The following is a 57671-nucleotide window of genomic DNA, read 5'->3' as shown; positions in this document are numbered from 1 at the left end:
CACCGGCAACATGGAGGTGCTGGAGCGATACGGCTCGGAAGCGCACAAGCGCGACTGGCTGGAGCCGCTGCTCGAGGGGAAAATACGCTCGGCCTATCTGATGACCGAGCCGGACGTGGCGTCCTCGGACGCCACCAACATTTCGATGCGCTGCGAGCGCCGCGGCGAGCACTATGTGCTCAATGGCGAGAAATGGTGGGCTTCCGGGGCGGGCGATCCGCGCTGCGCCATCTATATCGTCATGGTCAGGACCGGATCGGACGAGGAGCCGCAGCATCGCCGGCATTCGATGATCCTGGTGCCCTCGGACAGCAACGGCATCGCCAAGCTGCGGCCCATGCAGGTCTATGGCGATGACGACGCGCCGCATGGGCATATGCATCTGAGATTCGAGAATGTGCAGGTGCCGGCGGAGAATTTGATCCTCGGCGAGGGCAGGGGTTTCGAGATCGCGCAGGGGCGGCTCGGGCCTGGCCGCATCCATCATTGCATGCGCGCCATCGGCCAGGCCGAGATGGCGCTGGAGATGCTGTGCCAACGCTCGGTGCGGCGCGAGGCCTTCGGCCAGCCGCTGGCAAAGCTCGGCGCCAATTTCGACATCATCGCCGAATGCCGGATGGAGATCGAGATGGCGAGGCTCTTATGCCTCAAGGCTGCCTGGATGATCGATCAGGGGGACGCTCTCGCGGCCGCGCCCTGGATCAGCCAGATCAAGGTGGTGGCGCCGCGCGTCGCGCTGAAGGTCACCGACGAGGCAGTCCAGATGTTCGGTGCGCAAGGCATCAGCCAGGACACGCCGCTCGCCCGCTCGTGGACGCATTTGAGGACATTGCGGCTGGCCGACGGGCCGGACGCGGTGCACCGGCGGCAGGTGGCGCGCACGGAACTGAAGAAATACACGCAGGAGAAGGTCTGACGGCCATGACGCTTCCTTCGCAGATGCAGGGTCTGTTGCTTGTCGGCGACGGTTACACCAGGACGCCCTCGGCGGCCGCGCTGGAGGCGATGGAGCCTTACCTCCAGCCCGGCAGCATCGAGGTGCCGGCGCCCGGTCCCTCGCAGGCGCTGATCAAGGTCAGCCTCGCCTCGATCAACCCGTCCGACATCGCCTTCATCAAGGGCCAGTACGGCCAGCCGCGGGTAAAGGGCCGGCCGGCGGGCTTCGAAGGCGTCGGCATCGTCGTCGCCACGGGCGACGATCCCCATGCAAGGAGCCTTGGAGGGAAACGCGTCGCCTTCGCCACCGGCGTGTCGAACTGGGGCGCATGGGCGGATTATGCGGTTGCCGAGGCCGCGTCCTGCATTCCGCTTCTCGACACCGTGCGCGACGAGGTCGGCGCAGCGATGATCGTCAATCCGCTGACGGCCTTGGCCATGTTCGACATCGTCAGAGAGGAGGGCGAAAAATCCTTCATCATGACCGCGGGCGCCAGCCAGCTCAGCAAGCTGATCATCGGGTTGGCGAAGGAGGAAGGTTTCCGCCCGATCGTCACCGTGCGTCGCGACGAGCAGATTCCACAGCTGAAGGAGCTCGGCGCCGCCCATGTGCTCAACGAGAAAGCGGCGGATTTCGAGGTGACATTGCGCGAGGCGATAAAGGCCGAGCAGCCGCGCATCTTCCTCGACGCGGTCACCGGCCCGCTGGCTTCGACCATCTTCAATGCCATGCCGAAACGCGCGCGCTGGATCGTCTATGGAAGGCTCGACGCCGAGCCGACCGTGATCCGCGAGCCCGGCCAACTGATCTTCCAGCACAAGCGCGTCGAAGGGTTCTGGCTGGCCGAATGGATGCGCCAGTTCCGCGACAGGCTAGGCCCGGCGGTGCTGGAAGCGCAGAAGCGCTTTTCCGACGGACGCTGGTCGACCGACGTCACCGCGGTCGTGCCCCTCGACGAAGCGATGGCGAGGCTGCCGGCCGAGCTCGCCAAGCCAAACGGAAAGGTGTTCATCAGGCCGTGAGGCAATCGAGCGCCGATCGCAGTTGTTCAGACCAGACCAAAGCCTTGAACACAAAGCTGTGATCAACCCGACAGCGGCGGAAAAAAGCCGCTGTTGCGCCGTCATTGCCTCGCGCCGGTAACAGCCACGTTCGGATGTTTTATTCCATTCGATGTGATATCTCGCCGGCGGTAAAAAACCAGGCGGCGATGGGAAAGTCCTGGTCGGAATTCGGGGTGCGCTATGATGGTAACCAAGCCGGTTTTCGACCGTTTGGGGCTTTGGCTTTGGATCGGGTCGTTTCTGCTTGTGCTTGGTCTGGCGCTATGGTCGCCCGATGCGCGTTCGGTGGTCCATATCTACAGGCATGGCAGTGAAGCTTTTCTGGATCGCCAACCGCTGTATCAGGTCGAAGTTGCCATGGGGTATCTATACGCTCCCGCCTTCGCCGTCCTCTATGTTCCCCTGCTGAAGCTCGGGCCGTATCTGGGCAATATCTTGTGGCACATGCTGGGCTTCAGCGTCCTGACCTTTGCCGCAATGCGTCAGGTGCGCAAGCTTGGCGGCCAGGAACAGACATGGCTGCTGTCCTTCGGTCTTTTTGTTGCCTTGCCGGTGGCGCTGGCAGCGCTTCGCAATGGCCAGGCGACGATCCTGCTCACAGGGGCGTGCTGGTTCCTTACACTGTCGACACTCGAGGGGCGCCGGGCCGAAAGCTTCTTCTGGGCCATGCTTGCGATCATCGCCAAGCCGACCGCGATCATCATACTGTTTCTGACGGGGGCGCTGCGTCCCCGGCTGATACCGGTGCTGGTGCTGGCGGTGCTGGTCGCGCTCGCGATACCCTATGGCTTTGCGTCGAGCGACTACGTCAACGCGCAATATCATGATTTCTTCCGGCTTCTGACTTCGATGACGGTGGACCCGACCGGCCCCTTCGTTCCGGCCGACTTCACGGCGCCTTTCATGCGATTTGGCATCCCGATTTCCGAGTTTGATGCGACGATCGTGCGCGTCGTCGCGGGTTTGCTCACGCTTTGGCTGGTGCTCCAGCTCGATCGCAGGCTGGACGCCAACATCAGCGGACTCGCCATCTTCCTCGCCGCGGCATTCTACATGTGCGTCTTCAATCCGCGGGTCGAGCAGAATACTTACGCCATGGTGGCGGTGCCTGCCGGTCTCTCCATCGCCCTACTTTGGCGGGAGAAGGGAGCCGGGGCCATGTGCTGGTTCTTGGCGGCGTTCCTCTTCGTCACCGGACTGACCAGTGCCAACCTGCAACTGCACGATCTTTTCCACCCGTGGTTCCGGCCGATCAGCGTCAGCGTAATCGCCTGCGTGCTCGTCGGCTGGTTCTGGACGCAAGACAGACAGAAGGCGCCTGCCGCCGGGGCCGTCGCGCATGGCTGAGATGCTCGACATCATCGCGCCGTTCTTCGACGAGGCCGAATCCGCCATCGCGTTTGTCGGGCTGCTCGACAAGCTGGAAGTGGCCGTGGCGGAGCGCTTCGGCATGACAGTCCGCAAGATACTCGTCGACGACGGCAGCCGCGACGGCAGCGCCGAGACGTTCGCGGCCACGCTCTCCGGCTCCTGGGAGATCGTGCGGCTCAGCCGTAATTTCGGCAAGGAAGCGGCGGTGCTCGCCGGGCTCGATCATTCCCGTGGCGACATGGTCCTGATCATGGACTCGGACCTCCAGCATTCCATGGATATCAGCCTGAGGATGATCGGCGAGCTGGTCGAGCATCCGCAGATCGATGTCGTCTACGCGCAGAACGACCGGCGCGAGGGGAGCTGGCGGCGCAGCCAGCTGGCGCGGCTCTTCTACAGGCTGATCAACAGCAGCCAGCGCTTCGATATTCCCGAAAATGCCGGAGATTTCCGTGTCATGCGCGGCGCGGTGGCGCGTGCCTTGACAAGCGTGCGCGACAAGCGCCGCTTCAACAAGGGTCTGTTCGCCTGGGCCGGCTTCCGCCAGAAGGCTGTGCTTTACTCGCCGGAAAACCGCGGCGGCGGCACGTCGAAATGGACAAGGTTCAACCTGATCGCGTTCTCGCTTGAAGGGTTCACCTCGTTTTCCGTGATCCCGCTGCGCGTCATCAGCCTCATCGGATTGCTCGCGGCATTCGCAGGCCTGGCCTATGGCGTGAAGGTGCTCTTCGAGGTGCTGTTCTATGGGATCGCCGTGCCTGGCTACCCCAGCATCATGGTCGCCGTCGTGCTTTTTGGAGGCCTCAACCTGGCGCTGCTCGGCCTGATTGGCGAGTATGTCTGGGTCACGCTCAGCGAAAGCAAGGACCGGCCCGTCTATATCGTGCGCGACGTGCTGCATGGCAATGCCGCCGAGCAGGTTGCCCCCGGCAAATGACCCGGCCGATCCGCCTGATCGCCGACGATTACGGGCTTGCGCCGGGGGTATCGAGCGCGATCCTCGACCTCATCGAGCGCGGCCGCCTGACCGGGACCAGTTGCATAACCGGGTTTGCCGAATGGGAAGAGGCGGCGGCGCGCATCAGGCCGTTGCGTCAACAGGCCGCCATCGGGCTACACCTGACCCTCACCGATCAGATAGCCGCAACCGGTTCGTCCAGCCTGGCGCCAGACGGCAAATTGCCTGGGCTTGCCTCTCTTGCGCTGCCGGTCCGTCGAGGGCGCATCGACGAGCAGGACATTCATGCCGAGCTCGACGCCCAGTACGACCGCTTCACCGAAGCGCTGGCCGGCCCGCCCGATCACATCGACGGGCACCAGCATGTGCATTTTCTTCCCGTGGTACGGAATTGGTTGCTCGCCCGGTTTGGGGAGAGCGCACACAAGCCCGCGCTGCGCGGCGCGCCCGGGCTTACCGGCCTGGACGCGGCGGCCAAGATCGCGGCGATCGCCACGCTGGCCGCGGGCTTCAACAGGTCGATGCAGCGGGCCGGCTTTAACGTGATGACGCCGCTCTACGGCATCTATGACTGGCGGCAGCCGCAAAAATTCGCTCCGACGCTGCGCGCCGCGGTCGACACCTTGCCCGAACAAGGGGTGTTCATGTGTCATCCGGGTCAAGTCGATGACATTTTACGGGCGCGAGACCCGATGCAGGGCGCGCGTGAGGTCGAGTTCACGGTTCTCAGTTCTGAGGATTTCGGCGCCAGCCTCGAACGGGCCGGAGTGCGCGTCATGGACGGCAAAGCATGAGCGCCGGTCAGCCGCGGCGTTCGACCGGCAACAAGATCGTCCGCTTCGCCTTGGTCGGGCTGGTCAACACCGGCATCGATCTCACCGCATTTTTCCTGCTGCTCAAGCTCGTGGTGCCGGCTCTGGCCGCCAATGTCGGTGCCTGGTTCGTCGCGGTGCTCTTCTCCTTCGTAGCGAACCGCTTCTGGTCGTTCGAGCGGGACCCGGACATCCGGCTGCATCGGTCCTTCCTGCGTTTCGTCTCGCTCGGGGCGCTGATTTCGCTCGGTGTTTCGAGCCTGTCGATCGCTGTACTGGCGGGGGTTGTCGGCGTCTGGCCGGCCAAGATCCTCGGCGTCGTGGTGGCCGCCGTGCTGAACTTTTTGGCGGCGCGCTGGTCGATCGAGGGCAGGATCGTAAAGTAGCTGCTCGGCCGGCTCCGCGTCGATATAGGCGGCTTGGGGACGGATTCAGATTTCAGGTCTGTCCGACCTGAAATCATCCGGCTCTATCGCAAGCTCTCCAGGTCGCGCATGCGCTTGGCGCCGGCGGCTTCCAATTGCCTCGTCACGGCGGCGATCAGCGTTTCTGCGACGACGAAGAGTGCGGCGGACGAATCCCAGGCCGAGGGCACGGCGGTGCGTCCGGCGATCACGTGTCGGGCGAAGCGGGCGATCGGCGAAAGCCACTGGTCGGTGAAGAGAATGATCTGCACGCCGCGATGGTGAGCCTTCTCGGCGAAGCGCACGAGACTTTCCTGATAGCGGCGGATATCGAAGATCACCAGGACGTCGCGCTTGCCCATGTCGATCAGCCGGTCGCGCCAGATGCTCTCCTGGCCGGCGAGGTGATAGACATCCGGCTGGATGATGGCCAGGTGAGCGGCCATGTAGCGCGCCAGCGGATCGGTGAAACGGCCGCCGATGAGGAAGGTCTTGCCGCGCCGCTCGGCAAGTCTCGTGGCAATGTCTGCCAGCTGTCTGTCGGTGAGGTGCCGGAAGGTCTCGCGCATGTTGTCGAGCGTTGCCTCGAGCATCGGCGAGATGGCGCCGCCGGCCGAGCTTGGATTGAGCGTGCGCGAAGCGGGCGACTGCAATTGCGCCGCCAACTCATCCTGCAGCGCCGACTGGAATTCAGGGTAGTTCTGGAAGCCGAGCCTGGCCACGAAGCGCAGGATCGTCGGCGAGGACACGCCGGCTGCGGCCGAGAATTCGGCGACCGTCTTCAGCCCGGTCAAGGGATAGTTGGCAATCAGCGTCTGGGCGGCGCGGCGCTCGCCGGCCGGCATCGTCCCGATGCGGTCCGAGATCAGTTCGGCAATGCTGGAAATCATGGTTTTCCCCCGCCCGTTGGCCGCCCGCCGCCGTTTTCCCGAATTCGCGTTTGACAAAGCCGGTCAAACTGTATGAAATCATTCATAGGGACGCAATGAGACAAAATACGTAACATTCGATACAGCGCCCCCAGGGGACGGCAGTATGGAGAGAGCACGGCCCGCCAGCCTTGCACCGTCTGAAACCGTGAGGGTGACGAACCCCGGCGGCTCAAGCCCCTTTGTCTTCACCTGCGACCATGCCTCCAACGTCCTCCCCGCCGAGTTCGGGACGCTCGGCCTGCCGGCCGAGGACCTTTCGCGCCACATCGCCTGGGACCCGGGCGCGCTTCCTGTCGCGCGCCGCATGGCCGAAGCGCTTAATGCCACCTTGATCGAGACCCGCGTGTCGCGGCTCGTCATCGATTGCAACCGGCCGCTCGACGCGCCGGACCTCGTGCCGCCGATTAGCGAGACGACGGCCATCCCGGGCAACACAGATCTTTCCGAGAGGCAGCGCGCCGCGCGCGTCGACCTTGCCTGGCGCCCGTTCCACGACACAATCGCCCAGATCATCGACGAGCGGCTGGCGCGCGGCCAGGAGACGCGGCTGGTGTCGGTGCACTCCTTCACGCCGGTCTACAAGGGCAAGAGCCGGCCATGGCATATCGGCATCATCCATGACGAGGATCGCCGGTTGGCGGCGCCGCTGATATCGGCGCTGCAGCGGCTCTCCGGCGTCACCGTCGGCGTCAACGAACCCTATTCGCCGGCCGACCGCGTCTATTTCACGCTGGAGCGGCACGCGCGTTCGCGCGGCCTTGCCTGCGCGATGATCGAAATCCGCAACGACGAAATCTCCGGCGAGACCGGGCAGCGGAAATGGGCGGACCTGCTCACCGGCATATTCTCGAATCTGGAGCCTGACGAGGCCAGGGGCTCCCGACAACGCGCAATGGGAAAGTCAGTGCAATCGGCCAGCTAAGAACCAGATAGGGGACTTCCAAAATGAGACCTGAAGAAATCGACAAGTCTGAGGACGTAAAAGTCCTTCACAGCATGGGATATGCCCAGGAATTGGCTCGCCGCATGAGCGGCTTCTCCAACTTTGCCATTTCCTTCTCGATCATTTGCATCCTGGCGGGTGGCATCACCTCGTTCCCGCTGGCCATGGCCACCGGCAGCGGTTTCGAAGCGACCATCGGCTGGGTTATAGGCGGTCTGTTCGCCCTTGTGGTCGCGGCTTCGCTCGGCCAGATCGGTTCGGCCTATCCGACCGCCGGCGGGCTTTACCATTGGTCGTCGATCTTGGGCGGGCGCGGCTGGGGCTGGGCGACGGCCTGGATCAACCTGCTTGGGCTGATCTTCGTCGTCGCTTCGGTCAATGTCGGCGTCTATGCGCTCTTCAAGGACCTCGTCTGGGCCGGCGTGTTCGGCCACGATGTGTCGGCTTGGGGTTATCAGGAGCAGGTGATCGGGGTCGTGATCATCACGGTGACGCAGGCGCTATTCAACCATTTCGGCATCAAGTTGACCACCGCGCTGACCGACTTTTCGGGCTATCTCATCCTGGTCGTTGCGGTGGTGTTGACCGCGATGTTCCTGATCTGGGGCGCGAGCTGGGATTTCTCGCGACTGACCACTTTCGTCAACAACACGGGTGATGCGGGTGGCGGCTATGTGCCGACGGCACGGACGGCGCTGGTCGCCTTCCTGATCGGTCTTCTCTATCCACTATACACCATCACCGGTTTTGACGCCTCCGCCCATACCTCGGAGGAGACCCACAACGCCCGGGTGGCAGTGCCGCGCGGCATGATCCATTCGGTCCTCTGGTCATTGGTCTTCGGCTTCGTCATGGCCGTCTCTTTCGTGCTGGCAAGCCCGGATCTGGCGGCGACTGCCAAGGACGGCGCGAACGCCTGGTTCAATCTCTTCAATAATCTGCCGGCGCCGTTTTGGTTGAAGAGCATCATCGCCATCGCGATCGTGGTAGCAAACTACATCTGCGCGTTGGCTGGACTGACCTCCACCTCGCGCATGATATTCGCCTTCGCGCGTGATGGCGGGCTGCCCGGCTCCTCCATGTGGAAAACCGTCAGCCCGACATGGCGCACGCCGGTGGCGGCGATCTGGCTCGGAGCCGTCCTCTCGGTCGCAGCGACGCTTTACTCGCCGGCCTTCGCGGCTTTGGCGGCCGGCTGTGCCCTGTTCCTCTATGTGTCCTATGCGATGCCGGTGGCGGCTGGCCTTCTTGCTGAAGGCAAAAGCTGGACCGAATTCGGCCCGTTCCGCCTGGGTGTGTGGTCCAAGCCGTTCGCCATCATCACCATCCTCGGCGTTCTGGTGTTGATGTACGCGGGTATCCAGCCGCCCTTCGATATCTTGATCAACTATGCCATCGGTTTGATCATCCTTCTCGCGGTGCTGTGGTTCGGCATAGAATCCAAGCGGTTCAAGGGCCCGCCGATCGGGGCCGATATTGCTCGCCGTCAGGCGGAAATTGCGGCAGCCGAAGTGGCGGTTGGCGAGACCGGCCACTGATACTTCGCTTCATGGCCATGGCCGGCGCAACGCCGGCCATGGTTTGTTTCTCCCTTTTCAATCGACAAGCGCTGGAGTGCCAAAGGAATGGCCGGGAATTTCTCGTTCGATCAGTTGAAGAAAGCGGTCTCTAACGGCGAGATCGACACGGTGCTGGCCTGCATCGTCGATATGCAGGGCCGGCTCTCGGGAAAACGCTTCCTGGCTCAGTATTTCGTCGATTCCGCGCATGGCGAGACGCATGGCTGCAACTATCTCTTGGCCTGCGACATCGATATGGAGCCGGTGCCGGGCTACAAGGCGGCGAGCTGGTCGAAGGGCTATGGCGACTTCGTCATGAAGCCGGACCTGTCGACGCTGCGGCGCATTCCCTGGCTGGAGAAGACGGCGCTGGTCATCTGCGACGTGCTCGACCATCACGACCATGAGGATTTGGCGCACTCACCCCGCGCGATCCTGAAGAAGCAGGTCAAGCGCCTGCAGGAGCGCGGCTATATCGGCTATTTCGCCTCCGAGCTCGAATTCTATTTGTTCAGCGAGACCTACGATTCCGCGCGCAAGAAGCACTGGCAGGGGCTCGACAGCGCCTCGCCCTATATCGGCGACTACCAGATCGGCATCACCAGCAAGGAAGAGGGCGTCATGCGCCGGCTTCGCAACGAGATGGAAGCCGCCGGCATTCCGATCGAGAATTCCAAGGGCGAGTGGGGTCCCGGCCAGGAAGAGATCAACGTGCGCTATGCCGAAGCGCTCGAGATGGCCGACCGCCACGTCATCCTGAAGAACGGCGCCAAGGAGATCGCCGATTCCGAGGGCAAGGCGATCTCCTTCATGGCCAAGTACAATTACGGGCTGGCCGGCAATTCCAGCCATATCCACAATTCGCTGTGGAGCGCGGACGGCAAGACGCCGCTGTTCTTCGACAAGACGGCCGACTGGACGCTGTCGAGCCTCGGCCAACAATGGGCGGCCGGGCAGCTCAAATACGCCAAGGAGTTCACCTGGTTCCTGGCGCCCTACGTCAATTCCTACAAGCGCTTCCAGGCCGGCACCTTCGCGCCGACCAAGATCATGTGGAGCGAGGACAACCGCACCGCCGGCTTCCGGCTGTGCGGCGAGGGCACCAAGGGCATCCGCATGGAATGCCGCATCGGCGGCGCCGATCTCAATCCGTATCTCGCCTTCGCCGCCCTGATCGCGTCCGGCCTTGCCGGCATCGACGAGAAGCTCGAGCTGCAGAAGCCGTTCGTCGGCGACGCCTATCAGGCCTCGCGTCTGCCCGAGATCCCGAAGACGCTGCGCGACGCCACCGAGACACTTTCGAAGTCGAAGATGCTGAAGCAGGCCTTCGGCGACGACGTGATCGAGCACTATGTGCACACCGCCCGCTGGGAGCAGTTCGAATATGACCGCCGCATCACGGATTGGGAGCTGCACAGGGGCTTTGAGAGATACTAGGGGGCTGGGTTAGCGTCGGCGCCGCCCTCACCCTTACCCTTCCCCCGTGAAGAACGGGGAGAGGGGGTCGCCCGCGCAGGAGCTTCTCCCTTCTCCCCGTCACTATACGGGGAGAAGGTGCCGGCAGGCGAATGAGGGGCGGCGCCAAGCCAAGTGATTTTCGATTGTTGTAAAACTGCGAGGAAGAAATGACCGAAACGGTCAAACTCAAATCCCCCATCGACGGATCGATCTATGCCGAGCGGCCGGTCGCGAGCGACCAGGCGATCAACGCGGCGGTCGAGCGCGCCAGGGCGGCGCAAGAAAAATGGGCCGAGACGCCGCTCGTCGAGCGCGGCAAATACATGTTGGCAATGCTGGAAGCCCTGGTTGCGATGACCGACGAGATCGTGCCCGAGATCGCCTGGCAGATGGGCCGGCCGGTACGCTATAGCGGCGAGTTCGGCGGCGTCAAGGAACGCACCAACTACATGGTCGAGATCGCCGAAGCCGCGCTGAAGCCGGTGCTGGCCTCCAACCCGAAGGACGGCTTCCGCCGCTATGTGAAGAAGGTGCCGCTCGGGGTCGTGCTGGTGATCGCGCCTTGGAACTATCCGTATCTCACCGCGGTCAATACGATCGTGCCGGCGTTGATGGCGGGCAGTGCCGTTATCCTAAAGCATGCCGCGCAGACGTTGCTGGTCGGCGAGCGCTTCCAGCAGGCTTTCGACAAGGCCGGCCTGCCAAAGGGGCTGTTCCAGAACCTGGTCATGAACCACGCCCAGACCGAGAAGCTGCTCGGCTCCGGCAAGATCGACCATGCCAATTTCACCGGCTCGGTCGGCGGCGGCCGCGCCATCGAGAAGGCCGCGGCCGGCACCTTCATGACGCTCGGCCTCGAGCTCGGCGGCAAGGACCCCGCCTATGTGTTGCCCGACGCCAAGATGGATCATGCGGTCGCCAATCTGGTCGACGGCGCTTTCTTCAATTCCGGCCAGTGCTGCTGCGGCATCGAGCGCGTCTATGTGCACGAAAAGGTCTATGACGAGTTCGTCGAGGGTTTTGTCGCAGAGACCAGGAATTATGTCGTCGGCAATCCGCTGGAGCAGGCGACGACCATGGGACCGATGGCGCAGGCGCGTTTCGCCGATCTGATCCGCGAGCAAAAGGCCGAGGCGCTGCGCAAGGGCGCCAAGGCGCACATCGGCACGAAGGTCGAGAACGACAGGCCAGGCTCGCCCTATCTGGCGCCGGAAGTGCTGACCGGGGTGGACCACCAGATGAGCGTCATGCGCGAGGAAAGTTTTGGGCCGATCGTCGGCATCATGAAGGTGCGCAATGACGAGGAGGCGATCGCGCTGATGAACGACAGCCCCTACGGACTGACGGCGTCGATCTGGACGCGCGACACGGAGCGCGCGGTGGCCATCGGCGACCGCGTCGAGACCGGCACGGTGTTCATGAACCGCTGCGACTATCTCGACCCGGCGCTGGTCTGGACCGGCGTCAAGGACACCGGCAAGGGCGCCGCGCTCTCGGCCATCGGCTATGACAATCTGACCCGGCCGAAATCCTATCACCTGCGCGAAGCAATCTGACTTTTTGAAAGACAAGACATGTCCAAGCTGATCTCCAAATGGAACTACCCCACCACCGTCCGTTTCGGCGCCGGACGTATCAAGGAACTGCCGGACGTGCTGGCTGCCGCGGGCATCAAGCGCCCGCTCTTCGTCACCGACCCGGGCCTGGCAAAACTCCCGGTCGTCGCATCGACGCTGAAGATCCTTGACGACGCCAAGGTCCCTTACGGCGTTTTTTCGGAGGTGAAGCCGAACCCGGTCGAGTCCAACCTCACCGCCGGCATCGCCGTGTTCAAGAAGGGCAAGCATGACGGCGTCATCGCCTTCGGCGGCGGCTCGGCGCTCGACCTCGGCAAGCTGATCGCCTTCCAGGCCGGGCAAACGCGCCCAGTATGGGATTTCGAGGATGTCGGCGACTGGTGGACCAGGGCCAATTCGGACGCGATCGCGCCGATCATCGCGGTGCCGACCACGGCGGGAACCGGCTCCGAGGTCGGCCGCGCCGGCGTCATCACCAATGAGGAGACCCACACCAAGAAGGTCATCTTCCATCCGAAGCTTCTGCCGGCGATCGTCATTGCCGATCCGGAGCTGTCGGTCGGCATGCCGGCCTTCATCACTGCCGGCACCGGCATGGACGCGCTTGCGCATTGCCTGGAGGCCTATTGCGCGCCGGGCTACCACCCGATGGCCGACGGCATCGCGGTGGAAGGCATCCGTCTGGTGTTCGAGAACCTGCCCAAGGCCTTTGCCAACGGCAAGGATCTGGTCGCCCGCGCCCATATGATGAGCGCCGCCGCCATGGGCGCCGCCGCCTTCCAGAAGGGGCTGGGCGCAATCCATTCGCTGTCGCACCCGATCGGCGCGCTCTACGACACCCATCATGGCATGACCAATGCCGTGTTCATGCCTTATGTGCTGGCCTTCAACCGCGAGGCGATCGACGAGCGTATCGCCAGGCTCGCCGCCTATTGCGGCATCAAGGGCGGCTTCGACGGCTTCGCCAAGGCGATCGTCAAGCTGCGCAAGGAGCTCAAGGTGCCGCATGCGTTGCCCGGCCTGATCAAGGGCCTCGACATGGACAAGAAGCGCAAGACGCTGATCGCCGACATGGCGGTAGTCGACCCGACCGCCGGCGGCAACCCGGTCAAGCTCACCAAGAAGGCGGCGCTGACGCTGCTCGAAAATGCGATCGCCGGCTCCGTCTGAGAGCCGGCTTTCAATGCCGAAGAGTTGACTGAAGAGGCGTTCCAAAGGGGAAGGGAGAGGGCAAAGGGCAAGGTGAATAACCATTAGCCGGAAAATTAAGCGCGGGCTAATTGCTACAGTCCGTTAAAAAGAGTTAACTTTTTTTGCCGCGGGGATCGGGTTTCAAAAAGCCTTCATCCGGCTGTCACACGAAAACGATACCCGCATCGCAGGCGCTTAAACGCGCCAGTTCAACGGAGAGAACACATGTTCAAGTTCACGGGGAAAGTGCTTTCCCTCTCGGCCGCGGCGCTCTTTGCGTCGACGGTGATTTCGTCCGCGGATTCGCTGGACGATCTCGTCAAGGCCGCGAAGGCTGAAGGCCAGCTCACCACCATCGCGCTTCCGCATGACTGGTGTGGCTACGGGGCAGTGATCGACGGTTTCAAGGCTAAGTATCCGGGGATCACCATCAACGAGCTCAATCCCGACGCCGGCTCGGGCGACGAGGTCGAGGCGATCAAGGCCAACAAGGACAACAAGGGCCCGCAGGCGCCCGACGTCATCGACGTCGGCCTGTCCTTCGGCCCGACCGCCAAGGCCGACGGCCTGCTGATGCCTTACAAGGTGTCGACCTGGGACTCGATCCCGGACAGCGCCAAGGATGCCGATGGTGCCTGGTATGGCGATTATTACGGCGTGCTGTCGTTCATGGTGAACAAGGACCTGGTCAAGGAATCGCCGACCGACTGGGCCGACCTGCAGAAGCCGGAATTCGCCAATTCGGTCGCGCTCGCCGGTGACCCGCGCGCGTCGAACCAGGCCATCCAGGCGGTCTATGCCTCCGGCCTGTCGTCGGGTGCCGCCGCTGGCGAAGCTGCCGGGAAAGCCGGCCTCGAGTTCTTCAAGAAGCTCAACGCCGCCGGCAACTTCGTTCCGGTCGTCGGCAAGCCGGCGACGCTGGCCCAGGGCCAGACGCCGATCCTGATCAACTGGGACTACAACGCGCTCGCCGGCCGCGACACGCTGAAGGGCAACCCGCCCGTCGACGTGATCGTGCCGAAGACCGGCGTCGTCGCCGGCGTCTATGTGCAGGCGATCAGCGCCTTCGCGCCGCATCCGAATGCCGCGAAGCTGTGGATGGAATACCTCTATTCCGACGAAGGCCAGATCGGCTGGCTGAAGGGCTATTGCCACCCGATCCGTTTCAACGATCTCGCCAAGAACGGCAAGATCCCGGCGGACGTGCTGGCCAAGCTGCCGCCGGCTGAGTCCTATGCCTCGGCGGCTTTCCCGACGCTCGACGAGCAGGGCAAGGCCAAGGAAGCCATCAGCAAGAACTGGGACGCCACTGTCGGCGCCAACGTCAAGTAAGACTTGAAATGCACCGGGCGGCCGTCTGGCCGCCCGGCTTTCCCTCGAAGACGGTGCCGGGCACATGACCGATCTATCGCTTTCAAATCAGTCTATTGCCACCAAGCCCGCGCCGCCGACCGAAGCGACTGCTTTCCGCCTGCCGACGCAATGGATCGGCGTGGCGCCGTTCTTCGTCTTCGCCCTTATGTTCCTGATCATGCCGACGCTTTATCTCGTCATCGGCGCGTTTCAGACCGGGGAAGGCGGGTTTACGCTCGACAACGTCCTGCAGTTGGTCAGCGATCCTTCGATCGCCAATTCCTATTGGGTTTCGATCAAGATCAGCTTCTGGTCGGCCATCGTCGGCGCTTTTGCCGGACTGGCGATTGCCGTGGCCATCGTGCGCGGCGGCCTGCCCAGCTGGGTTCGCTCCGCGACGCTGACCTTCTCGGGCGTCGCCTCGAATTTTGCCGGCTTGCCGCTTGCCTTTGCGTTCATCGCAACGCTCGGCCGCGTCGGCATCGTGACGGTGCTGCTGCGCGACATATTCAACCTCAACATCTATGCCCTGGGGTTCAATTTCCTGACCACGTGGGGGCTGATCGTCGTCTATCTCTTCTTTCAGATCCCGCTGATGGTGGTGATCATCGTGCCGGCGATCGACGGCTTGAAGAAGGAATGGAACGAGGCGGCCGCCACGCTTGGCGCCACCCAGTGGCAGTACTGGCGCATGGTGGTGATACCGGTGCTGTTTCCGAGTTTCCTCGGCACCGTTATCCTTCTGTTCGCCAACGCCTTCGGCGCCATCGCAACGGCCTATGCGTTCGCCGGCCCGCAGCTCAACATCGTTCCCATCAAGCTCTATTCGCAGATCAACGGCGACGTGCTGCACAACCCGCAACTCGGTTACGCGATCGCCTTCGGCATGATCGTCATCACCGGACTGGCGAATGTCTTCTACATCTGGTTCCGGACCCGTTCCGAGAGGTGGCTGAAATGAAGTCGGGCAAATTCTGGGCCTGGGTCGTCTTCGGTATTGGCACGGCCTATTTCTTCATTCCGCTGCTGGCAACGTTCGAGTTTTCGTTGCGCATGCGGCGCGGCGTCCATTCCTTCGACGCCTATCAAGTCGTGCTCGGCGATCCGCGCTTCCAAGCGACGTTCCTGTATTCGGTGGTCGCCGCGATCTTCACCATCATTCTCGGCGTGCTGATCGTGGTGCCGGCCGCCTACTGGATCCGTCTCCGATTGCCTCAAATCAGGCCGATCGTCGAATTCATCACGCTGCTGCCGCTGGTCATTCCGGCGATCGTCATCGTCTTCGGCTATATCCGTATGTATGGCTCGAATTCGCCGCTGCCGTTCCTGGCCAGCGATCTCGGCGCCAGCGCCTTGCTGGTGATCGGCTATGCGACGCTGGCGCTACCCTACATGTACCGCGCCGTCGACACCGGCCTTCGTACCATCGATGTCAGAACGCTGACGGAAGCAGCCCAAATCCTCGGCGCCGGCTGGGGCACGATCATCACCCGCGTCATCCTGCCCAATGTGCTGATCGCGGTGCTGTCGGGTGCCTTCCTGACCTTCGCCATCGTCATCGGCGAATTCACCATGGCAAGCCTGCTCAATCGGCCGGCATTCGGCCCTTACCTGCAGAATATCGGCGCCAATCGTGCCTATGAGCCGGCTGCACTTGCGATCATCGCCTTCGTCATCACCTGGGGCTGCATGTCGCTGATCCAGATCCTGTCCCGCTTCGCGCCGAAATCGGCGAACCGCCCAAATTGATCGAGAGAACCACGCCATGGCCGACCCATTCCTCTCCATCCAGCACGTTCGAAAATCCTTCGGTGCCACCACCGTGGTGGAGGACTTCAATCTCGACGTCGAGCCGGGCGAATTCGTCTCCTTCCTGGGGCCGTCCGGCTGCGGCAAAACCACGGTGTTGCGTATGGTCGCCGGCTTCGAGGAGCCCTCGGCCGGCAAGATCGTCGTCGGCGGCAAGGACATAACCAGGCTGAAGCCCAATCAGCGCAATGTCGGCATGGTGTTCCAGGCCTACGCGCTGTTCCCGAACCTGACGGTGGCGCAGAACATCGCCTTCGGGTTGAAGGTCGGTGGCATGCCGAAGGCCGATGCCGACAGGCGGGTCGCCGAGATGCTCGATATCATCAAGCTGCCGCAGATGGCCGACCGCTATCCCTACCAGCTTTCCGGCGGCCAGCAGCAGCGCATCGCGCTCGCGCGGGCGATTGCGCCGAAGCCGAAGCTGCTTCTGCTCGACGAGCCGCTGTCGGCGCTCGACGCCAAGGTGCGCGTGTCGCTGCGCGAGGAAATCCGCTCGATCCAGAAGAAGCTCGGCATCACCACCATCTTCGTCACGCATGACCAGGAAGAGGCGCTGTCGATCTCCGACCGCATCGCGGTGATGTATGGCGGCAGGGCCGAGCAGGTGGGCACGCCGTTCGAGATCTACAATCGGCCGGCGACCAAATTCGTCGCCAATTTCGTCGGCACGCTCAACGTGCTGGAGGGCAAGGTCACCGACGCCGCTTCCGGCAAGGTGCAAGTCAACTCGCAGGAAGTCTCGCTGAAAGGCAAGCTCAACGGTTCGAAGTCAGGCGACACGCTGTCGCTGGCGCTGCGGCCTGAAGCCATCTCGCTGGGGCGCCAGCCCGGCCACGACACCAGCCTGTCGGGCGAAATCGCCGAAGTGCATTTCCTTGGCTCAGTCATCCGCGTGCGCGTCGGCATCGGCGGCAACACGGTATCGCTCGATACCTTCAACAACTCGGCGACACCGCCCCCTGCCGTAGGCGACAAGGCGGACATCTCCTTCTCATCGGGCGACATGCTGGTTCTGCATTGACGGCTCTGGCCCGTCCTGATGCCGATAAGACATGCCAGACGGTTCTCGGTGATATACGGCCGTCATCGGCATGTCCTGCGAGCACCCCTATGAGGCGGCGCGGGTTTGCCGGATAAATCAACAGTATCCTGTCTCCGGGTACTGACAAGCTTCGCGCTTCGCCGCTACGATGAGCCATGGCGCTGTTCGAACTCACCCTTGTCCTGCTGCTCATCGCCGTCGCGCTGACGGCGGTATCGCGATGGCTGGAGGTACCTTACCCGTCGCTGCTGGCGCTTGCCGGCGTTGGGCTTGCCTTCGTGCCGGGCGCGCCGATGATCGAGATCGATCCGGAACTGGCGCTGGCGCTGTTCATCGCGCCGGTGCTGCTCGATGCCGCCTATGACACTTCACTGCGCGACCTGAAGCGCTACCGGCTGTCGCTTGCCCTGCTGGCGCTTGGCGCGGTCGTCTTCACCGCGGTGGTCGTTGCCTTTGTCGGCTGGAAGATGGCCGGGCTGCCGATCGCGGCGGCGATCGCGCTCGGCGCCATCGTCGCGCCGCCGGACGCAGTCGCCGCAAGCGCGGTGCTCAATCAGTTCAAGGTGCCGCACCGTCTGACTGCGATCCTGCAGGGCGAGAGCCTGCTCAACGATGCTACGGCGCTGCTGATCTACCGGATATCGGTTTCAGCCGCCATCGGCACACTCATGCTCAAAGACGCAGTGCCCGTCATCCTGCTTGCAACGGTCGGCAGCGTTATCGCCGGCTATCTGTTCGGCCGAGTGTCGCGGCTCACGCTGACACGCATCGAGGACGCGGCAAGCAGCACCGTGGTGCAGTTCGCCGGAACTTTCGCCGTCTGGATCATTGCCGACAAGCTCGGCCTCTCCGCCATCATCACCATCGTCGTCTATGCCATCACCATCGCGCGCACCACGCCGCGCCGCATGTCGGCCAGACGCCGCGTCAGCGCCTATTCGGTCTGGGAATCGGCGGTGTTCGTGCTCAACGTGCTGGCGTTCGTGCTGATGGGCCTGCAGGCACGGTCGATCATCGGCCGGCTGGCCGACGATGGGCAGGGCAAGGCATTCGTCTTCGCCGCGACGGTTCTTACCGTCGTCATCGTGGCGCGCCTCGTCTGGGTGGCGGGGTATGTCGCGATCATCCGATGGTTTGCCCGCAACGACAGCGAGGAAGAAAAGCAGGATGCGCCGACATTTGCCGGTGCCGCGCTTGTCGGCTGGTGCGGCATGCGCGGGCTGGTGACGCTGGTCGCCGCCATTGCCTTGCCGGCCGGCTTTCCCGGGCGTGACCCGATTGTGCTTGCCGCTTTCGCGGTCGTGCTCGGCACGCTGGTGCTGCAAGGCATGAGCCTGAAGGTTCTGCTGCGCTGGCTCAATTTCCCGCGCGATACGACGATCGATCGCGAGGTGGCCGAAGCGCGCGTCGCCATCATGCAGGCCGCGCTCGATGTGCTGAGCCGCAAGACCTCGTCGGCTGCCGCCGTCGTGCGCGAGCAGTACGAGGCGCAGCGGCGGATCGCCGAAAATCCCGACGACGCGCAGGCCGCGACGGAATACGACCGGTTGCGCCTCTACGCCATCAAGCGGCAGCGCGACACGCTGGAGGAACTGCGCAGCAACGGCACGATTGGCGACGAAGCCTATCACCGGCTGGAGGAGGAGATCGACTGGTCGGAACTTGCCGCGTCGCCCGCCGGAAGCTTCCAGCCGCTGACGACTTATTAGAGCGCCGGTTCGCCGATTTGCACTGGACTATTCCGCTTGCCCCGCCGGTCCATTGCAACGCAAGGGGCGGGGCGTTACTGCGATCACCAGAAGTGAGCCGGTTAATCAATGAAGCTGATCAGCTACAATATCCAGTATGGCTACGGCAGCGACGGGCGCTACGATCTCAGCCGCTGCGCCAGGCTGGTGGACGGCGCCGACATCGTCGCGCTGCAGGAGGTGGAGCGGCATTGGCAACGCAGCAACGAGGACGACCAGCCCGAGATCCTGTCCAGCTTGCTGCCCGGCTATTACTGGGCTTACGGCCCGGCCTTCGACATGGATGCCAGCGAGAAGCGTGATGGCCGCGTCGTCAACCGCCGGCGGCAATTCGGCACGATGGTGCTGTCGAAGCTGCCGATCGTCTGGTCGCGGCTGCACACTTTGCCGCAGCGGCGGACGCTGAGGCCGCTCAACACCCGCAATGCGGCGCTCGAATGCATGATCCGCACGCCGGCGGGACCGTTGCGGGTGCTTTCGTTGCATCTGGCGCATATCGCGGCTGAAGAGCGGCTGGAGCAGATCGACTACCTGCTTGCCGAACATCGCCGCGCGCCGTCCGACGGCGGCCCCTGGAGCGGCGTCGACGACGAGCCGCAGCGCAACTGGTCGAACGGCCAGCCGGAACCGGAAAACCCGTTGGCGGCGATCTGGCTGGGCGACTTCAACATGGAGCCGGGCAGCGCCGAATACCGGCGCATCGTCGGCAATACGCCCTACCATCGCGGCGCTGCCTATATCGACGGATTCGTCGATGCCGCGGCCTTCGCCAGCGGGTCGGGGCCGGACTTCCATACGCACGAAAAGATCATCGACGGCAGGCTGGCGAAACGACGGCTCGATCATTGCTTCGTCGGCGGCATGCTGGCCGACCGGGTGCGTTCTGTGAGCGCCGATATCGGCGAGGTGAGTTCCGACCATTTCCCGCTCAGGATCGATATCGATCTGGAAATGCCGGGCATCGCGTCAGGCCTGGCGGGCAGGTGAGGCAGGCATGACGCTGTTCGTCGTCCTGGCGGTGCTTTCGGCGGCGGCCATGCATGCGATCTGGAACGCGCTGGTCAAGGTGCATCTCGACCGCTTCCTGTCGATCACACTGATGACGCTCGGCATGGGCTTTGCGGCGCTGGTCGCGCTTCCCTTCGTCGAGGTGCCAAAGGCCGAAGTTTGGCCTTACATCTTCGCCTCGATGATCTTCCACATGGGCTACCGCACTTTCTTGATCGGCGCCTACAAGGCCGGCGATTTCGCTCAGACCTATCCGCTGGCGCGCGGCACCGCACCATTGCTCTCGGCGCTCGGCGGCATCGTCCTGATCGGCGAGGTCCCGGCGCCATTCGCCATCCTCGGCATCGTGCTTCTGTCGGCGGGCACGCTGGTCATGTCGTTCCGGGGCGGGGCGCATCTGGAGAAGCTCAATCTGCGCGCGGTCGGCTTCGCGCTCGGCACATCGATCTTCATCGCCAGCTACACACTCTCCGACGGCAGCGGCGCGCGGCTGGCGGCAACCGCGCAAAGCTATGCGGCCTGGCTGTTCGTCTGCGATGCGACGTGGGCGCTTTTGCTGTGCATCTTCTTTCGCGGGCCGCGGTCGCTGCCTGTGCTGGCGCGCGACTGGAAGGCCGGGCTGTTCACCGGCGTGCTCAGCGGCGCGGCCTATTGGATCGTGATGTGGGCAATGACCAAGGCGCCGATCGCCTCGGTCGCGTCGCTGCGCGAGACCTCGATCCTGTTTGCCATGCTGATCTCGGTGCTGGCGCTGGGCGAGAAGATGACCGTCTGGCGCGCGGCCGCGGCGCTCGGCATCGTTGCCGGTGTCGCGGCGCTCAGAATGGGTTGAAGACAGACCCTCAGCCGAGCACGGTCATCACCTGGCCACGCCTTTCCGGACTGAAGCGGATGACGACGATGATGCAGACGGCGACCACGCCGGCAAACAGGGCCAGCGCATAGCCGTAGCTGCCTCCCGGCGCTTCGGCAATGCCGGCCTGATAGGGACCGCCATAGGAAGCGGCGAGATTGCCGGCCTGGTAGATGAAGCCGGGCAAGGTCGCCCGCACCGAGCCTGGCGACAATTCGTTGAGATGCACCGGGATGACGCCCCAGGCTCCCTGCACCGCGACCTGCATGATGAATGCGCCGATTGCCAGCATGAAGGGCGTGGTCGTGTAAGCCCAGAGCGGGATTGCCGGCATGGCGATCACGCAAGCGAGCGTGATGGCGTTGATGCGGCCAATCTTCTCGGACAGCGCGCCGAAGGCCAGGCCGCCGACGATCGCGCCGATATTGGCGACGATGGTGATCCAGCTCACCGTGTGCGTGTCGAAGCCGTGCTGCTTCTTCAGGAAGGTCGGATAGAGGTCCTGCGTGCCATGGCTGAAGAAGTTGAAGAACATCATCAGCACCACGGCGTAGAGCGCGATCCGCCAGTGCTTCCGCAACGTTTCTAAAAGGCCGGGCCGCGTCTGGGCGCGGCCTTCGACGAAGGCCGGCGATTCCGGCACATGCGAGCGGATGAAGAGCACGATCAGCGCCGGCAGGAAGCTCAGGAGGAACATGGCGCGCCAACCGAAGGTGAAGTCGCCGATCTTCTGCCCGTAGAGCAGCCCGTAGACGACCGCGGCCAGCAGATAGCCGGCCGGATAGCCGCATTGCAGAATGCCCGAGACCGTGCCGCGCGCGCTTGGCGGAATGGATTCCATGGCGAGCGAGCTGCCCAGACCCCATTCGCCTCCCATGGCTATGCCGAACAGGGCACGCAGCGCCAGGAATATGCCGAGATTGGGCGAGAAGGCGGCCAAGGCGCCGATCACCGAATAGCTGACGATATTGAGCATCAGAATGGGCTTGCGGCCGTATCTGTCGGCAAGCACGCCGAAGAAGAACGCGCCGATGAAACGCGTCGCCAGTGTCAGGAACAGTGCTTTGGAGACCGCCGGCACGTCGGTCTGGAATTCAGCGGCAATATCGGTGAGCAGGAATGTCAGAAGGAAGAAATCAAAAGCGTCGAGCGTCCAGCCGAGGAACGATGCGGTTACGGTTTTCTTCTGCTCGGGGGTGAGGTTCAAGGCAGTGCTCCTTTTGCATCCCCCGAAAGCACGATATGTTCCAGGGCGGGCAAAAGAGAACGGGACGGCCGCCGGATTTGAGCCGGCGAGCGGTCACATTTGCGTCACCTCCAGATCAATGACCATCAGCCCGTCGGTGCCGCCTTCGAGCGCGGCGACCAGGCGCGCGCCGGCGCGCTGATGCGCCTCGTGAACGAGGTAGGCGTCGCGGGCGTTGGCATCGCGGAAGTCGATGGTGAAACCGTGACCGAAGCCGCGCCCGAACGGCTCCGGGCTGACATTGGCGCTGAATTGGACCCTGTCCATGCCGGCGATAACGGCGCGCAAGGCTTCGAGATCAGCGTGAATCGCCGCGCGCTCGATTTCAGGGACGTCGTCGCGAAAGCGGACAAAGACGCAATGCCGGATCATCGTTGATGCCTCATGCCGCCTGGTTGCCCTTGAACACGGCCGGCGGCAGCGGCTCGCGGCCGAGGATGAGATCGGCGCCTTTTTCCCCGACCATGATCGTCGGCGCATTCGTGTTGGAGGAGGGAACGCGCGGCATCACCGACGCATCGCAGACGCGCAGACCTTCGATGCCGCGCAGCCTCAAATCCGGCGTCACCACGGCCATCGCATCATGCCCCATGCGGCAGGTGCCGACGGGGTGGTGGTCGGTCTTCGACGTGCGGCAGGCGTAGTCGAAAAGGTCCGCGTCGCTTTGCAGGGCAGGGCCGGGCAGCACCTCGCGCAGCACATAGGGCTGCAGCGCCTTCTGCCGCATGATCTCGCGAGCCAGCCGCAGGCCCTTGATCGACATGTCGCGGTCGTAAGGATCGGACCAGTAGTTCGGATCGATCAGCGGGTGGTCGGCGGGGTCGGCGCTCTTCAATCGCACCGTGCCGCGCGAGCGCGGGCGCAGGAAGGCGGAGTTCAGCGTCACGCCCGGATTCTTCAGCTTCTCGACGCCTGCCTCGATGCCGGAGCCGAGGCCGAGATGGAACTGGATGTCGGGCGAGGCGGCGGTCGGGTCGGCGTACCAGAAGCCGCCGGTCTCGAACAGGCTTGAGGCGACGGGGCCCTTCTTGAGCAGCAGATATTGCAAGCCGGCCCACATCGTGCGGTGCAGCTTGGCGTAATTGTCATAGGTATGGTCGCCGGTGCATTCGGCGATGACGAAAAGGTCGAGATGATCCTGCATGTTGGAGCCGACGCCGGGCAGGTCATGCACGGGCGTGACGCCAACCGACTTCAGATGATCGGCCGGGCCGATGCCTGATTGCAGCAGAAGTTTCGGCGAGCCGATGGCGCCCGACGAGACGATCACCTCGCGTTCGACGCGCAATATGGTCTTCTCGCCGCCCGGCTTGTCGACGATCTCGACGCCGACGGCGCGGCCCTTCTCGACGACGACGCGGGTGACGAGCACATCGGTCCTGACCGTCAGGTTCTTGCGGCTGCGGATCGGCTTCAGATAGGCCACGGAGGCTGATGAACGCCGCGCATCCTTCTGGGTCAGCTGATAGTAGCCGACGCCTTCCTGGCTGGCGCCGTTGAAGTCGGGGTTGAACGGAATGCCCATTTCCTGCCCGGCGCGAAAATAGGCCTCGCAGATCGGCAGCGGCGAGATCGGGTTGGAGACGCCGAGCGGTCCCTGGTCGCCATGGAAATCGTTCGCGAAGCGCTGGTTGTTCTCGGCGCGCTTGAAATAGGGCAGCACATCGCGATAGCCCCAGCCGGCCAGTCCCTCTTCCTTCTCCCAGGCGTCATAGTCGCGGGCATTGCCGCGCGTGTAGATCTGGGCGTTGATCGATGAGCCGCCGCCGACGACCTTGGCCTGCGTGTACCAGAAGACGTGGTCCTTCATGTGCCTCTGCGGCACTGTCGACCAGCCCCAGGAGGCGATACCCTTGGTCATCTTGGCAAAGCCCGCCGGCATGTGGATCAGCGGATGCCAGTCCTTGCCGCCGGCCTCCAGAAGCAGGACGGAATTCGACGGATCCTCGGTCAGCCGGTTGGCGAGAACGCAGCCGGCCGGACCGGCGCCGACGATGATGTAGTCAGCCATGGTTCCTCACAAGCGTGGCACGGAGAGCGCGCCGTCGACATCGATGACCGATCCGGTCGAAAAGGCGAACTTTCCGGAGGCAAGCGCGGCCACGACAGTGCCGATATCGCCTGCCTCGCCCCAGCGTTTTGCCGGCACCAGCCCACCCTCGATCAGCGCGTCATATTTGGCGGAAACGCCAGCCGTCATATCGGTTCGGATGATGCCCGGCCGGACCTCGAACACGCCGATATTTTCTGGTGCAAGCCGCAGCGCCAGGTTTTTCACCCACATCGAAAGCCCGGCCTTGGAGATGCAGTAGTCGGCGCGTTCCGGCGAAGCCATGGCGGCGCTGACCGAGGTGATGGTGATGATCGATCGGACGGCGTTTGCGGATGCCGCAAGCATGACCTTGGCGACGGCCTGGCTGAGGAACACTGTACCGCGCAGGTTGATATCCAGAGCGCGGTCGAAATTCTCCGGCTTCAGCTCCAACAGATCGCCGCGCACCACGGCGCCGACGCCGGCGTTGTTGACCAGGCAATCGATGCGGCCGAAGGCGTTGGTTGCAGCATCAACGAGCGCAGGGTGGCGTGCGAGATCAGCGATGTCGCATTGGGCGTAAGCGAACTTCGCGCCACGCCCGGCGATGTTTTCGGCGAGACCGCCGACGGGTTTGTTGGCAAGGTCGGCGACGAGGAGGTCGAAGCCGGCGTCCGCCAGCGCCTCGGCGCAGGCGAGGCCAATACCCCGAGCGCCGCCGGTGACGATGGCTGCCGGGCGGGTCATTGGAGACTAGCCTTTTGAACGTTCGCGCTGCCCCTCATCGCCCTGCCGGGCACTTCTCCCCGTATAGTGACGGGGAGAAGGAAGCCTTTGTCGCCGGCTTCGCCAGTCGCAAGCGTTGCAGAATGGGTGCCGGCGTTGCGGCCAGCCTTCTTCTCCCCGTTTACGGGGAGAAGGTGCCGGCAGGCGGATGAGGGGCGGCGCCGGCCTATCATGAAGAAAGCTCCGTCTTGCGGATATGGTCGGCAACGCGCAGCGCCTGCGCGGCGATCGACAGCGCCGGGTTGACGGCGGCCGATGTCGGCAGGAAGCCGCCGTCGACGACGAACAGGTTTTGATGATCCCAGGCGCGGCAGAAGGGGTCGAGCGGCGATGTTGCCGGGTCGTTGCCGATCTTCACGGTGCCGCATTGGTGCGACGGCGTGCGCTTGTCGAAGGGCCGCGACAGCACGATCGGATAGCCGCAGGCGCGAAGGTTCTCGCGCATGACCTTGGTCAGGCCATCCAGCGACTGCATGTTGGAGCGCCGCCATTGCATGATGATCTCCTTGCCGTCGACCATGATGCGGCTTTCGGGATCGGGCAGGTCCTCGCACATCAGGTACCAATCGACGGCGTGGCCGGCCATGAAGTCGAGCACGAATTTCGGCATCCTCTTCACATTGGCCTTCAGCATGTTGCCGTCGATCTTGCCGAGCAGCTGCACATTGCCGAGCGGCTTGCCGTCCTTGCCGTCGGACAGGTAGTAATCGTTGAGCATCAGCGTCTTCTGGTAGACGCTATCGTTGCGGCGGCGCGGGTCGATCGCCAGCATCGCACTCGAATTGTGGTTCATGAAATTGCGCCCGACCTGGTCGGAGCTGTTGGCGAGGCCGTTGCCGGTAGCGGAGGGCGAGCGCAGCAGGATGGCGGCCGAATTGATCGCGCCGGCGGACAGGATGACGAGCTTCGGCGACAGCGTCTTGTGCTCGCCGTTCTGGGTGTAGTGGATGGCGGCGATCGACTTGCCGTCCGGCGCGGTTTCGAGCCAGTCGACATGCGCGCCGGTCTCGAGCCGGATGTTCTTGTCGGTGAGCGCCGCCGTCAGCGGTCCAGTCTGGGCGTCGATCTTGCCCTGGCCGGTGTTGGGGAAGGCGTCCCAGCCCGTCCTGCCGTCCTTCAGCCAGGCCTCGATGTCGACGCCGAGCGGTAGCGAGGCAGGATGGAGTCCAAGGCTCTTCAGCTCGGCGCGGGCGCGCGCGATCGGCGGCTCGTCCGGCACCGGCTTGAAGGCGTAGGGGATCGAATGGAACGGCTCGGTCGGGTCTTCACCCAGCGTGCCGCGCACGCGAAAAAGCTGCTCGGCCTTCGAATACCACGGCTCGAATTCGTCATAGGAAAACGGCCAGGCCGGCGAGACGCCGCCGAAATGCTCGAGCTCGGAAAAATCCTCCTTGCGGTAGCGGATCAGGACGGCGCCGAAGAACTTCGAATTGCCGCCGACATAGTAATAGTTGCCTGGGTTGAAGGCGGCACCGCCGGCCTCGCGCCACATCTCCTTCGGCCGGTAGTGCTCGTCGATGAAGATGGAGCGCGTCGAGCGCGCATGCGGCGTCGCGGGCAGCGGCTCGCCACGCTCCAGGATCAGGATCGAGGCGCCGCTGCCGGCCAAGCCGGAGGCGATCGTGGCGCCGCCGATGCCGGAGCCGATGATGACGATATCCGGGTTTGCCATAGCTTTTTAAAGGATGCGCTTCTCGGTCGCCGGGTCGAAGAACACCGCCTTGCTGAGGTTGAAGGCCAAGGGCGTGCTGGTGCCGGGCTGGATATTCGCATCAGCTCTCAGCCGCGCCACCACGCCCTTGCCGCCCAGATTGGTGACGGCAAAAGTATCCGATCCCGCCGGCTCCACCACTTCGATATGGCAGTCTGCGGTGGCGATGTTCGAACCGTTGCGTTCCGCACCTTCCGGGTCGGTCAGCGCTTCGGGGCGCACGCCGAAGATCACCGGCTTGTCCTTGAAGGCCGCAAGGCCGGTGGGCGCGCCGGGCATCGGCAGCACGATCGGCTGGCGCGCTTCGCGGTCCAGAACCACCGACAGCCCGCTGCCGTTAGCATCGATCTTGGCCGGGATCAGGTTCATCGCCGGCGAGCCCATGAAGTCGGCGACAAAGATGTTGGTCGGGTTGTTGTAGATTTCGGCCGGCGTGCCGAATTGCTGCACCTCGCCGTCGCGCATGACGGCGATCTTGGTCGCCAGCGTCATCGCCTCGATCTGGTCATGCGTGACATAGACGATGGTCGTGCCGGTCGTGGCGTGCAGGCGCTTGATCTCGATGCGCATGTCGACGCGCAGCTTGGCGTCGAGATTGGAGAGCGGCTCGTCGAATAGGAAGAGTTTCGGGTCGCGCACCAGCGCCCGGCCCATGGCGACGCGCTGCCGCTGGCCGCCGGAAAGCTGGCTGGGCTTGCGGTTGAGGAGATGGCCGATCTGCAGGATCTTCGCCACCTTGTCGATCGCCGCCTGGCGTTCCGCCGCCGGCACGCCGCGCATCTCCATGCCGAAGGCGATGTTGCCGGCAACCGTCATATTCGGGTAGAGCGCATAGCTCTGGAACACCATGGCGATGTCGCGCTTCGAAGGATGCAGGTCGTTGATCGCGCGGCCGTCGACGCGGATCTCGCCCTCGGTGATCTGCTCCAGCCCGGCGATCGTGTTGAGCAGCGTAGACTTGCCGCAGCCGGAAGGGCCGACGAGCACCAGAAAGCCGCCCTTTTCGAGCTCGACATTGATGCCCTTCAGGATCTCGACATTCCCGAAGCGCTTCTTCAGCCCATCAATTTCCAGAAAAGCCATGGTCGTTCCTTCCGAATGTGGTCAGCCCTTGACCGCGCCGGCCATCAGCCCGCGCACGAAATAGCGGCCGGCGACGACATAGACGATCAGGGTGGGGAGCGCGGCAATCATCGCCGCCGCCATGTTGACGTTGTATTCGACGACGCCGGTCGAGGTGTTGACAACGTTGTTCAGCGCCACCGTCATCGGCATCACGTCGCCGGAGCCGGCATAGGCGGAGGCGAACAGGAAGTCGTTCCAGATGTTGGTGAACTGGTAGATCACCGTCACGACGATGATCGGCAGCGAATTGGGCAGCATGATGCGCCGAAATATCTGGAAGAAGGACGCGCCGTCGACCTGTGCCGCCTTCACCAACTCGGTCGGAAAGGCCTCGTAATAATTGCGGAAGAACAGCGTTGTGAAGCCGAGGCCGTAGACCACATGGACGAAGACCAGGTTCACGGTCGAATTGCCGAGACCGAAGTTGAACCCGGTCGCGTTCTGCAGGGTGACGCCGAAGCGGCCGAGGCTGCCGAGGATCGTCGCCATCGGCAACAGCACCGACTGGAACGGGATGAAGCAGGCGAACAACATCATGGCGAAGACTAGCGTGTGGCCGCGGAAGCGCCATTTGGTCAGCACATAGCCGTTGAGCGCACCGAGCAGCGTCGAGATCAGCACTGCCGGCACGACCATCTTGATGGAGTTCCAGAAATAGCCCTTCATGCCGACGCAGGTCAGGCCCGAGCAGACTTCGCTCCACGCCTTTATCCATGGCGCGAAAGTCGGCGCATGCGGCAGCGACAGCATGTTGCCGTTCTGGATCTCGTCCATGGTCTTGAACGAGGTGACCAGCATGACGAAGAGCGGCATCAGATAGAAGATCGCGAACAGCCCAAGCAGCCCGTAGATGACGATGCGGTTGAAGGTCCTCGCACGGGCGCCGCTTGCGGCCTGGCTGGCGGGTGAAGCGACGGCGCTCATCGCGACTTCTCCCTGAGCTCGGAATAGAGATACGGAACGATGATGGCGGTGATGGTCATCAGCATGATCACCGCGCTTGCCGAGCCGACCGCCATTTCGTTGCGCTTGAAGGTGAACTCATACATGAAGTTGGACGGCAGCCAGGCCGAGCCGCCGGGCCCGCCGCTGGTCAGCGCCACGACAAGGTCATAGGACTTGATGGCCAGATGCGCGAGCACGATGAAGGCCGACAGGAAGACGGGCCTGAGCAGCGGAATGACGATGCGGCGATAGAGCTGGAAGCTAGACGCGCCGTCGATCTGCGCGGCCTTCATGATCTCGCCGTCGATGCCGCGCAGGCCGGCCAGGAACATCGCCATGACGAAGCCGGACGCCTGCCAGACGCCGGCGATCACCACGGTGTAGATGACGAAATCCTTGTTCTTGATCCAGTCGAAATGAAAGCTCGTCCAGCCCCACTGATGCAGCGTCTGTTCCAGTCCGAGGCCGGGATCGAGGAACCATTTCCAGGCGACGCCGGTGACGATGAAGGAGAGCGCCATCGGGTAGAGGTAGATCGGCCTGAGCACGCCTTCGCCGCGGATCTTCTGGTCGAGCAGGATGGCCAGGAACAGCCCGAGCGCCAGGCAGATCAGGATGTAGAGGAAGCCGAATATGCCCATATTGGTGATCGAGGTGTACCAGCTCGACGGCGGGTCGCTCTCGAAGGTCCAGCGCCACAGCCGCTGATAGGCGCGGGCTCCGGTGACGGCATAGGACGGGAATGTCTTGGAATTGGTGAAGGACAGATAGATCGTCCACAGGATGAAGCCATAGACGAAGACGATCGTCGCCGCGAAGCTCGGCGCCAAAACGATCTTCGGCAGCAGGTCCTGCAGCCGCGACCGGACCGTCGCTTCGGGACGAGCGTCGTGCTCCGGTGTCAGCTTGATCTGGGTTTCGGCAACTGTGCTCATCGGCTCATCCAGTACCGGTTGGTTGGAACCCGCCCGGCGCGAAAAAGCGCCAGGGTCTGTCCCGCACCTTTTGTCGACAGGAGACCTCCCCCGCCGAAGCGGGGGAGGGTTGTTTCAAGTGAACCTTACTTGGCGTCGTCGATCGCCTTGACCAGCTCGGTCACGGCCTCGTCGGAGGTCTTGATCTGACCATGGACGAACTTCGACACGACATCCTTGTAGGCGTTGGCGACGGCCGGCGGGGCGCCGTAGCCCTGGGCCAGCGAGCCGAACAGCGTGCCGCCTTCATTGGCCTTCTTCAGGTCGGCGATGCCCTTCTTGCCGCAAGCGTCGAAGTCGGTGTCCGGCACGTCGGTGCGGGCCGGGACAGAACCCTTCACCACGTTGAAGGCCGACTGGAAGCTCTTCGACAAAGTGGCGGTGGCCAGAGCGACCTGGGCAGCCTTGCGGTCTTCAGGAACGTTGAACATGCCGAACATGTCGGAGTTGTAGATCACCGAGCCGTCGGTGCCCGGGAAGCGGTAGCACAGGAAGTCGGTGCCCGGGGTCTTGTTGGCGGCGTGGAATTCGCCCTTGGCCCAGTCGCCCATGACCTGAACCAGCGCATCGCCCTTGATGACCATGGCGGTGGCGAGGTTCCAGTCGCGACCCGAGAAGTTCGGATCGACATATTTGACGAGCTTGGCAAGGTTGTCGAACGACTTCTTCATCGTGTCGGACTTGAGCGACTCCTCATCGAGGTCGTTCATTGCCTTCTTGTAGAACTCCGGCCCGCCGGTCGACAGCACGACGGAGTCGAACATGGTCGCCTCTTGCCAGTTCTGGCCGCCGAGCGCGAGCGGGATGACGCCGGCCGCCTTGGCCTTGTCGAGCAATGCCACGAAGTCGTCGAAGGTCTTCGGCTCGGTGCCGCCGATCTTGTCCATCACCGCCTTGTTGATCCACAGCCAGTTGACGGAGTGGACGTTGACCGGAGCGGCGACCCACTTGCCGTCATAGACGGAGAATTTCTGCAGGGCAGCCGGAACCGACTTGTCCCAGCCTTCCTTCTTGGCGGTCTCGGTGAGATCGCCCATGACGCCGGCGGCGGCATAGTCGAGCACGGTGTAGCCGAGCATCTGCGATGCGGTCGGGTAGTTGCCGGCCGCGACCATCGCCTTCAGCGCGGTCATGGCGGCGTCGCCGCCGCCGCCGGCCACCGGCACGTCCTTCCAGGCATAGCCTTCCTTGGCCAGATCCTGCTTCAGCACGTTCAGAGCAGCCGCTTCGCCGCCCGACGTCCACCAATGCAGCATCTGCACTTCCTTGACGTCCGCGGCATGCGCCGAGAACGCAAAGCTCGTCGCAAGAGCCGTTCCGATAAGCAGTTTGCGCAACATGTACTACCTCCCTTGTTGCATTCACAGAACCGGCGGGGTGGCCGCCGGGGCCTCCCAACTCAGCCGACCCACCATCCGGTGCGCTGGCCGCGATGAAACTGGATAGTCTTTTCCTCGGTATAATCCTCGACGGCGCGTTTGCCGAGTTCGCGTCCGAGACCGGACTGCTTGTACCCCCCGAAGGGCAGCTCGGGGTAACCTTCCATGAACGTGTTCACCCAAACCGTCCCCGAACGCACACCGCGCCCCACCGACATGCACGTGTCCATGCCGGCGCTCCATACCCCTGCTGACAGACCATAGGGCGTGTTGTTGGCAATGTGCAATGCCTTTTCAATCGTTTCAAAAGTGAGCACGGACAGCACCGGCCCGAACACTTCCTCACGGGCGATCGCCATATCCTCCGTGACGTTACGGATGATGGTCGGATCGAGATATTGACCGGCATTGGACGCAAGCCGGGCGCCGCCGGTGAAAACGTTGCCGCCATCGGTTTTCGCCGCCCTCACATAGCCGGCTACCTTTTCCATATGGTCGGCCGAGATCATGGCGCCGACCTTGGTTTGGTCGTCGAGCGGATCGCCGACACGGACCTTCTGGGACAGCGCCTTCACCATATTGAGAAAGTCGTCGGCGATCGCCTCATGCACGATCAGGCGGCTGCCGGCATTGCAGCATTCGCCGGCGTTGAAGAAGCCGCCGAACACCGCGGCATCCGCCGCCGCCTCGAGATCGGCGTCCGGGAAGACGATCTGGCCGTTCTTGCCGCCGAGCTCCATCGAGACCTTCTTCAAGGAATCGGAAGCGGCCGCCATGGTTATCTTGCCGACGCGGGTCGAGCCGGTGAAAGAGACCATCTCGACCAGCGGGTGGCTGACCATCGGCGCGCCGACATCGGCGCCGAAACCGGCGAGGATGTTGACGACGCCGGCCGGCAACCCAGCCTCCAGCAGGATGTCGCCGAGCACGAAAGTCGACGCCGACGTCATTTCGCTGGGCTTCACCACCGCCGTGCAGCCGGCGGCGAGCGCGAAAGGCAGCTTCTGGCTGACGATCAGGAAGGGGAAATTCCACGGCGTGATGATCGAGACGATGCCGATCGGTTCGCGCAGCACCACGCCCAGTATGGAATCGCCGAGATTGGCGTAGCTCTCGCCATGCAGCGTGCGGGCAAGCGAGGCGGCATAGCGCCAGATGTCGATCGCGCCACCGATCTCGCCGCGCGCCTGGGCGATCGGCTTGCCGGATTCCAGCGCGTCGAGGCGGGCGATCTCTTCCAGCCGGGTCTCGATCAGGTCGGACGCCTTCAGCAGAACCGCCGCGCGTTCCGACGCCTTCATGCGCGGCCACGGGCCGGTCTCGAAAGCCTTGTGCGCGGCCTGCACCGCCGCCTCGACTTCCGTCGCGCCCGCTTGCGCGTAACGGGACACGACAAAACCGTGGCCGGGGCTGGCGCGTTCGATGCTGCGGCCGTCGCGGGCATCGACATGCTTGCCGTCGATCAGCAGCTTGTAGGCCTTCGGCGCTTGGGATGCCTCAGCCGGCATGGCAATGTTGAGCGGTGCGTTCATCATCTTTTCTCTAGGATCTCGAAAAGGCTGGCTTCTGCTTGGCCTTGAAGGCGCCGACGCCGGCTTTGAGGTCGGCCGTCAGCGCGATGAAGCCGCTGGCCAGCGCCTCGGTCGCGGCGGCATTTTCCTCGCCCTCGGCGATGCCGATCATTAGCTTGGCGGCCTCGGTCGCCAGCGGACCGCGCTCGGCGATCTTTTCGGCCCAGGCCCTCGCTTCCTCGAAGGCCTTGCCTGTTTCGACCAGCCGGTCGACGACGCCGTGCGCGAGCGCCTCGGTTGCTAGGAAAATCTCGCCGCCGATCGCCATCCGGCGCACCATCTGTGCGCCGAAGCGGCGTACCGCGCGCTGCGTGCCCGACCAACCGGGAACGACGCCGATCGAGGTTTCGGGGAAGCCGAGCTTGACCTGCATTTCGGCGACGCGGAAATCGCAGGCCGCCGCCAGTTCCAGCCCACCGCCCAGCGCATGACCGGAGAGCACGGCGATGGTCGGCTGCCTGAGCCGCGCCAGCCGATCGAAGACGCGGTGGCCGTAGCGCACCCATTGCACCTGGAAGTCGGCGGCGCTCATGGCACCCCAGGCCTCGACGTCGCCGCCGGCGCAGAAGCCCTTGCCTTCGCCGCGGATGAGCACGGCGCGAACGCCCTCGGCCAGTTCCGCTTCGTCGAGCGCCGCTTCGAGCGCACGCAGCATCGGGATGTCGAGCGCGTTGAACTTTTCCGGCCGGCGCAGCGTGACGATGCCTATGGCGTCGTCCCGCTCGAAGGTGACAAGCTCAGCCATGCGCGCCTCCGAGCGAAGCGCCGCCATTGAGCGACAGGCCGATCGGCCGGTCCTGATAAAGCGCCACAGGAGTGACCTTGAGGTCGTTCGCCACAGCGAGCGGGATCTCGGCCTGCGCCAAGACATCGCGTTCGAGATCGACGCCGGGTGCCAGTTCCGTCACCATCAGCCCGTCCGGCGTCAGCTTCATCACGCAGCGCTCGGTGACATAGGTGATGTCCTGCCCCTGGGTGACCGCCCGCTTGCCGGAGAAGGAGATATGCTCGACCTCCGCGACCACCTTCTTGATCTTGCCTTCCTGGTCGATGCGGATCGCGCCTCCAGCCAGCGACAGCTTGGCGCCGGCATTGAAGAAGCCGGAGAAGACGATCTTCTTCGCGCGCGCGGTGATGTCGACGAAGCCGCCGGCGCCGGCCGTCACATGCGGCCGCGCCGAGAGCTTGGAGACGTTGACCGAGCCATGGCGGTCGATCTGCAGGAAGGAGAGCAGCGAGGCGTCGAAGCCGCCGGCCTGGAAATAGATGAACTGGTGCGGCGAGGGCATGATCGCCTCGGCGTTGGAGGCACAGCCGAACTTGAAGTCGAGCAGCGGCACGCCGCCGACCGCGCCCTGCTCGATCACCCAGGTGACCTTGCCGTGCTGGCCTTCCTCGAGAAGGATGCGCGGCACATTGGCCGAGATGCCGAAGCCGATGTTGACGGCCATGCCGTCGCGCAATTCCATGGCGACGCGCCGCGCGATGACCTTCTGGATGTTCATCTCCGGCGTGCGGAAGGTCGACAGCGGCCGGAAGATCTCGCCCGAGATCGCCGGGTCGTAAGGCGTCTGCGTCGTCTGCAACTGGTCGGGCGCCACGACGATATGGTCGACCAGCACGCCGGGCACCCGCACATCGTGCGGCTTCAGGGTGCCGTTCTCGACGACGCGCTTGACCTGCGCAATGACGATGCCGCCATTGTTGCGGGCAGCCAGCGCCTGCTCCAGCCCGCCGAGATAGGCGCCCTCATGCTCGTAGGTGAGGTTGCCGCGCTCGTCGGCCGTCGTGGCGCGGATGATCGAGACGTTGGGCACGATGGCGCGGAAATAGAGCCATTCCTCGTCGTCGAACTGCTCGACCGAGACGATCGGCTCGCTGGCCGCGGCGTTCATGGCGCAACCCTGGTGGCGCGGATCGGCAAATGTGTCGAGGCCGACCTTGGTCAGCACGCCGGGACGTTTGGCGGCGGCCTCGCGATGCATGTCGAACAGGATGCCGGATGGCACGTTGTAGGCGGCGATCGAATTGTCGCCGATCATCTTCCAGATTTGCGGCGGCTCGGCAGAGGAGGGGCCGGACGGATAGGAGCCGCAGAGCGTGCGCTTGAGCAGGCCTGGCTTGGCGAGATGGTCGATGCCCTTGATGCCGTACATGTCGCCGGCGGCGATCGGATGCAGCGTGGTGATCGCTTGCGGATGGCCTTCCGCGTCGAAACGCTCACCGATCGCGGCAAGCACGGAGTCGGGGCAGCCGAGCCCGCTCGACGACGACACCGAGACGACCATGCCATCCTTGATCAGGCTGGCGGCATAAGCCGCCGAGACGAGCTTGCTCACGCGATGCCCCCAAGTTGCGGGTCGATGGCGACGGCCTTGCCGGTGTTCGACGATTGCAGTGCTGCTTCGGCCGATGCCAGCGACCAGACGCCGTCCTCGCCGGTGGCGGCAGGCCGCCCTTCGCCGCGGATCGCGGCATGGAAGTGGCGCAGCGAGCGGGTGTATAGATCCTCGCGGTCGAAGCTCAGCTCTTCTTCTCCGCTCGAGCTGCGCAGATGCACCGAGCCGACCGGCTTCTGCGTCATCACATTGGCGGCGATCAGCGAGCCTTCCGAGCCATGCACCTCGAAGCCGGTGCCGGCGAATTTCGTGGTGAAGCCCTCATGCGACTGCGCGATGACGCCGGACTTGAAGCGCCAGATGCACATGGCGCCGTCCTCCAGTCCGCCGCCGGCCATGCCGGCGGCTTGCGTGAAGGCCGAAATCTCGACGGGGTCGTCGTCCAGCACGAAGCGCAGCGTGTCGGCATCATGCACGGTTGTGTCGAGCACAACGCCGCCGCCGGCCTCAGGCTTGGCGATGCGCCAACCCTGCAGGTTTTCCGGCAGATAGACGGAATGAAAGACGCGCACCGCGATCGGCTTGCCGATGCGGCCGGCGGCGATCGCCTCGCGCATGGCGCGGTGCGCGCCGGCATTGCGCAGATGGTGATTGGTGCCGAAGACGATACCGGCAGCTTTCGCGGCGACAACCATCTCACGCGCATCGGCGCTGGTCAGCGCCAGCGGCTTCTCGCACAGCACATGCTTGCCGGCCTTGATCGCGGCAAGCCCCTGCTCGAGATGCAATTCGTTGGTGGTCGAGATGTAGACGGCGTCGATATTCGAGTTGAGCAGCGCGTCGAGAGACGAGACGGCGCGTGCGATGCCGTTTTCCCTTGCATAGGTCTCGGCCCGTTCCGGGCTGGAGCTCATCACGGCGGCGACCTCGCCGTCGGCCTGCGCGCGGATGGCATCGATCATGAACTGTCTGGCGATCGTGCTGGCGCCGATCAGTCCCCATCGCACGCTCACGCCGCGTCTCCCACTTGGCTGTTGCGGTCCGGGCCGCTGCTTTCCCGCACGACCAGGCTGACGGCACCGATATGGTTCTCGGCGCGCGTGGTGCGCGACTGGATCATCTTCAGCATGACGTGCGCCGCGCGCTCGCCGAGGCCTGCGGTGTCGACGGCGACGCTGGTCAGCGCCGGGCTGTAGTGCTCGGCCTCGGCGACGTCGTCGAAGCCGACGACGGCAAAGTCTGCGCCCGCCTCGAGACCGCGTTTGCGCAATGCCAGCATGACGCCGAAGGCTACCGCATCGTTGAAGCACAGCGCCGCGGTCGGTGGCTGCGGCACGGCAAGGGCCGTCTCCAGGCAGGCCATGCCGCCCTTGCGGCTGGTCTCGCCCTCGACGATCAGCCGGTCGGAAGCTGGGATGCCGAGCGTTTCGCAGGCTTCGAGGAAGCCGCCCAGGCGCTCCTGATAGACAACGAGATCGGATGAACCGCCGAAGAAGGCCAGGCGGCGATGGCCCCTGCGGATCAGATGTTCGGCGGCAAGCACCGCGCCGCGATGATTGTCCGGCGCGATCACCGGAATGCGGCTGTCCGGCAGCCTGCGCATGGTGAAGACGATCGGGACGCCGGCCGTCTCGATGCGGCGGAAGGTACCGGGCGTGGTGCCGCGCGCCGGCGAGACGATCAGGCCGGCGACGCCCTGTTCCATCAGCGACTTCAGCACCTCTTCCTGACGTACCGGGTTTTCCGCCGTGTTGGCGATGAAGGGGACGACGCCCGCCGCCTGGAAGACGCGCTCCATGCCGACCGCCAACTCGGCAAAAAAGGGGTTGGTGAGATCGTTGATCACCATGCCGATGACATTGGAATGGGCCTTGCGCAGATTGGCGGCGCCGCGGTTGTAGACATAGCCGACATCCTCGATCGCCTTGCGCACCTTGACCGCGGTTTCAGGCCGGATCAACCCGCTGCCCTGCAGCACGAGCGACACCGTCGATTTGGACACGCCGGCCTCGCGAGCGATGTCCAGGATCGTCGCCTTGGGCCGGCTGGCCATCCTCGTCATGTCCTCCAAGTTTCGAGAAAATCTATTGGAACGTTCTAATCATCGATCCAAATCCGAGTCAATCACGATTCCGCTGAGATTCGAAAAATTGATTGGAGCGGTTCAAAAGGTCAATGAATGTAAGGGATATCCCAAAGGAGACACGATGTCTTCCGGCTTGGATGCCGTGAATCATAAAGGTTCTTGATTTATTGGAACGTTCCATTTATAGCGACCGCAAGGGAGAGTTCCATGGACATCACCTTGCCTGCGGCAAACGGCGACCGCGTCAGCTACCGGCTTGTCGGCAAACCGGTCGAACCGATCGAGGGCGCACGCTTTTCGCGCATCGCCTATGCCGCCGCCCATGTCGTTGCCGATCCCATCGCCATGACCGATCCGTGGTCGCGGCCGGCGGTCGACTGGAACAGGACGATCGCGTTCCGTCATCATCTGTGGCGGCTCGGCTTTCGCATCGCCGAAGCCATGGATACCTCCCAGCGCGGGATGGGTTTCGACTGGGCGAGCGCGAAGGAGCTGATCCGCCGCTCGATCGCGGAAGCCAAAACGGTGCCGGGCGCCGACCTCGCCTCGGGGGCGGGGACCGATCACCTGGCGCCGGCTGCGGCCAAGACGCTCGATGACGTCATCGGCGCCTATGAAGAGCAATTCGCCTTCATCGAAGGCGAGGGCGGCAAGGCGATCATGATGGCGAGCCGCGCGCTCGCGGCGGTGGCCAAAGGGCCGGACGATTATGCCCGCGTCTATGACCGCATGCTGTCCCAGGCATCGGGCAAGGTCATCCTGCACTGGCTTGGCGACATGTTCGATCCGGCGCTCAAGAATTATTGGGGCAGCAACGATTTCGACGCGGCGCTCGACACGGTCGTCGCCATCATCGAGCGGCATGCGGGCAAGGTCGAAGGCATCAAGATATCGCTGCTCGACGCGGAGAAGGAAGTGCGGCTGCGCGATAGGCTGCCCGACGGGGTGGTGATGTTCACCGGCGACGATTTCAACTATCCCGCACTGATTGCCGGCGACGGCAGGAAACACTCGCATGCGCTGCTCGGCATCTTCGACGCCATCGCGCCGGTGGCAAATGCCGCGCTGGCGAAGCTGGCGGAGGGCGATAAGGCCGGCTATGACGCGCTGATGGCGCCGACCGTGCCGCTGTCGCGAAAAATCTTCGAGGCGCCGACCGAATACTACAAGGCCGGCATCGTCTTCATGGCCTGGCTGAACGGGCATCAGGACCACTTCACGATGGTGGGCGGCATGCAATCGGCGCGCGGCATATGCCACTACGCGGATGTCTTCCGGCTCTCCGACCAGGCCGGGCTGCTGGCCGACCCCGATCTTGCCATCGCCAGGATGAAGAACCTGCTGGCGGTCGCGGGCGTTTAAGCAGGTTCCCCGTGCGGGGATTTGCGTTTCGGCGATAAATCGTATTCGCTTGCCGAAAATAGGCGCGGGCGCACATGGCAATGGCGGACAAAGTCGCCCCGGCAGACAAGGTCGCCCTGGCAAACAGGGTTGCGCTTGTCACCGGGGTTACCGGGCAGGACGGGGCTTATCTGGCCGAGCTGCTGCTCGGCAAGGGCTATGTTGTCCACGGCGTCAAACGCCGGTCGTCTTCCTTCAACACCGAGCGCGTCGACGACATCTATGTCGATCCGCATGAGAGCGGCACGCGCTTCTTTCTGCATCATGGCGATCTGACCGACGCGACCAATCTGATCCGCCTCGTGCAGGAGACGAAGCCCAGCGAGATCTATAATCTCGGCGCGCAAAGCCATGTCCAGGTGAGCTTCGAGACGCCGGAATACACCGCCAATGCCGATGCGCTGGGGACGCTCAGGCTTCTCGAAGCGATCCGCATTCTCGGCCTCGAGAAATCGGTGCGCTTCTACCAGGCCTCGACCTCGGAGCTCTATGGCGATGCGGTCGAAACTCCGCAGAACGAGAGCACGCCGTTCCGGCCGCGCTCACCCTATGCGGCAGCCAAGCTTTATGCTTACTGGATCACGGTCAATTACCGCCAGGCCTATGGCATGTTCGCCGCCAACGGCATCCTGTTCAATCACGAGAGCCCGACGCGTGGCGAAACCTTCGTCACCCGCAAGATCACCCGCGCCGTTGCCGCGATCCATCACGGCCTGCAGGAGACGCTCTATCTCGGCAATATCGACGCACGTCGCGACTGGGGCCATGCGCGCGACTATGTCGAGGGCATGTGGCGCATCCTGCAGCATGACGAGCCGGACGATTTCGTGCTCGCGACCGGCGAGGCGCATTCGGTGCGCGAATTCGTGGAACTCGCCTTCGCCGAGGCCGGACACCGCATTCGCTGGCAGGGCAGCGGTGCCGATGAAGTCGGCATCGACGCAGCCACCGGCGCCGCGCTTGTGCGGATCGATCCGCGCTACTTCCGGCCGACCGAAGTGGATACGCTGGTCGGCGATGCCGCCAAGGCAAGAAAGGTTTTGGGCTGGTCGCACACCATCGGCTTCAAGGACCTGGTGGCGGAAATGGTTCGGGCCGACCTGGTGCGCACCGCCGGCGCTACTTGGCGCAACGGCAGTTCAACCTAGGACTCGGCGCTTATGGACAAGAGTTTCGATCTCAAAGGAAAGCGCATTTTCATTGCCGGCCACCGCGGCATGGTCGGCTCGGCCCTGGTGCGCCGCCTGGCCGGCGAGGATTGCGAGATCGTGACCGTGGCGCGCAGCGAGCTCGACCTTCTCGACCAGGCCGGCGTGCGCCGCTGGATGGAGGCCCGGCGGCCGGACGCCGTGATCATGGCGGCCGCCAAGGTCGGCGGCATCCTGGCCAATGACAGCTTCCCGGTGGATTTCCTTTACGAAAACCTCGTCGTGCAGACCAATGTCGTCGAGGCCGCCTTTCGCAGCGGGGTGCAGAAGCTTCTGTTCCTGGGCTCGTCCTGCATCTATCCGAAGCTTGCGCCGCAGCCGATCCCGGAAGACGCGCTGCTCACCGGCCCGCTCGAACCCACAAACGAATGGTACGCCGTCGCCAAGATCGCCGGGTTGAAACTTTGCCAGGCCTACCGGCGGCAACATGGCGTCGATTACATCTCGGCCATGCCGACAAATCTCTACGGTCCGGGCGACAATTTCGACCTCGACAGCAGTCATGTCGTGCCTGCGCTGATGCGCAAGGCGCATATGGCGAAGCTAACCGGTCAAAAGACCCTGCAGGTGTGGGGTTCGGGCCGGCCGATGCGAGAATTCCTGCATGTCGACGACGCCGCCGACGCCTTTGTCTGGCTTTTGAAGACTTATTCCGGCGACGGCCACGTCAATGTCGGTAGCGGTGAGGACATCACCATCGCGGAGCTTGCCGGCACCGTCGTATCGGTCGTCGGCGCCGGCGCCGAGATCGCGTTCGATCCGACGAAGCCGGACGGGATGCCGCGCAAGCTGATGGACGTCTCGCGCCTGTTCAAGACCGGCTGGAGGCCGGCCTATTCGCTTCGAGATGGATTGGAACAGACCTATGCCTGGTTCCTCGACCATGTCGAGAAAGGCGATATCCGTCTTGGCACTGCATGATTCTCAATCGAAACTCATCGCGGCGACCAGGGAGGACGGTTTGGGCGGCCGGCTTTTGGCTATGGTCAACGCCAAGGCGTTTGCCGACTCGCTCGGCTATCGCTTTGGCTTTGCCTGGAAGCCTATCCATGACGACAAATTTCACTCGGTTGAGAAAGTCGACAAGATATTCTCCGCCGATTTTATCGAGAAGCACTGGCTGGGGGAGACGGTCGAACCATTGGGTTTCGATGTTCTCGGAGAGGTAGCCTTTAGCCGTGCCAGTCTCGATGCCGCGGCGGCACGGCGAAGGTTTCGCGGCTGGATCTGCAACGAGTTTGAGATACTGGATCATTTTCGTGGCGGACCCCAACTCGTCCAACGATCGGAGACATTGCGAGGTTTCGGGTTTTCCAAGACCGTGAATCAGGCGCTCGACGCCGCCGACAAGTGCCCGTTTCCGGGGCCGATCGCCGCTTTGCATCTTCGCAGCGGCGACATCGTGCGCGGCAAGTATCGCTTCATGCTGCATTTCAGCGACAAGGTAGTGGCCTCGACCTTGGTCAAGGCTGTCGCGTCAGAGCTTTCGTCAAAAGGCCTGACAACTCTTCTGATCGGTCAGGATCGTGAAACGCTCGAATATCTGCGGTCGGAAACGGGAGCCTTGCTGGGCGACGATCTGGGATCGGCGGAATTCGCAGATGAGACGCTCAAGGCATTTTTCGAGATGAGGCTGATGGCGCGGTGCCAGAAAATCTATGCAGGCGGCAGCGTCTATGCGTCCGTCGCATCGATGATGGGCGATGTCGGTCTCGTCCATCCGAAAACCTTGTTCGACGGTTCGAGAGCCGCGGAAGTGATTCTGGCCGAACTCAGCCGACATCAGGGCGATTACCACCCGCTCGAGGCGGCCTTCGGCTATCAAACCGCGTTTCTCGATCTCGAGGATCAAATCAATCCCGCGCGAGCAAGAGACATCCTGGAAAAGGCTCACGCGCTGGATCCGCACAACGACGTCTATCCGCTCAAAATCGCGGCGGCCTTTTTTCGCGAACGCGACTATCGGTCCGGCGAAGCCGTTTTGAAGGCGCTCATGACAGGACAGTTCGAAGCCTCTCCCGCAATGCCGTTGCGCGCGATTGGCGTGCTGGTCTGCCGAACATGGCGCGGTGATGTCATGTCGAAGGATTTCGAGTCCTTCTTCGCGGCGGCCGCAGAGGGGCATCCCTACGCCGCGGCGTGTTCGGCGCATATTCTCCATGCAACATTCGGGAAGGTGAAGCCGGCTCTGCGGATGATTGCGAAGTCGCTGGAGGCGGAACCGGCCAATGCCTTGTTCAAGAGAATCAAACGGCACATACGGCCATTGACGACGCCTCAGTCCGGTCCTCTGGCGAAGGCGCGGCTGCGACTCTGGAAGGCGGGGATTCGAATATAGGGACCGCCGCTGCGGTCTTTGCCGCGGCTGCATTAGGGAGATCAAAAGCGGTAGTTCAGACTCAGAGAAACCGTATGGGTGCTGGGCTTGACGAATGTTGGACCAACCAACGCGCTGTCGTCTTGGAAATTATGATCCGAGAAATGCGCGTAGGCGTAATCAAGGCCGACAACCCATTTGTCATTGAGCGCGTAGTCGGCGCCGACACCGATCGTCCAGCCGGTATAAGTCCTGTCAAACTTGGTATCGCCAAAACCGAGAACGCTATATCCGGTATCGTGCAGGTGCAGGAAGGCCACGCCGCCCTTAACGTAGGGTAGGAAATTGCCCATCGCATATCCGGCCTTCGCAACGATATCGCCTTGCCAATCGGCAGCGGTCTCGAACGTTTCAGCGTCGATTGTCGGCACCGTCTTCTTGTTGAACACCGCAACCAGGCGGGCCTCCGCTCCGAGAACGAAATTGTTGTCGAACTGGTATTGATAGCCTACTTGGCCGCCAACCGATGCCGAGGTGCTATCACCATCGTATTCGCTAGGATCGTTATTGGGGATCGTCACATCGCCCTGGAGAAAATTGACGCCGGCCACTGCGCCGATATAGGCGCCAGTCCAATTGTAGGACGTGGGCTCGACCGACAATGCATCCGCAGCAAAGACTGGCGAACAAAACCCAACAAGCATTGCCGACGTGAGTAGAACTTTCCTCATAATTCGCCTGTGGCTCCCGATCCGCCATTGCACCTAAGGGTTGATAGCATGGCTTTCAGGGTTGCGCTGTAACACAGCGGCAACAGTGGCGCTGGAGGAGCTTAGCCCTGACGTGCCCCGCGCGACCAGAGCCGGGCGGAGGCTGCAATATACCTAGCCGGTGTGCTCGGGGTCCACTGGCGGAGATCGGCTAATTTAGTGGTAGGATGGTGGGCGTGACAAGGATTGAACTTGTGACCCCTGCAATGTCAATGCAGTGCTCTCCCGCTGAGCTACACGCCCATCCGAAGCCGCGCATACACCACTTTTGATCCGGCGCGTCAATAGCGGGAATGTGGAAAGACGGCTTCCGTTTGTCGCATCGGCGCGGCGCGTCGTCGATGCCTGCCGAAGTGGCTCAGGCCGCCTGCAGCATCTTCTCGACCTCGTTGACGAGATCGCGCAGGTGGAAGGGCTTCGACAGCACCTTGGCGTCCTTGGGCGCCTTGGAATCCGGATTAAGCGCGACTGCGGCAAAGCCGGTGATGAACATCACCTTGAGGTCCGGATCGATCTCGGTGGCACGGCGGGCAAGCTCGATGCCGTCCATCTCCGGCATGACGATGTCGGTCAGTAGCAGCGAAAAAGGCTCTTCGCGCAGCCGCTCATAGGCGCTGGCGCCATTGTCGAAATCGCTTACCTGGTAGCCGGCGCGTTCCAGCGCCTTGACGAGGAAGCGGCGCATATCGTCGTCGTCTTCCGCCAGCAGAATGCGTGCCATCATATCCCGTCCGAATCACCCGCCCCAAGCCTGCCGCCGGGCAAGGCTGTTAACCATGCTGTATATGAGGATGTGTCGGTAAACATCAAGTGAATGAAGGGCGTCCCGCATCCGGTTCAAGCTGCGATTTCGTCGCCCGAAATGCTGGACATGCCGCACGCAAGGTGGCAAGTTTTACGTCATGATGCAGTGCTGTTTCCTGGTTCGTGCAAATTGAGAACGGCAGCCGAGGATTTTTCGGTCGTCCCACCCTTCGAAATCCGATCGGGCGCCGAGCAGCGCGTCCCTTTCCTGTTCAACTCACCGCATAGCGGCCGTCACTATCCGGAGCGCTTCCTGGCCATGGCGCGGCTTGACCGCAACGCCATCCGCCGGTCGGAGGACTGCTATGTCGAGGAGCTTTTCGGCGGCGCCGTGCCGCTCGGCGCGCCACTGCTGGCGGCCAATTTTCCGCGCGCCTATCTCGATGTCAACCGCGAGCCGTGGGAACTCGATCCGCGCATGTTCGCGGAGCCGGTCCCGTCCTTCTGCAACATCCGTTCGGCGCGTGTCGCCGGCGGGCTGGGCACGGTGCCGAAGCTTGTCGGTGAAGGCCTCGATATCTATCCCGGCCGCCTGCCGCTGGCTGAGGCCGTGGCGCGCATCGAAGCGGTGTACAAGCCTTATCACGAGACGCTGAAGCGGCTCCTGACCAGAACGCATGCCAGGTTTGGCTATGCCGTGCTGATTGACTGCCACTCGATGCCGGCCAGCATACGCGTCGGCGACAACGGTGTGCGGCCCGACTTCATCATCGGCGATCGGTTCGGAATTTCGGCCTCGCCGGCGCTTACCGAGATGGCCATCGGCCTGCTTGTCCGCATGGGCTACACCGTCGCGCATAACAAGCCCTATGCGGGAGGGTTCATCACCGAACATTATGGCAGGCCGGCGCGGCATCTGCATGCGTTGCAGATCGAGGTCAATCGCGGGCTTTACATGGACGAGCGGACGTTCCAGAAATCGGCCGGCTTCGACGCCTTGGCCTGCGACCTGACCCGCTTCTCGGCCGACCTGATGTCGATGCCCGACCACCATTTCGTCGATTTGCCGCTTGCGGCGGAATGACGGCGCGGTTGGCGCGCCGAGTTCTTGCATACGCAATTCCGGACGGAAAACCGCTTCACACTTTCCCGGAATTGCCTGAAAAAAAGACCGCATCGTTTTCACGACACGGTCGAAGTCTAGGGAGGAAACGCCCAAGGAGGGCATGGACAGGAAAACCTGTCCGATGACAAAATTATTGTGCGCCGCACAAATGTCAATCGACAGCGGGCTTTTTTAATTCAATATGATGTGGAAATTCCGCTTCGGCGGCTCAGATGTGACATTCGGGCAACAGAAAACGGGCGTCTGACCGGTCTTCAGCGCGCCTGTTCGGCGAGAAACAGGCAGCCGGCAACGGCCGCGATGGGGGAGAGCGACTTGGATATCAGCACCGATTTCATGCGGCGCATCGCGCATGCCGCCGCCGCCGAAACCCTGCCGCGCTTCCGCAGCCAGGGGGCGGTCACCAACAAGCTTACGGGAAGCTTCGATCCGGTAACGGAGGCCGATCGCGAAGCCGAGCGCGCGATCCGGACGCTGATTTCGTCCGAATATCCCGAGCACGGCATCCTCGGCGAGGAGCATGGCAGCCACAACCTCGCCAGCCGACATGTCTGGGTGATCGACCCGATCGACGGCACCCGCGCGTTCATTTCCGGCATCCCGGTGTGGGGAACGCTGGTCGGGCTGACCGTCGACGGCGAGGCGGTCGCCGGCATGATGTCGCAACCCTTCACCGGTGAGCTGTTCTACGCCAACGCTTCCGGGTCGCATTATGAAGGACCGGGCGGCCCGCGCCGGCTCGCGACCCGCAAGACGACCGAACTCGCGCAAGCGACGCTGTTCACGACTACGCCGGCATTGTTCCAGGGCGATGCGCGCAAGCGCTATGACCAGTTCGAGACAAAGGTGCAGCTCGCCCGCTACGGCACCGATTGCTACGCCTTCGCCATGCTGGCGGCCGGCAGCATCGACATCGTCGCCGACCCGGGCCTGAAGCCCTACGACATCGTCGCGCTGATCCCGATCATTGAGAAGGCCGGCGGCGTCATCACCACTTTCGAAGGCGGGCCGGCGGAGAAGGGCGGCGATATACTGGCGGCCGCGACGCCCGAGCTTCATGCGGCAGCGATGGCGGCGCTGCGCGGCTGATCGGGCGCGCTCAGGGAGCATCACCCGTGCCGGGGATGAAGGCGTCGAAAGCCGCCAGGAGCTGCTCGCGGTAGATGTCCTTCTCCTGCAGGATCTCGTGTTGCGCGCCGTCAATCATCAACAGCGAGCCGACGCGCAGTTTCCTGGCATAGGCCTCCACCGCCTTGGTCGAGACCACCCGGTCGGCGCCGGCGGCGACGATCAGCATCGGCACCTTCACCCTTGCCATGAAATCCGGATCGCTGACGGCTTTCGCGGCCGCGGCGGCGGCCCTCAGCCAGCGGATGGTTGGACCGCCGAGCGCGAGCTGCGGCCAGGCCTCGTAGATTCCGACATTGCGCCGGTAGCGCGCAGGATCCGAGGTCACCTTGTTCACCTCGAAAGCGGGCGGCACTTTCGGGCGCGGACCGAGCGCGGCATAGAGCCGGCCGAGACCCAGCGCGCAGAAAACCGTGCAGACGCGCCGGACCGTGGCGATCGAGACCGGCAGGTCCGGCACCTCGAGAAAAGGAGCCAGCAGCACCATGCGTCGCACCCGGTTGACCATCGACGGCGAGGCAAGCAGCGCAATCACCGCGCCCGTGGAGTGCGCGAGGATGTAATAGGGGCCGCGGCAGTCGGGCAGCACGATTTCTTCGAAGAATTGCTCGAGATCGCGCGTATAGTCACGGAAGCTACGGACATAGCCGCGCTGGCGGTCACGCAGCAGGCGGCTGGAATCGCCCTGGCCGCGCCAGTCGAGGATGGCGACGCCGAAGCCGCGATCGGCGAGATCGCGGATGGTCTCGAAATATTTCTCGATGCATTCGTTGCGCCCGGTCAGCAGAACCACCGTGCCCTGCAGCGGGCGGCTGACAGCGGCAAAGACGCCATAGCGGATCTTCTTGCCGTCGCGTGTGGTGAAGAAGCCGCCCGCGGCATTCTGCGGCGCGGGATTGTCCTCGGTCAGATGGAAAAGATCCGTCATGCGGCGTCGTTGCTTGTTCTTTGCCCGGACGGGCGAGGCGTCGGCATGGTGATAGACGGCCAGGCGGCAAAAGCAAAGGCGTTGCGAGGATTTACGCGGTTGCCGCGCATGACCCCGAAAATCGGAATCGATTTCGGAAAGGATCATGCGCGAAATCAAAAGTGCTACTGCGTCCCTAGCGCGTCCAGAGGACGCGCGGCGCTGTAGCGCGGGGAAGGCCGGAAGTGCCTGCGGTGCACTTCCGGCCTCTGTCGATCCGGGAGGAAGGGACGTTGCACCCGGTTCGGCCTCGTCGCGGCGCAGGGACGGGGGCGCCGCTTGTCTCTCTGTCTTGACGTAATTCCGGACGGAAAACCGCTTCGCACTTTTCCTGGAATTGCTCGAACTTGACCGAAGCCTAATGCCGCATGACTGAACGGATGCCGAAGCCGTGGTTCATCCACCGTTCATGAACGTGGCTGCATTGCGACCAAGGAAAACCTTGAAATGGCTTTTTGAGCTTCCCAAATGAATGCTGTGGCCGCCGATGTCGGGGCCGCTGGCCTATCCGGAACGCCTTTCGAGGGTTTCGCACCGGGTCATACGCAAACCATGTTGCTCAAAAGGAGAACACTCATGCGTCACGTTGATTTTTCCCCGCTTTATCGTTCGACCGTCGGCTTCGACCGGCTGTTCACCATGCTCGATTCGCTCGGCCAGCCCGAGACTGCGCAGACCTATCCGCCCTATAATATCGAGCGCACCGGCGAGAACGCCTATCGCATCTCGATGGCCGTTGCCGGCTTCTCGGAAGACGAGATTTCGATCGAAGCCCACCGCAACGTGCTGACCGTCAAGGGCGAGCGCAAGGAAGAGAACAACAGCGAGGGTTCCGAGCTGCTTTACCGCGGCATCGCCTCGAGGTCCTTCGAGCGCCGCTTCCAGCTCGCCGACCACGTCGAAGTGGAAGGCGCCACGCTGAAGAACGGCCTGCTCTTCGTCGACCTCAAGCGCAACATTCCCGAGGAGCTGAAGCCGCGCAAGATCGCGATCACCTCGTCCGCGGACAAGGCCAAGCAGATCGAAACCAAGGCCGCCGCATAACCCGCGGGGCCCGGAGTAGACAACGTCTCCCTCCCGAGACGAAAGCGGCGCCGCAAGGCGCCGCTTTTTATTGTGCCACCGGCAACGCGCGGTTCTGGCTCTTTTGAAGCATGCAGCGGCGGATCATGAAGGGCGATGTCCGATTTTTCCCTGCTGCTGACACTCACCGTTGCAATCACTTTCCTGCTCGCCGGTATCGTCAAGGGCGTCACCGGCATGGGCCTGCCGACGCTGGCCATGGGATTGCTTGGCACCATCATGCCGCCGGTGACCGCGGCGTCGCTGCTGATCGTGCCGTCCTTCGTCAGCAATGTCTGGCAGCTTTTCGCCGGCCCGAGTTTTTCGGCGATCCTGCGCCGGCTTTGGCTGATGATGGCGGGCATTCTGATCGGCACGATCGCCGGCTCGCGGCTGCTCGCCAGCGACAATGTCAAATGGACGACCGCCGGCCTCGGCGCGGCATTGATCGCCTATGCCGCCTATAGCCTGCTCGCGCGGCAGCCTGTCGTTCCCGAGAAAAGCGAGCGCTGGTCGTCGCCGGTCGTGGGTTTTCTCACCGGCCTGGTCACGGGCGGCACCGGCGTCTTCGTAGTGCCCGCCGTGCCTTACATCCAGGCGCTGGGCTTGAGCCGGGACGATCTGATCCAGGCGCTCGGTCTTTCCTTCACGGTGTCGACGATCGCCCTGGCGCTGGGCCTTGCCTCGCATGGCGTCTTCGAGGCGGGACATCTGGCGATGTCCTCGCTTGCCGTGCTGCCGGCCCTGCTCGGCATGTGGCTGGGGCAAATCCTGCGCCGGAAGATCAGCCCGGCAACTTTTCGCCGCTGGTTCCTGATTTTTCTGGTCCTGCTCGGCGTCGAGTTGTTGCTGCGGCCATTCCTCGCCTGATCTATCGGCTGCTTGCCGCGAGGATCGCCGCGACGTTCTGTCGGTGAACGGCTTCGTATGGCGCGAAATACTCGGTCGCCGTGGTGGCGAAAATCTCGGCGCCGAAGGTCCGCAGATCCTGCTTGGCTAGGTCGGGGTCTTGCCGGCAGGCAAGCAGCTTTCGGACGTAGGCCTCGGTGGCGTCGATGAAGCTTCTGTCATAGCCGCCGGCTTCGATCGCCTCAAAGGAACCGTGGTTGGGCAGAATTCGATCGAACTGCCAACTGGACATGCGCCCAAGGTCGACCAGATGCTCGCTCAGGCGCTCCGGCTCCGACACATAGGTGACGGAGTCTTCCAGCGTGTCGCCTGCCAAAAGCAGGCCGGCGTCGGGCATCAGCAGCACCGTGCCGTCATGGCTGTGGATCTCGACCTGGCGCAGTTCGATGGGGACCGCCCCGACCGTCAGGCTGAGGCTGTTGTCGAAAACCCTGTTGGGCAGCACGAGCGGCTTGATCGGCGGATTACCGCCCTCGATGTCGGCCCGGCCGCGTTCGAGCGCCAAGGCGGTGAGGCGGTTGGCGATGATCTCGCAATCCTCAAACACCTCGTTGCCGGCGATATGATCGTCATGCCAGTGGCTGAGCACGACGCGCATCGAGGTTACGCCCATCTCCTCAAGGGTTTTCCGGATGAAGCGGGCATGGGGCAGGGATATGTGCGTGTCATAGACAAGCGCCTGCGAGCCGTCGACGATCGCATAGGTGCAGATGCCAAGCGTGTAAGCGCCGTCGTCAAGCCAGTTCGGCTCGTGCGACCAGATGCGAACGCCTTCGATGCGGCCGTCATAGAAGCCCAGCACGTTCGGCGCCGGACGGACCAGCCGCATCGTCGAGCCGAGAGACGGCTTGGTCATCTGGCTGCTCCCGAGTGCCGCAAGCTCAGCCAAGCAACTGGCCGAGACGGTCGATCTCTTGCGTCGTGGTGGCGAAGCTGGCGACGAAGCGGTAGATCGCTTCACTATCGCCGAGGTGGCCATCGAAACCCTGCGGCACGCCCCATTCGTAGAATTTGGCGCCGGCCGCTTGCAGCTTTTCCGCGGTGGCCCGACCGAGGATGGCAAACACTTCGTTGGCCTGCGGCAGCCAGGCGAGCTTGCCGGCCGGCGCATCCTCGATCGTCTCGGCCAAATGCGCGGCCATCGCATTGGCGTGGCCTGCCATCCTCAACCACAGATCGTCGGTGAAATAGGCCTCGAACTGGGCCGAGATGAAGCGGGCCTTGGAAAAAGTCTGTCCGGCGCGCTGGCGCAGCAGGCGCAGATCCTTGCCGGCATCCGGATTGAGAACCACGACCGCATCGGCCATCCAGCAGCCATTCTTGGTGCCGCCGAAGGATATAAGATCGACGCCGCTCTTCCAGGTCATTTCGGCCGGGCTGACGCCGGTCGCTGCAATCGCATTGGCGAAGCGCGCGCCGTCCATGTGCAGCGGCAGCTTGTGGCGGCGGCTGACCTCGGCGATCGCCTTGACATCGTCGACGCTGTAGACCGTGCCGACCTCGGTCGCCTGGGTCACGGTGACCGCCATCGGCTGGCCGGCGGGGGCCAGGTCCTGCGAATATCGCTTGATGGTCCGGTCGAGAGCCTCCGGGGTCATGCGTCCCAGCGGTCCCGCCACCGGCGCCATGCGCGCGCCGCCGGTGTAGAAACCCATCGCGCCGAACTCGTCGACATTCATATGCGCTTCGTAATGGCAAAGCGCGATGCCGCCGATGCGGTTCAACGCAGCCATCGAAAGCGCGTTGGCCGCCGTGCCGGTCGCGACGAAGAAGACCTGCACCTCGCGCTCGAAGATCTCGTTGAAGCGACGATAGACGGCGCGGTCCAGATCGCCGTCGCCATAGGCGGTCGCGATGCCTGCGGCATGGCGCGACAGGTTGGCCGAAATGTCGGGATGGACGCCCGCCCAGTTGTCGGATGCAAAGAACATCGAAAAGTCCGTATCGTGATTGGCGAAAGCGGCGGGACTTGACCGCTTCGGCAGTCGAAGCGCAAGGGCCAATCGTCGGCAAAGCGGTGAAGCCAGCAATCGATCCCAAAATGCCTGGACCAAAGCTTGCGTTTCCGGGGCCTGTCACGAAATTTTGTGTCGCGCAGCGCCCAAGTTTTTTGTGAATCGGTCTTGTGCGGCTGTCTGATTTCTGCCATAAAAAATTTAGGACAGTAGTGCTGTCTTATTTTGTCGCACAAAACAGGCTGGACTGGCGTATCATCGCTGCCATTCCGGCCATTGTCGCGAGCGGCGGGTAGACGGCCCGGCTCTGGCCTGTACGATACCGGATGCGAACCGGGCGTATAGCCGTTTGGTTCGGTGGATTTCGCGAGACGTGCAGCAACATGGAGGGGAAGCATCATGCTTCCCAAGGCAAACCAGCGTCCTGAGACAGTCGGGGCCAAGGTGGAGAACGGAGGATAGGACGATGACGGAACTGACGCCATCTGCGATCAACGGCCAGGCCGCGCAGACGAAAGCGGCAGCCGTTAAAAATACCGTCCTGGCCAAAGGGCTGCGAACCGCCAACGGCATGACCGCGCAGGGCCTCTATGATCCGCGCAACGAGCACGACGCCTGCGGCGTCGGCTTCATCGCCAACATGAAGGGCTTGAAGTCGCACCGGATCGTCGAGGACGGCCTGGCGATGCTGGAAAACCTCACCCATCGCGGCGCCGTCGGCGCCGATCCGCTGGTCGGCGACGGCGCCGGCGTGCTGGTGCAGATCCCGGACGCTTTCTTCCGCGAGGAATTGGCGGTCGTGGGCGTCGAACTGCCGCCGGCCGGTCAATACGGCGTAGGCCATTGGTTCATGCCGCAAGACGCGGCGCTGCGCGCCCATATCGAAGAGATCATCGCCGAATCCGCGCAGTCGGAAGGGCTGCCGCTCATCGGCTTCCGCGACGTGCCGGTCGACAATTCGTCGCTGTCGAAGGCGCCGGATATCGTGGCGTCCGAGCCGTTCCATCGGCAGGTGTTCATCGGCCGCACGGCCGACATCCCGGACGACGAGGAGTATGAGGCGCGGCTTTACCTGCTGCGCAAGGTGATCTCGGGCCGCATCTATGCCGAGAACGACAACAAGGATGTCGGCGCCTATTGCGTGTCGCTGTCGGCGCGCACCATCGTCTACAAGGGCATGTTCCTGGCCTATCAGGTCGGCGCCTATTACAAGGACCTCAAGGATCCGCGCTTCGAGACGGCGCTGATCCTGGTCCACCAGCGTTTTTCGACCAACACCTTCCCATCATGGAAGCTGGCGCATCCCTATCGCATGGTCGCGCACAACGGCGAGATCAACACCGTGCGCGGCAACAACAACTGGATGGCGGCGCGCCAGGCCTCGGTCGATTCCGAACTGTTCGGCAACAACATCTCGAAGCTCTGGCCGATCTCCTATGAAGGCCAGTCGGACACGGCGTGCTTCGACAACGCGCTCGAGTTCCTGTTCCAGGGCGGCTACTCGCTCACCCACGCCATGATGATGCTGATCCCGGAAGCCTGGGCCGGCAACAAGCTCATGGACGCCGACCGCAAGGCTTTCTACGAGTACCATGCGGCGCTGATGGAGCCGTGGGACGGACCAGCGGCGGTGGTCTTCACCGACGGCCGCCAGATCGGCGCCACGCTCGACCGCAACGGCCTGCGCCCGGCGCGCTACATCGTCACCGACGACGACCGCGTTATCATGGCGTCGGAAGCCGGTGCGCTGCCGGTGCCGGAGGAAAAGATCGTGCAGAAGTGGCGGCTGCAGCCCGGCCGCATGCTGCTGATCGACCTCGCCAAGGGCCGCATCGTCTCCGACGAGGAGATCAAGTCGGAGATTGCGACCAGGCACCCCTACAAGACCTGGCTCGCCAACACGCAGCTGATCCTGGAAGATCTGAAGCCGGTCGAGCCGCGCGCGCTGCGCAAGGATGTCAGCCTGCTCGATCGCCAGCAGTCCTTCGGCTACACGCAGGAAGACACCAAGCTTTTGATGGCACCGATGGCCACCACCGGCCAGGAGGCCGTCGGCTCGATGGGCACCGACACGCCGATCTCGGCGATGTCGGACAAGTCGAAGCTGCTCTATACCTATTTCAAGCAGAACTTCGCCCAAGTCACCAACCCGCCGATCGACCCGATCCGCGAGGAGCTGGTGATGAGCCTGGTGTCGTTCATCGGGCCGCGGCCGAACATCTTCGACCTGGTCGGCACGTCGCGCCGCAAGCGGCTCGAAGTGCGCCAGCCGATCCTGACCAATGGCGATCTGGAGAAGATCCGCTCGATCGGCCACACCGAGGACCGTTTCGACACCAAGACGATCGACATCACCTACGGCTCGAACGAGGGCGCCGCCGGCATGCAAGGCGCTATCGACCGGCTCTGCGAGCGCGCGGAGGCGGCGGTCGCCGGCGGCTACAACATCATCATCCTGTCCGACCGCCAGGTCGGCCCGGACCGCATCGCGATCCCATCGCTGCTGGCGACGGCGGCCGTGCATCATCACCTGATCCGCAAGGGCCTGCGCACCGCGGTCGGCCTCGTGGTGGAATCCGGCGAGCCGCGCGAGGTGCATCATTTCTGCTGCCTGGCAGGCTACGGCGCCGAGGCGATCAATCCCTATCTCGCCTTCGACACGCTGCTCGACATGCACAAGCGTGGCGAGCTGCCGGAAGAGGTCGACGAATACGAGGTGGTCTCGCGCTACATCAAGTCGATCGGCAAGGGCATCCTCAAGGTGATGTCCAAGATGGGCATCTCGACCTACCAGTCCTATTGCGGCGCGCAGATCTTCGACGCCATCGGGCTGAAGTCAGACTTCGTCGAGAAGTATTTCACCGGCACAGCGACGCTGATCGAAGGCGTCGGCCTGGACGAGATCGCCACCGAGACGCTCAGCCGCCACAGCGACGCCTTCGGCAGCGATCCGGTGCTGCGCAACAACCTTGAGGTTGGCGGCGAGTACATGTTCCGCATGCGCGGCGAGGCGCATATGTGGTCGCCCGATGCGGTCGCCAGCCTGCAGCACGCCGTGCGGCAGGGCTCCTGGGACACGTTCAAGGACTATTCGGCGCAGATCGACAGCTCGACCGCGCGCGCCCAGACCATTCGCGGCCTGTTCAAGATCAGAACAGCGGACGAGACCGGCCGCAAGAAGGTCGCGATCGAGGACGTCATGCCGGCGGCCGAGATCGTCAAGCGCTTCTCGACCGGGGCGATGTCGTTCGGCTCGATCTCCAGGGAAGCGCACACCACGCTGGCGCGCGCCATGAACGCCATCGGCGGCAAGTCCAACACCGGCGAGGGCGGCGAAGAGGCCGACCGCTACCTGCCGCTGCCCGGCGGCGGCAAGAACCCGGAACGATCGGCGATCAAGCAGGTCGCGTCGGGCCGCTTCGGCGTCACGGCGGAATATCTGGTCAATTCCGATGTCATGCAGATCAAGGTGGCGCAGGGTGCCAAGCCCGGCGAGGGCGGCCAGTTGCCCGGACACAAGGTCGACGCGACCATCGCCAAGGTCAGGCACTCGACGCCCGGCGTCGGCCTGATCTCGCCGCCGCCGCATCACGACATCTATTCGATCGAGGATCTGGCGCAGCTGATCTACGATCTGAAGAACGTCAATCCGGCGGCCGACGTCTCGGTCAAGCTGGTGTCGGAGGTCGGCGTCGGCACGGTCGCGGCGGGCGTCGCCAAGGCGCGCGCCGACCACATCACCATCTCAGGCTATGACGGCGGTACCGGCGCTTCGCCGCTGACCTCGCTCAAGCATGCCGGCAGCCCGTGGGAAATGGGCCTTGCCGAAACGCACCAGACGCTGGTGCTCAACGGCTTGCGCTCACGTGTCGCGCTGCAGGTCGATGGCGGCCTGCGCACCGGGCGCGACGTCATCATCGGCGCGCTGCTCGGCGCCGACGAGTTCGGCTTCTCGACCGCGCCGCTGATCGCGGCCGGCTGCATCATGATGCGCAAGTGCCACCTCAACACCTGCCCGGTCGGCGTGGCGACGCAGGACCCGGTGCTGCGCAAGCGCTTCAAGGGCACGCCGGAGCACGTCATCAACTTCTTCTTCTACGTGGCGGAAGAGGTGCGGGCCTTGCTTGCCGACATGGGCTTCACCCATATCGACCAGATCATCGGCGACACCGATCTCCTGGAAAAGCGCGACGTCATCCAGCACTGGAAGGCGCGCGGGCTCGACTTCTCGAAGATGTTCTTCAAGCCGGACGCGCCGCACGAGGCGCTGCACTGGACCGAGCGGCAGAAGCATCCGATCGACGACGTGCTCGACCGCAAGCTGATCGAGCTGGCGAAGCCGGCGCTGGACGCCAAGCAGCCGGTCACCATCGAGCTGCCGATCCGCAACGTCGACCGCTCTGTCGGCGCCATGCTGTCGGGCGAAGTCGCCAAGCGTTTCAAGCACAAGGGCCTGCGCGAGGACACGATCAAGGTGAAGCTGACCGGCACTGCCGGCCAGTCCTTCGCCGCCTTCCTGGCGCGCGGCGTCTCCTTCGAGCTGGTCGGCGCCGGCAACGACTATGTCGGCAAGGGCCTGTCGGGCGGCCGCATCGTCGTCCGGCCGCCGCAAGAGGCCAAGATCGTCGCGGCGGACTCGATCATCGTCGGCAACACGGTGCTCTACGGCGCCACCGAAGGCGAGGCGTATTTCGCCGGCGTCGCCGGCGAGCGTTTCGCGGTGCGCAATTCCGGCGTGGCGGCCGTCGTCGAGGGCGTCGGCGACCACGGCTGCGAATACATGACCGGCGGCATCGTCGTCGTGCTCGGCAAGACCGGGCGCAACTTCGCGGCCGGCATGTCGGGCGGCGTCGCCTATGTGCTGGACGAGAAGGGCGATTTCGCCGAGCGCTGCAACATGGCGATGGTCGAGCTCGAGCCTGTCCCGGAAGAGGACGACCTGATGGAGAAGCTGCTCCATCACGGCGGCGACCTCGACCACAAGGGCCGCGTCGACGTCTCCGGCGACATGACCAGCCATGACGAGGAGCGGCTTTACCAGCTGATCTCGAACCACGTGCATTTCACCGGTTCGGTGCGCGGCCGTGAGATCCTCGACGACTGGCAGAATTTTAGGCCGAAATTCCGGAAAATCATGCCGGTGGAATATCGCCGCGCACTGATCGAGATGGAACGCATGCGTATGAGCGTGGCGGCGGAATAGGTTTTCGGGCACGGCCCGGAAGATGACTTTCCGGCCGGCCTCCTCACCAACAATCCTGACCTCCAGAGCATGATCCCGACAAGTGGGAACCGGTTTTCGGCGAAGGTCATGCTCCAACAGGTGCGGTTGCCACGGCAGCCTTATGGGGTTAACGGGTGCGCGACAAAAGCGTGCCTTCGGACAGCAGGGACTGGACTATGGGCAAGGTAACAGGCTTTCTCGAGATCGACCGGCAGGTGCACAAGTATCAGCCGGCCTCCGACCGCATTCGGCATTTCCGCGAATTCACGCTGCCGATGTCGGACAAGGAGGTCGAGAAACAGGCCGCGCGTTGCATGGATTGCGGCATTCCGTTCTGCCACGGGCCGACCGGCTGCCCGATCCATAATCAGATCCCGGACTGGAACGACCTCGTCTACAATGGCGACTGGGACAGCGCGATCCGCAACCTGCACTCGACCAACAATTTCCCGGAGTTCACCGGCCGCATCTGCCCTGCGCCCTGCGAGGAAGCCTGCACGCTGAATCTCGAGGACATTCCGGTCGCCATCAAGACGGTCGAGCAGGCGATCGCCGACAAGGCATATGAGACCGGCCACATCCGGCCCTATCCGCCGGAGAAGAAGACCGGCAAGCGGGTTGCCGTCATCGGCTCCGGCCCGGCCGGCATGGCGGCGGCGCAGCAACTCGGCCGCGCCGGGCATGACGTGCATGTCTATGAGCGCGAGAGCCGCCCCGGCGGGCTGATGCGTTACGGCATACCGGACTTCAAGATCGAGAAGCACTATATCGACCGGCGCATCGAGCAGATGCAGGGCGAGGGGGTGACCTTCCATTGCGGCGTCAATGTCGGCGTCGACATCAAAGCGGCCGATCTGCTCGGGGAATTCGACGCCGTGCTCTATTGCGGCGGTTCGGAGACGCCGCGTCCGGCCGGCATTCCGGGCAGCGATCTCAGCGGCGTCTATGACGCCATGCCCTATCTGGTGCAGCAGAACCGCCGCGTCGGCGGCGAGCCGATCCAGTCGGTGGCCTGGCCCTCGCACCCGATCATTGCCGGTGGCCAGCATGTCGTGGTGGTCGGCGGCGGCGACACCGCGTCCGACTGCATCGGCACCGCCTTCCGCCAGGGCGCGGTGCGCGTGACGCAGCTCGACATCCGTCCCCAGCCGCCGGAGAAGGAAGACAAGCTTGCCGTCTGGCCCTACTGGGCGACGAAAATGCGCACGTCCTCCTCGCAGGCCGAGGGCGCCGAGCGCGAATTCCAGGTGGCGACGCTCGAGTTCATCGGCGAGGAAGGCCAGCTGACCGGTGTTCGCTGCTGCGAGGTCGACGACAAGCGCAAGCCGATCGCCGGCAGCGAGTTCGTCATCCGCGCCGATCTCGCCTTCATCGCCATCGGCTTCGCCGGTCCGGCGGGCGACAGCCTGATGAAGGAGCTCCACGGCAAGATCAAAGTCGTCACCGACAGCCGCCGCTCGAACAATGTCGAGGCCAACGATCGCGATTACAGGACCAGCGTCGACAAGCTCTATGCGGCGGGCGACGTGCGCCGCGGCCAGTCGCTGGTGGTGTGGGCCATCCGTGAGGGCCGCCAGGCGGCGCGCTCGATCGACGAGGCGCTGATGGGATCGACGGTGCTGCCGCGGTAAGGCTTCAAAGCACTCA

Annotated in this window: 48 protein-coding genes and 1 tRNA gene (1 of these 49 cut by a window edge); 28 read left to right on the top strand and 21 right to left on the bottom strand. The window is 63.6% G+C overall.

What is annotated here, in order from left to right:
- From LB538_RS08240 to LB538_RS08215, 6 genes are all read left to right on the top strand, one after another.
- On the top strand, nucleotides 1-916 hold the 3' portion of the coding sequence (locus LB538_RS08240; protein WP_224524054.1) for an acyl-CoA dehydrogenase family protein. 326 nt of this gene lie to the left of the window's left edge; only the last 916 of its 1242 coding nucleotides appear in the window; its start codon lies off the left edge, out of view; the stop codon is at nucleotides 914-916.
- A 5-nt stretch (nucleotides 917-921) separates the two neighbouring features.
- Entirely contained in the window at nucleotides 922-1959 is a 1038-nt protein-coding gene (locus LB538_RS08235) for a zinc-binding dehydrogenase (RefSeq protein ID WP_224524055.1), read from the top strand.
- 222 nt (nucleotides 1960-2181) lie between these two features.
- Entirely contained in the window at nucleotides 2182-3348 is a 1167-nt protein-coding gene (locus LB538_RS08230; protein WP_224524057.1) for a glycosyltransferase 87 family protein, read from the top strand.
- Nucleotides 3341-4309: a glycosyltransferase family 2 protein gene (locus LB538_RS08225; protein WP_224524059.1), complete on the top strand. Its 969-nt coding sequence runs from the start codon at nucleotides 3341-3343 to the stop codon at nucleotides 4307-4309. Before LB538_RS08230 ends, LB538_RS08225 begins: the two co-directional genes overlap by 8 nt.
- Nucleotides 4306-5124 carry a ChbG/HpnK family deacetylase gene (locus tag LB538_RS08220; protein ID WP_224524062.1) on the top strand — a complete coding sequence of 273 codons (819 nt, stop codon included), beginning with the start codon at nucleotides 4306-4308 and terminating at the stop codon, nucleotides 5122-5124. The genes LB538_RS08225 and LB538_RS08220 overlap by 4 nt, the downstream gene beginning before the upstream one ends.
- Entirely contained in the window at nucleotides 5121-5528 is a 408-nt protein-coding gene (locus tag LB538_RS08215) for a GtrA family protein (protein WP_095766288.1), read from the top strand. The genes LB538_RS08220 and LB538_RS08215 overlap by 4 nt, the downstream gene beginning before the upstream one ends.
- Before the next feature lie 83 nt (nucleotides 5529-5611).
- Here the strand turns inward: LB538_RS08215 and LB538_RS08210 are convergent, their stop codons facing one another.
- Nucleotides 5612-6436, bottom strand: a complete 825-nt coding sequence (locus LB538_RS08210; RefSeq protein ID WP_224524066.1) for a MurR/RpiR family transcriptional regulator — start codon at nucleotides 6434-6436, stop codon at nucleotides 5612-5614.
- 145 nt (nucleotides 6437-6581) lie between these two features.
- Here LB538_RS08210 and LB538_RS08205 point away from each other — a divergent pair, with 145 nt between their 5' ends.
- The 12 genes from LB538_RS08205 (at nucleotide 6582) to LB538_RS08150 (ending at nucleotide 20998) form a co-directional block, all read left to right on the top strand.
- A complete protein-coding gene (locus LB538_RS08205; RefSeq protein WP_224524069.1) occupies nucleotides 6582-7400 on the top strand; it encodes an N-formylglutamate amidohydrolase in 819 nt (272 codons plus the stop codon).
- Between the two features lie 23 nt (nucleotides 7401-7423).
- Nucleotides 7424-8959, top strand: coding sequence for an amino acid permease (locus LB538_RS08200; protein WP_095766291.1), 1536 nt, complete (start codon nucleotides 7424-7426; stop codon nucleotides 8957-8959).
- A gap of 87 nt (nucleotides 8960-9046) precedes the next feature.
- Entirely contained in the window at nucleotides 9047-10417 is a 1371-nt protein-coding gene (locus LB538_RS08195; protein WP_224524074.1) for a glutamine synthetase family protein, read from the top strand.
- Between the two features lie 188 nt (nucleotides 10418-10605).
- On the top strand, nucleotides 10606-11994 hold the full coding sequence (locus LB538_RS08190) for an aldehyde dehydrogenase family protein (protein WP_224524077.1): 1389 nt from the start codon (nucleotides 10606-10608) through the stop codon (nucleotides 11992-11994).
- Nucleotides 11995-12012: 18 nt separating this feature from the next.
- Complete coding sequence (locus tag LB538_RS08185) at nucleotides 12013-13185, top strand: iron-containing alcohol dehydrogenase (RefSeq protein ID WP_224524080.1); 1173 nt, start codon at nucleotides 12013-12015, stop codon at nucleotides 13183-13185.
- Nucleotides 13186-13431: 246 nt separating this feature from the next.
- On the top strand, nucleotides 13432-14538 hold the full coding sequence (locus LB538_RS08180; protein ID WP_095766294.1) for an ABC transporter substrate-binding protein: 1107 nt from the start codon (nucleotides 13432-13434) through the stop codon (nucleotides 14536-14538).
- A gap of 64 nt (nucleotides 14539-14602) precedes the next feature.
- Complete coding sequence (locus tag LB538_RS08175) at nucleotides 14603-15520, top strand: ABC transporter permease (protein ID WP_095766295.1); 918 nt, start codon at nucleotides 14603-14605, stop codon at nucleotides 15518-15520.
- Complete coding sequence (locus LB538_RS08170) at nucleotides 15517-16308, top strand: ABC transporter permease (RefSeq protein WP_224524083.1); 792 nt, start codon at nucleotides 15517-15519, stop codon at nucleotides 16306-16308. Before LB538_RS08175 ends, LB538_RS08170 begins: the two co-directional genes overlap by 4 nt.
- Nucleotides 16309-16324: 16 nt before the next feature.
- Nucleotides 16325-17389 (top strand): ABC transporter ATP-binding protein, encoded by a 1065-nt coding sequence (locus LB538_RS08165; protein WP_095766297.1) that lies wholly within the window; start codon nucleotides 16325-16327, stop codon nucleotides 17387-17389.
- A 176-nt stretch (nucleotides 17390-17565) separates the two neighbouring features.
- Entirely contained in the window at nucleotides 17566-19119 is a 1554-nt protein-coding gene (locus tag LB538_RS08160; RefSeq protein WP_224524086.1) for a cation:proton antiporter, read from the top strand.
- 108 nt (nucleotides 19120-19227) lie between these two features.
- On the top strand, nucleotides 19228-20145 hold the full coding sequence (locus LB538_RS08155) for an endonuclease/exonuclease/phosphatase family protein (protein WP_224524088.1): 918 nt from the start codon (nucleotides 19228-19230) through the stop codon (nucleotides 20143-20145).
- A 7-nt stretch (nucleotides 20146-20152) separates the two neighbouring features.
- Nucleotides 20153-20998 (top strand): EamA family transporter, encoded by an 846-nt coding sequence (locus tag LB538_RS08150; RefSeq protein WP_224524090.1) that lies wholly within the window; start codon nucleotides 20153-20155, stop codon nucleotides 20996-20998.
- 10 nt (nucleotides 20999-21008) lie between these two features.
- On the opposite strand, the gene LB538_RS08145 is transcribed toward LB538_RS08150, so the two are convergent.
- The 14 genes from LB538_RS08145 to LB538_RS08080 all read right to left on the bottom strand — a co-directional run bounded on the left by LB538_RS08145 (nucleotide 21009) and on the right by LB538_RS08080 (nucleotide 37180).
- A complete protein-coding gene (locus LB538_RS08145; RefSeq protein WP_224524102.1) occupies nucleotides 21009-22226 on the bottom strand; it encodes an MFS transporter in 1218 nt (405 codons plus the stop codon).
- 93 nt (nucleotides 22227-22319) lie between these two features.
- A complete protein-coding gene (locus tag LB538_RS08140; protein WP_224524104.1) occupies nucleotides 22320-22637 on the bottom strand; it encodes a Dabb family protein in 318 nt (105 codons plus the stop codon).
- Nucleotides 22638-22647: 10 nt separating this feature from the next.
- A complete protein-coding gene (locus LB538_RS08135) occupies nucleotides 22648-24276 on the bottom strand; it encodes a GMC family oxidoreductase (protein WP_224524105.1) in 1629 nt (542 codons plus the stop codon).
- A 6-nt stretch (nucleotides 24277-24282) separates the two neighbouring features.
- The gene (locus LB538_RS08130) at nucleotides 24283-25044 is read right to left on the bottom strand and encodes a 3-ketoacyl-ACP reductase (RefSeq protein WP_224524109.1); all 762 of its coding nucleotides are present in this window, start codon (nucleotides 25042-25044) and stop codon (nucleotides 24283-24285) included.
- 208 nt (nucleotides 25045-25252) lie between these two features.
- Complete coding sequence (locus tag LB538_RS08125; RefSeq protein ID WP_224524111.1) at nucleotides 25253-26755, bottom strand: GMC oxidoreductase; 1503 nt, start codon at nucleotides 26753-26755, stop codon at nucleotides 25253-25255.
- A 6-nt stretch (nucleotides 26756-26761) separates the two neighbouring features.
- Nucleotides 26762-27877 carry an ABC transporter ATP-binding protein gene (locus LB538_RS08120; protein ID WP_224524121.1) on the bottom strand — a complete coding sequence of 372 codons (1116 nt, stop codon included), beginning with the start codon at nucleotides 27875-27877 and terminating at the stop codon, nucleotides 26762-26764.
- Nucleotides 27878-27898: 21 nt separating this feature from the next.
- A complete protein-coding gene (locus LB538_RS08115) occupies nucleotides 27899-28843 on the bottom strand; it encodes a carbohydrate ABC transporter permease (RefSeq protein ID WP_224524124.1) in 945 nt (314 codons plus the stop codon).
- Nucleotides 28840-29799 carry a carbohydrate ABC transporter permease gene (locus tag LB538_RS08110; RefSeq protein ID WP_224524129.1) on the bottom strand — a complete coding sequence of 320 codons (960 nt, stop codon included), beginning with the start codon at nucleotides 29797-29799 and terminating at the stop codon, nucleotides 28840-28842. The genes LB538_RS08115 and LB538_RS08110 overlap by 4 nt, the downstream gene beginning before the upstream one ends.
- Before the next feature lie 125 nt (nucleotides 29800-29924).
- Nucleotides 29925-31178 carry an ABC transporter substrate-binding protein gene (locus LB538_RS08105; protein ID WP_140632473.1) on the bottom strand — a complete coding sequence of 418 codons (1254 nt, stop codon included), beginning with the start codon at nucleotides 31176-31178 and terminating at the stop codon, nucleotides 29925-29927.
- Between the two features lie 59 nt (nucleotides 31179-31237).
- Nucleotides 31238-32749: an aldehyde dehydrogenase family protein gene (locus LB538_RS08100; RefSeq protein ID WP_224524638.1), complete on the bottom strand. Its 1512-nt coding sequence runs from the start codon at nucleotides 32747-32749 to the stop codon at nucleotides 31238-31240.
- Between the two features lie 10 nt (nucleotides 32750-32759).
- A complete protein-coding gene (locus LB538_RS08095) occupies nucleotides 32760-33533 on the bottom strand; it encodes an enoyl-CoA hydratase/isomerase family protein (protein ID WP_224524133.1) in 774 nt (257 codons plus the stop codon).
- On the bottom strand, nucleotides 33526-35127 hold the full coding sequence (locus LB538_RS08090; protein ID WP_224524135.1) for an acyl CoA:acetate/3-ketoacid CoA transferase: 1602 nt from the start codon (nucleotides 35125-35127) through the stop codon (nucleotides 33526-33528). Before LB538_RS08090 ends, LB538_RS08095 begins: the two co-directional genes overlap by 8 nt.
- Nucleotides 35124-36140 (bottom strand): Gfo/Idh/MocA family protein, encoded by a 1017-nt coding sequence (locus tag LB538_RS08085; protein WP_224524137.1) that lies wholly within the window; start codon nucleotides 36138-36140, stop codon nucleotides 35124-35126. The genes LB538_RS08090 and LB538_RS08085 overlap by 4 nt, the downstream gene beginning before the upstream one ends.
- Complete coding sequence (locus LB538_RS08080; RefSeq protein WP_224524139.1) at nucleotides 36137-37180, bottom strand: LacI family DNA-binding transcriptional regulator; 1044 nt, start codon at nucleotides 37178-37180, stop codon at nucleotides 36137-36139. The genes LB538_RS08085 and LB538_RS08080 overlap by 4 nt, the downstream gene beginning before the upstream one ends.
- 240 nt (nucleotides 37181-37420) lie before the next feature.
- On the opposite strand from LB538_RS08080, the gene LB538_RS08075 reads away from it, so the two are divergent.
- The 4 genes from LB538_RS08075 to LB538_RS08060 all read left to right on the top strand — a co-directional run bounded on the left by LB538_RS08075 (nucleotide 37421) and on the right by LB538_RS08060 (nucleotide 42160).
- Complete coding sequence (locus LB538_RS08075) at nucleotides 37421-38575, top strand: dihydrodipicolinate synthase family protein (RefSeq protein ID WP_224524141.1); 1155 nt, start codon at nucleotides 37421-37423, stop codon at nucleotides 38573-38575.
- Nucleotides 38576-38655: 80 nt separating this feature from the next.
- Nucleotides 38656-39762 (top strand): GDP-mannose 4,6-dehydratase, encoded by a 1107-nt coding sequence (gmd, locus tag LB538_RS08070; protein WP_224524143.1) that lies wholly within the window; start codon nucleotides 38656-38658, stop codon nucleotides 39760-39762.
- A 12-nt stretch (nucleotides 39763-39774) separates the two neighbouring features.
- On the top strand, nucleotides 39775-40743 hold the full coding sequence (gene fcl / locus LB538_RS08065; RefSeq protein ID WP_140842164.1) for a GDP-L-fucose synthase: 969 nt from the start codon (nucleotides 39775-39777) through the stop codon (nucleotides 40741-40743).
- Nucleotides 40730-42160, top strand: a complete 1431-nt coding sequence (locus tag LB538_RS08060) for a hypothetical protein (protein ID WP_224524144.1) — start codon at nucleotides 40730-40732, stop codon at nucleotides 42158-42160. Before fcl ends, LB538_RS08060 begins: the two co-directional genes overlap by 14 nt.
- A 41-nt stretch (nucleotides 42161-42201) precedes the next feature.
- Here the strand turns inward: LB538_RS08060 and LB538_RS08055 are convergent, their stop codons facing one another.
- The 3 genes from LB538_RS08055 to cpdR all read right to left on the bottom strand — a co-directional run bounded on the left by LB538_RS08055 (nucleotide 42202) and on the right by cpdR (nucleotide 43630).
- Entirely contained in the window at nucleotides 42202-42843 is a 642-nt protein-coding gene (locus LB538_RS08055; RefSeq protein ID WP_224543545.1) for an outer membrane protein, read from the bottom strand.
- Nucleotides 42844-43077: 234 nt separating this feature from the next.
- Nucleotides 43078-43152 (bottom strand) — tRNA-Val (locus LB538_RS08050).
- A gap of 115 nt (nucleotides 43153-43267) precedes the next feature.
- Complete coding sequence (cpdR, locus tag LB538_RS08045) at nucleotides 43268-43630, bottom strand: cell cycle two-component system response regulator CpdR (RefSeq protein WP_006199474.1); 363 nt, start codon at nucleotides 43628-43630, stop codon at nucleotides 43268-43270.
- Nucleotides 43631-43780: 150 nt separating this feature from the next.
- Here cpdR and LB538_RS08040 point away from each other — a divergent pair, with 150 nt between their 5' ends.
- Nucleotides 43781-44737 carry an N-formylglutamate amidohydrolase gene (locus tag LB538_RS08040; protein WP_224524158.1) on the top strand — a complete coding sequence of 319 codons (957 nt, stop codon included), beginning with the start codon at nucleotides 43781-43783 and terminating at the stop codon, nucleotides 44735-44737.
- Nucleotides 44738-45094: 357 nt separating this feature from the next.
- Nucleotides 45095-45868, top strand: a complete 774-nt coding sequence (hisN, locus tag LB538_RS08035) for a histidinol-phosphatase (protein WP_224524173.1) — start codon at nucleotides 45095-45097, stop codon at nucleotides 45866-45868.
- Nucleotides 45869-45878: 10 nt separating this feature from the next.
- Here the strand turns inward: hisN and LB538_RS08030 are convergent, their stop codons facing one another.
- Nucleotides 45879-46835 (bottom strand): alpha/beta fold hydrolase, encoded by a 957-nt coding sequence (locus tag LB538_RS08030; protein WP_224524175.1) that lies wholly within the window; start codon nucleotides 46833-46835, stop codon nucleotides 45879-45881.
- Nucleotides 46836-47450: 615 nt separating this feature from the next.
- Here LB538_RS08030 and LB538_RS08025 point away from each other — a divergent pair.
- Both LB538_RS08025 and LB538_RS08020 read left to right on the top strand, forming a co-directional pair.
- Entirely contained in the window at nucleotides 47451-47918 is a 468-nt protein-coding gene (locus LB538_RS08025; RefSeq protein WP_095766320.1) for an Hsp20 family protein, read from the top strand.
- Between the two features lie 135 nt (nucleotides 47919-48053).
- A complete protein-coding gene (locus LB538_RS08020) occupies nucleotides 48054-48806 on the top strand; it encodes a sulfite exporter TauE/SafE family protein (RefSeq protein ID WP_224524177.1) in 753 nt (250 codons plus the stop codon).
- A gap of 1 nt (nucleotide 48807) precedes the next feature.
- On the opposite strand, the gene LB538_RS08015 is transcribed toward LB538_RS08020, so the two are convergent.
- Both LB538_RS08015 and LB538_RS08010 read right to left on the bottom strand, forming a co-directional pair.
- A complete protein-coding gene (locus LB538_RS08015; protein WP_224524179.1) occupies nucleotides 48808-49701 on the bottom strand; it encodes an MBL fold metallo-hydrolase in 894 nt (297 codons plus the stop codon).
- 25 nt (nucleotides 49702-49726) lie between these two features.
- Nucleotides 49727-50776, bottom strand: a complete 1050-nt coding sequence (locus LB538_RS08010) for a threonine aldolase family protein (protein WP_224524181.1) — start codon at nucleotides 50774-50776, stop codon at nucleotides 49727-49729.
- 490 nt (nucleotides 50777-51266) lie between these two features.
- Here LB538_RS08010 and gltB point away from each other — a divergent pair, with 490 nt between their 5' ends.
- Together gltB and LB538_RS08000 are read left to right on the top strand one after the other, a co-directional pair.
- Nucleotides 51267-56003 carry a glutamate synthase large subunit gene (gene gltB, locus LB538_RS08005; protein ID WP_224524183.1) on the top strand — a complete coding sequence of 1579 codons (4737 nt, stop codon included), beginning with the start codon at nucleotides 51267-51269 and terminating at the stop codon, nucleotides 56001-56003.
- A 197-nt stretch (nucleotides 56004-56200) separates the two neighbouring features.
- Nucleotides 56201-57655 carry a glutamate synthase subunit beta gene (locus LB538_RS08000; RefSeq protein WP_224524185.1) on the top strand — a complete coding sequence of 485 codons (1455 nt, stop codon included), beginning with the start codon at nucleotides 56201-56203 and terminating at the stop codon, nucleotides 57653-57655.
- Nucleotides 57656-57671: the final 16 nt, after the last annotated feature.

It is taken from the genome of Mesorhizobium sp. Ca11, from assembly GCF_020165275.1.
Classification (GTDB): Bacteria; Pseudomonadota; Alphaproteobacteria; order Rhizobiales; family Rhizobiaceae; genus Mesorhizobium.
This window is presented reverse-complemented; position numbering and strand designations above follow the sequence as displayed.

Coding starts and splice junctions, on each gene's coding strand:
- LB538_RS08200 (WP_095766291.1), top strand. CDS start 7,424: ATGAGACCTGAAGAAATCGACAAGTCTGAGGACGTAAAAGTCCTTCAC.
- LB538_RS08080 (WP_224524139.1), bottom strand. CDS start 37,180: ATGGCCAGCCGGCCCAAGGCGACGATCCTGGACATCGCTCGCGAGGCC.
- LB538_RS08120 (WP_224524121.1), bottom strand. CDS start 27,877: ATGGCTTTTCTGGAAATTGATGGGCTGAAGAAGCGCTTCGGGAATGTC.
- LB538_RS08025 (WP_095766320.1), top strand. CDS start 47,451: ATGCGTCACGTTGATTTTTCCCCGCTTTATCGTTCGACCGTCGGCTTC.
- LB538_RS08110 (WP_224524129.1), bottom strand. CDS start 29,799: ATGAGCACAGTTGCCGAAACCCAGATCAAGCTGACACCGGAGCACGAC.
- LB538_RS08040 (WP_224524158.1), top strand. CDS start 43,781: ATGCCGCACGCAAGGTGGCAAGTTTTACGTCATGATGCAGTGCTGTTT.
- LB538_RS08020 (WP_224524177.1), top strand. CDS start 48,054: ATGTCCGATTTTTCCCTGCTGCTGACACTCACCGTTGCAATCACTTTC.
- LB538_RS08205 (WP_224524069.1), top strand. CDS start 6,582: ATGGAGAGAGCACGGCCCGCCAGCCTTGCACCGTCTGAAACCGTGAGG.
- LB538_RS08010 (WP_224524181.1), bottom strand. CDS start 50,776: ATGTTCTTTGCATCCGACAACTGGGCGGGCGTCCATCCCGACATTTCG.
- LB538_RS08185 (WP_224524080.1), top strand. CDS start 12,013: ATGTCCAAGCTGATCTCCAAATGGAACTACCCCACCACCGTCCGTTTC.
- LB538_RS08170 (WP_224524083.1), top strand. CDS start 15,517: ATGAAGTCGGGCAAATTCTGGGCCTGGGTCGTCTTCGGTATTGGCACG.
- LB538_RS08075 (WP_224524141.1), top strand. CDS start 37,421: ATGGACATCACCTTGCCTGCGGCAAACGGCGACCGCGTCAGCTACCGG.
- LB538_RS08130 (WP_224524109.1), bottom strand. CDS start 25,044: ATGACCCGCCCGGCAGCCATCGTCACCGGCGGCGCTCGGGGTATTGGC.
- cpdR (WP_006199474.1), bottom strand. CDS start 43,630: ATGGCACGCATTCTGCTGGCGGAAGACGACGACGATATGCGCCGCTTC.
- LB538_RS08135 (WP_224524105.1), bottom strand. CDS start 24,276: ATGGCTGACTACATCATCGTCGGCGCCGGTCCGGCCGGCTGCGTTCTC.
- LB538_RS08180 (WP_095766294.1), top strand. CDS start 13,432: ATGTTCAAGTTCACGGGGAAAGTGCTTTCCCTCTCGGCCGCGGCGCTC.
- LB538_RS08190 (WP_224524077.1), top strand. CDS start 10,606: ATGACCGAAACGGTCAAACTCAAATCCCCCATCGACGGATCGATCTAT.
- LB538_RS08215 (WP_095766288.1), top strand. CDS start 5,121: ATGAGCGCCGGTCAGCCGCGGCGTTCGACCGGCAACAAGATCGTCCGC.
- LB538_RS08150 (WP_224524090.1), top strand. CDS start 20,153: ATGACGCTGTTCGTCGTCCTGGCGGTGCTTTCGGCGGCGGCCATGCAT.
- LB538_RS08000 (WP_224524185.1), top strand. CDS start 56,201: ATGGGCAAGGTAACAGGCTTTCTCGAGATCGACCGGCAGGTGCACAAG.
- LB538_RS08175 (WP_095766295.1), top strand. CDS start 14,603: ATGACCGATCTATCGCTTTCAAATCAGTCTATTGCCACCAAGCCCGCG.
- LB538_RS08155 (WP_224524088.1), top strand. CDS start 19,228: ATGAAGCTGATCAGCTACAATATCCAGTATGGCTACGGCAGCGACGGG.
- LB538_RS08165 (WP_095766297.1), top strand. CDS start 16,325: ATGGCCGACCCATTCCTCTCCATCCAGCACGTTCGAAAATCCTTCGGT.
- LB538_RS08210 (WP_224524066.1), bottom strand. CDS start 6,436: ATGATTTCCAGCATTGCCGAACTGATCTCGGACCGCATCGGGACGATG.
- LB538_RS08125 (WP_224524111.1), bottom strand. CDS start 26,755: ATGGCAAACCCGGATATCGTCATCATCGGCTCCGGCATCGGCGGCGCC.
- LB538_RS08095 (WP_224524133.1), bottom strand. CDS start 33,533: ATGGCTGAGCTTGTCACCTTCGAGCGGGACGACGCCATAGGCATCGTC.
- LB538_RS08055 (WP_224543545.1), bottom strand. CDS start 42,843: ATGCTTGTTGGGTTTTGTTCGCCAGTCTTTGCTGCGGATGCATTGTCG.
- LB538_RS08100 (WP_224524638.1), bottom strand. CDS start 32,749: ATGAACGCACCGCTCAACATTGCCATGCCGGCTGAGGCATCCCAAGCG.
- LB538_RS08105 (WP_140632473.1), bottom strand. CDS start 31,178: ATGTTGCGCAAACTGCTTATCGGAACGGCTCTTGCGACGAGCTTTGCG.
- LB538_RS08030 (WP_224524175.1), bottom strand. CDS start 46,835: ATGACGGATCTTTTCCATCTGACCGAGGACAATCCCGCGCCGCAGAAT.
- LB538_RS08235 (WP_224524055.1), top strand. CDS start 922: ATGACGCTTCCTTCGCAGATGCAGGGTCTGTTGCTTGTCGGCGACGGT.
- LB538_RS08015 (WP_224524179.1), bottom strand. CDS start 49,701: ATGACCAAGCCGTCTCTCGGCTCGACGATGCGGCTGGTCCGTCCGGCG.
- gmd (WP_224524143.1), top strand. CDS start 38,656: ATGGCGGACAAAGTCGCCCCGGCAGACAAGGTCGCCCTGGCAAACAGG.
- LB538_RS08195 (WP_224524074.1), top strand. CDS start 9,047: ATGGCCGGGAATTTCTCGTTCGATCAGTTGAAGAAAGCGGTCTCTAAC.
- gltB (WP_224524183.1), top strand. CDS start 51,267: ATGACGGAACTGACGCCATCTGCGATCAACGGCCAGGCCGCGCAGACG.
- LB538_RS08160 (WP_224524086.1), top strand. CDS start 17,566: ATGGCGCTGTTCGAACTCACCCTTGTCCTGCTGCTCATCGCCGTCGCG.
- LB538_RS08230 (WP_224524057.1), top strand. CDS start 2,182: ATGATGGTAACCAAGCCGGTTTTCGACCGTTTGGGGCTTTGGCTTTGG.
- LB538_RS08220 (WP_224524062.1), top strand. CDS start 4,306: ATGACCCGGCCGATCCGCCTGATCGCCGACGATTACGGGCTTGCGCCG.
- LB538_RS08140 (WP_224524104.1), bottom strand. CDS start 22,637: ATGATCCGGCATTGCGTCTTTGTCCGCTTTCGCGACGACGTCCCTGAA.
- fcl (WP_140842164.1), top strand. CDS start 39,775: ATGGACAAGAGTTTCGATCTCAAAGGAAAGCGCATTTTCATTGCCGGC.
- LB538_RS08115 (WP_224524124.1), bottom strand. CDS start 28,843: ATGAGCGCCGTCGCTTCACCCGCCAGCCAGGCCGCAAGCGGCGCCCGT.
- LB538_RS08225 (WP_224524059.1), top strand. CDS start 3,341: ATGGCTGAGATGCTCGACATCATCGCGCCGTTCTTCGACGAGGCCGAA.